Here is a 57,671-nt window from a genome sequence, read left to right as displayed (position 1 = left end):
TCGTTTTGTGACATCAAAGCCAGAAAAGGCACGAAAAACAAAACACGCTTGCCAGTTCTGGTTATTTGTTGTGCTATCTTAAAGCTGATAAAAATCTTCTCCGTTCCACATGCCACAATAAGTTTTCCACGATCTGCTTCTTTTAAACCATCACAGACTTTCTCATATTTTTGGATTTGTTGAAAAGTTATCCCTAATTGATGCCCTAATTGCTTTTACGACATTCCCAGCATTTTTCTTTGAAAGCGATTTTTTGCCTATAGAAATGCCGTTAAAATGTAGCTTTTTGCTTTTCACTCTTAAGCTCCACCCGCTGGGTGCGAGCACCCTCGCATTAGTATTCCGAGAGCCTGAAAGTATTGAATACGAAACAGATTTTTGCTTTTAGTGCTCATAGCACCTAGACATAGAAAAATATCCCATAATTCCGAGACACCCACAGAGTGGGCTCATTTATGATCGAACTTTAGGACTTTCAGACCCTACTAATCGCTGCGTAGACGAGCAAAATCACTCTTTAAGTAATAAAGTAATTTCAGAAAATTGGCAATCAAAATTAAAATAATCTCAAAGACTATAAGATTGGGCACTCTTCAAAAGAGGATAATGCGAAGAGCTGTCATCGTGGTTAGTCATCAACCCACACAATGCTTCTTTTCCAGAAAACGCAAAACGCGATATAAGAAAAAATGTTGTTTGCAAAGTTTTCTCTTGCCTATACAAAGAGAAAATAAAAAATTTGGAGGGCTCCCATGATAAATGACATCTACTGTGTTGGATACAATTATGTTGAACATGTTCATGAACTAGGCAATGTTGTTGAAGATGAACCCGTTATCTTTAGCAAACCAAAAAGTTCACTCGTTTTAGGTAATGAAATTTATCTCCCTGATTTTTCCAAAGAAATACATTTTGAAACTGAAATTGTGCTCAAAATCTCAAAGGACGCTTTCATGATCATGGAGGCAGAAGCAAAAGAATGCTATGATGCCGTAGCAATAGGTCTTGATCTCACCGCGCGGGATTTGCAAACAAAACTGAAAGGAAAAAGGCTTCCTTGGCTTTTATCGAAAGGATTTAAAGGCGCTGCATACGTCTCTGACTTCATAAACAAGGAAAAAATAAACAACCCAATAACCTTTGCAATGAAGTTGAATAGCGAAACAAGACAAGTTGGCAATACGAAAAATATGATCTTTAGCTTTGAGAAGATAATCTCATTTTTAAGTCACTACATTCAGCTAAGACGTGGTGATCTCATATACACAGGCACTCCACAGGGTGTCGGAAAACTTTCTCAGTTTGACAGAATAGAATTGTATCTCGAAAATCAATTAATTTCAGAGCTAAAAGTAAAATGAATCATCAAATACTGACCTTTTTCATTGTTTCATTTTTTTAGTCATCTCACCGGGGCCGAATATGGCCCTTATCATCGATAATGCAACGAGATTGGGAAGAAAGAACGCATTTGTAAACGTTTTAGGATTGTGTACAGCAACATATGTGCATGGGGCATTTTCCACACCTAGGTGTATCAGCGCTCATTCTCAACAACAAAACGCTGTTTTTTTTAGTAAAACTCATGGGTGGCAGCTATTTATTATACATGGGCTTTAAATCAATTAAATCTGGAATACACAGCTTAAATTCAAAAGAAAGAAGTTCAACGAATGAAAAGCATGCTACGAGTGAAACAAAGCTTTTAACCAGCTATATGGACGGTTTTTTGACACAAATACTAAACCCAAAGTATCTATATTTTACATAGCAACTTTTCCAAAATTCTTAGCTTCTGGTGGTAGCATTAAAAAAGGTTTTGAACTTGTAACCATACATTCTTTCAACATCTTTGCATGGTTTACTTTAATGACCATTTTTATATCATTTGCCAGTACCGCCTTAAAAAAGCAGCGGGTAAAAGGCTCGATTAACATTGCGACAGGAACAGTTTTATCTCTGTTTTCTTTTTTCATTTTCTTTGGATAGTTTTATCTTTTGATAACAAATTGTAAAGTTAATAGAGCAATCTTTTCCTGATTCTGTCTCTCACTATGAATAGCTCAATCTCTAACAGAACTTATACAATCCCCAGTTCTTTTTTTCTTTGTATAACTGAATTACGTTGCATTTCTTTATCATACTCTCAAGGACGTTTGTGTAAACAATGTGAGTTTCTCGCAATATTTTATAAAATGTTACCAATATCTAAACAAAATCCTTATTCATCACTTTAAAAAATAAGCTATGATATTCCTCTTTTCGTTTATGAAACATAAAGTAACTTTTTGATTTATGATAGCACCATACAAACAAAAAAATGATTTTAAAAATCATTTTAATTTTCCATTACAAATTGTTCTTAAACTAAGATGAGAACTCTCGAGTGCTATTTGAGCAAAAATTAAAACTCTCACCATTATGAATAATAATAAATAATGCACTGATTACAAATAATAAGTTTCAAAAAATTATAAAAACTCCTGACAGTTTTCTGAAATAATTTTAAAAGCCCCACGTCTTTTAAAGAACAATTAATTTGTTATTAATAACAATAAAAAGCTCCCTATTCAAATATCTGTTACGTTATTTAAGAGAAAAACATTCTCTTTTTTCAAAACCATATTCCTAAAACATATTCTTTTCTTTATCCACACAAAATCATAAAAAACGTTTTTTTCCTTTACACCTCATTTATATCATGCTTCGATACAGAACAATGCATTTTTAGTGTAATTTAATCTCAAAATAATTAAAGGGAACCCCCAAAAAATGAGCTATAAACAAAATTTAAAAGATGGTCCTCAGATGAAACTACAACGTGGCCTAGATAACCGTCACGTACAACTTATAGCCCTCGGTGGAGCTATTGGAACAGGACTCTTCATGGGATCAGGAAAAACAATTAGTGTAGCAGGCCCTTCCATCGTACTCGTTTATGCTATTATTGGATGTGCCCTATACTTTGTCATGCGTGCTATGGGAGAATTATTGCTTTCTAATTCACAGTACCGGTCCCTTATTGATTTTTCAACCGATATGCTAGGACCGGGAATCGCTTTCTTTGTAGGCTGGAGCTATTGGTTGAGCTGGGTTGTAACTGGAGCTGCAGATATTATTGCCATCATCACTTATATGCACTTTTGGTGGCCAACGCTTAATCCATGGATTGCCGTTTTTTCTTGCATTGGTTTCTTTTTAATTTTTAATCTCTTTGCCGTAAAACTATTTGGTGAACTTGAATTTTGGTTTGGTCTTATCAAAGTCGTAGCAATTTTAGCATTAATTGTTGTTGGTTTTTATATGATCGCTACGAGCTTTACTTCTCCCAATGGTACTGTTGCTTCTCTCAATCACGTATGGAACGATGGAAATATCTTTCCGCGAGGAATGACAGGTTTTTTTGCTGGATTTCAAATTGCCATTTTTTCTTTTGTTGGTATAGAAATTGCAGGAACAACTGCAGCTGAAGTCAAAAATCCTAAAAAAGTTCTACCAAAAGCAATTAATGCAATACCAGTACGTATTGTACTCTTTTACATCTTCTCTCTCATCGTGATTATGTCAGTCACACCTTGGGATCAAATTGTTCCAGATAAAAGCCCCTTTGTTTCGATGTTTTGGCTTGCTGGTATTCCGATAGCTGCTGGTTTGGTAAACTTTGTCGTTCTCACCTCGGCTGCTTCTTCGGCAAATAGTGGTATTTTTTCTACTAGCCGCATGATATATGGGCTTGCAACACAAAAAGGTGCTCCTCCAATTTTAGGTAAGCTTTCCAAATATCATGTTCCAGCCAATGCTCTATTCTTTTCCTGCTTATGTATTTTAATAGGGTATACAATTGCCTCACTCTCTCCAAGCCTCATAAGTGCTTTCACAATTGTGACGAGCATCTCAGCTATTGCATTTTTATTCGTATGGTCTGTAATTTTGGTTAGCTATATTGTATATCGTCGCAATCACCCTCATTTGCATGCTGAATCCGTCTACAAAATGCCAGGAGGAGTTATCGTGTGCGGGATAATTTTAGTTTTCTTTGCTTTCATGCTCTATTTGTTAACGTTAGAAGAAGACACCCTAACAGCTTTAAAATACGGTATATTCTGGTTTATTTGCTTAGGCATAACCTATTTTACATTTGTAAAGAAAAAAATGACTCAAGGTAACAAATAAAGTCTATACATAAAACATCTCAAAAAAGGGTAATTTTAGTTACCCTTTTTCTACTTAACCTCCTCCCCAAATATCAAAAAACGACGATTCCTACCAGCGCCGGTTTGTGAACAATCCAGCTTATTAAGAGGGAATGCTGCTGATCATTTATATGGTTCACCTACATAAGGCTCTATGGGCTAGCCCTGCCCTGAACACTCACCACACATTCTAAAAATACTTAATGTGTAAAATGTTATATGCTTTATATCACTACTCTACACAACAGTATTTTACTGTATAATAGGATAAGAACGAGCTATTCTGTAAAGAATTCTCTATAAACTTCACTGACATTGTTTACTAATAAAACATGAGATTTTATCTAAAACTTTCCCCCTCAAAAAAATTTATATTCAATTTTTTATCAAAATTAAAAATGTAGCTCTAAACAGAATATATCTTAATAGCTATCTGCAATAAAAAAAGATTCTATGAAAATATTTTTCTATTTGTAATAAATTTTAAATATTAATACTTAAATGTAAATTTTAAATATATTTTTTAATTATTTAAATAATAGTTTAACAATTTAAACTTATTTTATTTATAAATAAAGTTTTATATTTAATAAATTTACAATTTTATTTATATTTTTATATATAAAAATATAAATAAATAAATAATTTTAAATATAAATATATTTATATAAAAATTACTATAAATAAATATAATTATTGTTTATATACAAATAATAATTATGTATAAAATAAATTATATTATACATAATTAATATTAATTATGTATAAAACATAAAAATCAAAAAAAATATAATAAAATTTATCTTTTGTTTATTATATATAAAATAATTATTCCATTAATGAATAATGTTCTTGCTTTATTCACATATAGTCATAGAAAAAAATTCCTTTACTCCTTAACCATAGCGTGTTCCGATAGAAGGAATTACCTTTTTTAGGGTAATTTTATTTAAAAATAACTAAGGAGAATTCCCCAAAAATGAACAAACAAAATTTAGAAAAAAAACCTAAGAAGAAATTACAACGTGGACTACATAACCGACACATACAACTTATAGCCCTCGGTGGAGCGATTGGAACAGGTCTCTTCATGGGATCAGGAAAAACAATCAGTGTAGCAGGGCCTTCGATTCTACTCGTTTATGCAATTATTGGTTGTGCTCTATACTTTGTCATGCGTGCTATGGGAGAGTTATTGCTTTCTAATACACAATACCGATCTTTTATTGACTTCTCAACCGATCTTCTAGGGCCATGTGCCGGATTCTTTATCGGCTGGACATATTGGTTGTGTTGGATTGTCACTGGAACTGCTGAAATTATTGCTATTGTCACTTATACACACTTTTGGTGGACTGAACTCAATCCGTGGATTCCTGTTATAATTGGTCTTATGTCCTTTTTAATTCTTAACCTCGTCGCAGTAAAACTATTTGGCGAACTTGAGTTTTGGTTTGGTTTTATCAAAATCGTAGCAATTCTAGTCTTAATCGTTGTAGGATTTTATATGATCTTTACCGGTTTTGTCTCTCCAAACGGTACGGTTGCTTCTCTTAGCCATATATGGAACGGTGGGAATATTTTTCCGCGAGGAATTACAGGCTTTTTTGCTGGATTTCAAATTGTTATTTTTGCTTTTGTTGGCATTGAACTCGCTGGAACAGCTGCTGCTGAAGTAAAAGAACCTCAAAAAGCTCTACCACAAGCTGTTAATTCAATACCAATCCGCATTGTATTCTTTTATATATTCTCTCTTCTTGTGATTATGTCTGTGACGCCGTGGGATCAAATCAGTCCAGAAAAAAGCCCATTTGTAACAATGTATGCACTTATTGGTATTCCAACTGCTGCAGGTTTGATGAACTTTGTTGTCCTCACAGCTGCCGCATCTTCAGCAAATAGTGGAATTTTTTCTACCAGCCGTATGATATATGGGCTAGCAACACAAAAAGGTGCTCCTAAATTTTTAGGAAAACTTTCTCGTAACCACGTTCCAGCTAACGCATTATTCTTTTCATGTATATGCATCTTATTTGGTTATGCAATTGTATCGTTATCTCAAACACTCATAGCTGCTTTTACAATTGTTACGACAATTGCCGCAACTTTGTTTATATTTGTATGGTCTATCATTTTGATCAGCTATATCATCTATCGCCGCAATCGTCCTCTCCAGCATACTGTCTCTCCTTATAAAATGCCTGGAGGTGTTGTTATGTGTTGGGCGCTTCTTATTTTCTTTGCATTCATTATTTATTTATTGTCATTAGAAGCTGACACTGCCATAGCTTTAAAATACACTCCAGCGTGGTTCATATTTTTAGGAATTGTATACTTTCTTTTTGGAAAAAAGAATTATGCAAAAAATTAAAAAATAAAGCTTATGTTTCCAAAAACATATAAAAAAGGGTAACTAAAGTTACCCTTTTTTTGATATTTATCTATAAAATTATAAAAGCTATTGACAAAATATCTCTGTAGAAGCTTCAATTACGCTCTTTATCAACCAAAGCGTTAGATTTTATCCAAGGCATCATAGAACGAAGTTTTTTACCAACTTCTTCAATAGGATGATTATCATTTAAACGCCGCATACTTTTAAAATGAGCAGCACCAGCTTTATATTCTTGAATCCAATTCGATGTAAATTTACCCGTTTGAATATCTTTCAATATACGTTTCATTTCTGCTCTAGTTTCATCCGTAATCACACGTGGACCAGAGATATATTCACCCCATTCAGCTGTATTAGAAATCGAATAATTCATATTTGCAATGCCCCCTTCATACATGAGATCAACAATCAGTTTCACTTCATGTAAACACTCAAAATAAGCCATTTCCGGCGCATAACCTGCCTGTGTTAATGTTTCATAACCTGCTCGAATCAGTTCAACAAGACCTCCACAGAGAACCGCTTGTTCACCAAAAAGATCAGTTTCGCACTCTTCTTTAAATGTTGTTTCAATCACCCCAGCACGTCCACCACCAAGTCCACACGCATAAGATAATGCTACATTATGTGCATGCCCTGAAGCATCTTGCGCCACCGCTATTAAGCAAGGAACACCACAACCCCGTTGGTATTCATGACGAACTGTATGCCCTGGACCTTTAGGAGCAATCATCACAATATCAACGTTTTTTTTAGGTTCAATCAAGCCAAAATGAATGCTCAAACCATGCGCAAAAGCAATCGCTGCCCCATCGTGTAAATGATCATGAATATGTTCCTTATAAATATCAGCTTGCAATTCATCTGGTGTTGCCATCATGATGAGATCTGCCCATTTTGCTGCTTCAGCAACACTCACCACTTCAAAACCATCAGCCATGGCTTTTTTAACTGTTTCCGATCCTGAACGCAAAGCTATTTGCACATTTTTAACACCAGAATCTTTCAAGTTTAAAGCGTGTGCACGCCCTTGAGAACCATAACCAACAATGGCTACTTTTTTCCCTTTAATGAGATTAACATCCGCATCACGATCATAATAAACACGCATAAAAAAATTCCTTCTTTCTCTATTTAAACTGGATTTCAGATTATTTTTATTCAATAAGAAACATTATCTACAGTGCATCACACACTTATAAAGACAAAAAACACCGCTTATAAGAACACAGCAATTGAATAATTTTAAAGTTTACATATTGCATAGAAAAAACTGTAGTCCCCAAACATTCCTAAAACATATACGGATCCCCAAATAAACTTCAACTGCTATTCTACAAAAACAATAATTACACAAAATAAGATTTCTAAAGAAAATTTAGCTAATATTCTACTCTTTTATCGTGCAACAAAACGCTATATTCTAAAAATTAAGATACAACATACAATTTTTAACATGAACCAAATCAATACAGATAGCAAGAAAAATTACAAAATAACAAGTATTGTGTTAATACAACTTTCAAAAGCATATACAACAATATCTTTAGAATAATAAAGAGGATGTTTTTACTTTTTACGTTCTTTAATATCCACGCCTCTCACGCGAAGAAGCCCCCCATACGTCCATTATGTTATCCATTTATGGCACCTTATAAAAAAATTTTAATATGCTCAAGCCCTTTTCAAGAATTCCCTATAATAGTGTAAGATTTATTGCACATCACTCTCTTTACTTCATAAAGCTACAAGTCGATATCATCATTCTATTTAACAGTTCCTATTGCATTCAGCTTATTCATAAGGAGATTTTACGTTATACTATTTACAGATAACCCAAAAATGAGCTCAAATATCAAGAAAATTTGTGTATTGATCCATTAAAATCCTACGCACTCCTTTATAATGGAAATACTTTCAAAACCCTATCTCTTCTCCATTCAAAGAAATTATAATAAGAAGATTTTAAAACTTCCTCATAATGGATAGTACAAATAAAAAACATCGCATACACTCAAAAACAAAAGATAGAAAGCAACCAATAAATAGAGGAACAATAGAATATTTATAATGCACGATAATAGTGCTATTTATCTAAGCAATATATTGTTTTTTTTAAGATAAATTGGCAAACCTCTATAAAAATTTCTTTTCCAATTTTTATAGAGAGAAAAAGATTACGATAATAACCGGATAAAACGCTGAACAGTCTCATGTATTCCATACTCTAATGCATCAGCAATGAGCCCATGGCCAATAGAAACTTCATCAAGCCAAGGAATATTTTTGACAAGAGCAGGAAGATTCATAAGTGTCAGATCATGCCCTGCGTTTATACCTAACTGCAACTCTTTTGCTCTTCTTGCTGCTAAAACAAGTTTATTGAGCTCTTGATCTTGTTTTGTTTTATCCTGAAATGCACCACCGTAAGGTCCCGTGTAAAATTCCACACGATCAGCGCCCATTGCTTTAGCAATATCAAGACCATCGACAGTAGGATTAGCAAAAAGGGATACACGAATCTTTCTGTTTTTTAAATTCTGAATAATAGGTGCTAAAAATTCTGCATCATGAGCAAAATTCCAACCATGATCAGACGTTGACTGATCTGGATCATCAGGAACAAGGGTGATCTGATCCGCATAGTTTTCAGCGATATCCAAAAATTGATCACTGGGATAACCTTCAATATTAAACTCAGCTGTAGGAAAAGTGTTCTTGATTAAACAGTATATATCTGGCAAATCCGCAAAACGAATATGCCTTTCATCAGGGCGTGGATGAACCGTCAAACCTGCTGCTCCAGCAGCAAGCGCTATATGCCCAATATTCGTTATACTTGGCCACGGAAGATTACGTCGATTACGCAAAACAGCAACAGCATTAAGATTAACCGAAAGTTTTACCGCCATGCCCATTTCCATTTTTTTTATAGTATGTAACAAGATAGAAAAAAGGCATTTTTCATCTGAAACTTAGATGATATACACATTTTTTTCTATCGAACAATCGTTAAACGCTCTGCTGCGCGCGTAATTCCCGTATAAAGCCAGCGCGCATACATATCACGAAATGCAAAACTTTCATCAAACAAAACGACATTATTCCATTGAGAACCTTGCGCCTTATGAACCGTTAATGCATACCCATAATCAAAATCATCATATCGCTTTTTTAATTGCCATGAAATTTCTTGATCAGGGTTTTCAAACGCTGCTTTTAAAAGTTTAATCTTTGCTACCCCACGCTCACTTTCTTCTGGTTTCACAAGAAGATTAATACTTGGTTTAACGGTCTCCTTCTGTGAAGTCATCACCTTCCATAAAGAGCCATTCAACAAACCTTTAATAGGATCGTTTCGCAAACACACCAGCTTATCTCCCGCTTGCGGATAATCTGCTGTAAATCCCTTTAACACACGCAAACGCTGATTATAAAGGTGGCGTGTACGATTAACCCCTACCAAGACCTGATCAGCATCCAAAACCAATTGTTGATTGACCTCTTTACGTGTCACAACGCGCGCTTCTCCATAGTCACCATAAGCAATATCGCGTCCTTCACGTACATCCATAGCAAGACGTATAATCGGATTGTCGCGCGCTTGCCGATGAATTTCTGAAAGAAGAAAATCTGGTTTCCCATTAGAAAAAAAGCCCCCACCAGATATAGGAGGCAATTGACCTGGATCACCAAGAACAAGAATTGGCGTTCGAAAGCTCATTAAATCACGCGCCAATTGTTCATCAACCATCGAGCACTCATCAACAATAATGAGTTTAGCTTGTGCAGCAGCACTTCTTCGATTTAATGTAAATGTTGGAGCAATAGACTTTTTTCCTGTTATTTCATCGGAAACTTCCTCTTCTCCACGCGGACAATAAATCAGCGAATGAATCGTACAAGCATTGCTTGCACCTTTAGAACGCAAAACCTGCGCCGCCTTCCCTGTAAAAGCAGCAAATTGAACAGAACCATCAACTGTCTCTGCAAAATAGCGCGCAAGCGTCGTCTTACCGGTCCCCGCATAGCCAAAAAGGCGAAAAAGAGGAGAACGCCCTTCCCTCAACCACGCGGCAACAGCCTTTAATGCATTATCCTGTTCCCGTGAAAACTGCATAGCTTACCAACATAAGATTTGCATAAGAAGAGCAGTATTTTGAAAAAAAACGACTATCAAGAAAAACCTTTTTATTAAGAATTGCTGACACACGCCCATCTAACAACCTTCGTAGCACAATTATCAATTATTTACCCATTGCTTTTTCAAGATATTGTAAAAATCTAAATTTTATCTATACATCGATCTTCTTGGGAACACCTTATACTTATCAAATAAAATATCATTTTTTACAACAGTAACACCAACAATGGAATATGCATATCTTAAATTTAAAATAACACCTATATACGCTTTTTTTAACCAAAATTTAGAATAAGAAAAAGAGCATTGCAATTGCAAAAACCTCACTAGAAAAAATGTCCTTAACAGGATAAGAATAATGTCATTTTATGAATACTATTTTACACAATCAATCAGCTTTCTTGCACATAAAAATAAAGTACATCCACTATTACGAAATAATAATTAAATATATCAAAAACCTTTTAGCAGAAATAGAAATAGCTCTCAACAAAACTACTTAATCCTATGATGATACACCTATAAAGTTCCTATCGTCCTCTTATCATGATTTTAATAAATTTACTCTTCATGCTACAAATATGTTATATCTCAATGCATAAAGAGAGATATCACACTTATATGAAGCACGCTTTATCTCGCACAAATATGTAGTTTTTTCTGTTTCAACAATAAAATATGGTTCGTAAGTATGACCTTCTTGGTAGTCTATTATAGAAAACTGGAACATGGTTTCAGTCCAGCGTAGCACTTCAGATTCGTCCTCTAGAATATGAGAAAAGCGCAATTCTTCATCTATTGAGTCAAACTTTTTCTTTTTGTCGCAATGTTTTAAAGTTTATAAAAACTAACTGATTAATGCTGTTCTTATTGCTAGAAATAACAATAAATCAAGGGGTATAATTTGTTAATAGGCTTGGCGTTATGTCAAAATATCAGCGATGAGATTGCTTTTTGGTTGTTTTAGAAATGAAATAATGAGCTCAAATATTGATGAATGAAACGGAAGGTTTAAATTGAAAATATTAATTCCAGATGACTATCAAAAAGCCACTCTAACATTACAGTCTATTACAAAATTAATGACATCACATGAAGTGCTGGTTATAAATAATTTAGCTAAAGAATGTGATTTAGAAGATAAGCTCAAAGAGATCGATATTCTTATCTTAATCAGAGAGCGGACTATAGTTGATAGAAATCTTCTCCTGAAACTGCCAAATTTAAAATTAATCTGCCAAACAGTCCCTATAGGTTCACATATTGATATAGAAGCTTGTAGAGACTTAGAAATTGAAATATTAGACGGTGGTGGAGATCCAACTTCTGCTGCTGAATTTGCGTGGCTCTTAATTATGTCTGCGCGTAGAAAACTCTGTAAATCTGTATCTGATATGAAAAAAGGACGATGGCAAACAACATTTGGCAACCAAATGAAAGGGGCTACTCTTGGAATATTCGGGTTTGGGCGTATTGGTAAAATGGTTGCTCAATATGCTCAAGCTTTTGGCATGTCCATTTTGGTTTATGGGAGCGAGCGTTCAACGCAAGAAGCAAAAAATTTAGGTTATCATTTTACGCATTCAAAAGAAGAATTTTTTACACGTCCTGACATTATATCCATCCATTTACGTTTAAGTGATAAAACTAGAGAAATCATAAAATTAGATGATCTATTGAGCATGAAACCTCATGCTATTTTTGTCAACACAGCGCGTTCAGCTTTGGTTGAAAAAGGGGCGATAGAAAAAATACTAAGTTTGGAAAATTCAACTTACTTTGCACTGGATGTTTATGACAGCGAACCAGTATATGAGAGCAAATTATTGCAATCAGATAGAGTTCTTTGCACACCGCATCTGGGCTATGTGACTGAAGAAAGCTTTGAGAATTATTTTGAAAAAGCTTGCCAAAATATAGCTTCTTTTATGAAGAGCACTTAATGCCGGCTGAGCCAATGTTTGTAAAATTTATCTTATGTCGCTAGCGTATCAAATTTGCACGACACATAATAACTTATTTCCTTAAATGAAGCATATTCCTTAGCTTTCACATTAAGACCAATCGTATTGACAGATTTTTATGTAATCAGCATAAAATACCTAATTTATTGTTGCAAGCATTATTAAAAAAGGCTACTTTATTGGAATACAATTTAATTGGAGGGGGGCGGAGTGAGCAATAATAAATTTATAGAAAAGAATTATTATAGATGGATTATATTGCTTGTTGCCACTATCGCTCAAGCATCAGCTTGCTTCTTTGTTCAAGGGATTGGTCCTTTAGCTGAATTTTTTTAAGAAGGATTTCTCGCTTAGTGACTCTCAAATAGGTTTGCTGTCTTCAGCAGCGCAGTTCCTACCTATTATTGGATTACTTGTAGCTGGTGAATTACTAGACAAGTTTAACGAGCGCTATATTGTTGGAGTTGGCGCACTCGGCGTTTCTATCGCTCTTTTATTGGGAGCAATTGCAGAAAACTATATTTCCCTTTTGGTTTGTTTGCTCATTGTAGGGGGATTTTATAGCTCTGCTCAACCTGGTGGTGCTAAATCTGTTTCTGCATGGTTTCCACAATCGCAACGCGGATTTGCAATGGGAATAAGGCAAGCGGGGCTACCATTAGGTGGGGCATTAGCTGGGATGGTTCTTCCTGCGAGTGCGCTTGTCTATGGCATACAAGGTGCGTTTTTGGTCGGTGCCATCGTTTCTTTTTTAGGGGGATGTATCTTTATTATTTTTTATCACGCACCAGCAAAAGTTGTCGCTATCGTTCCAAAAAGCAAGGCAAAAGTTTCGTTCTATGCAAATGTAAAGTCTCGTCTTGCGATGTTAACTGCACCACATATGAAGAATATTATTTTTTCAGGCGTTTCACTTGTGATCGTTCAATATGTTTTAACCATTTTTATAACGATTTATTTTTATAGAATCTATCAGCTGTCCTTAAATAAAAGTGCTTATTTGTTTTTTGTTTCACAGGCTTCTGGTGCCTTAGGAAGAATTATTTTAGCAGCGTGGAGTGATCATTGTAGAAAAGGACGATTTTTTCCTGTCTTGTTTTGCATGATTGCAGTCGTTTTTGGATTTTTAATATTAATTTTAGGCATGAGTGGATTCATAATTTATTTAACTATTTTATCTGCTTGGTTAGTTTTTTTTGGATTGGGATGGTATGGCCCTTGGGTCGCCTATATTGTAGACTCTTCACCAAAAGAAAGCGTTGGCTTTTCTCTGGGGTTAGCAATGTCTATAAATCAAATCGCAATTATTACTGCTCCACCATTATTTGGATTAATCCAAGATTTTACAGACACTTATGTACTAACATGGCTGATTTTAATTTTAATTATTATTTTTTCACTTTTCTTAATAAGAAAGTAGGGAAAGATAATTGGGGAGGAAATTATAATGATAAATGAAAATACTTTTGAGTTGAGCAATCTCGAAAGAGACAAACTTTGGGAGGCTTTGGACCATGTTATTTATGATCCATACAGTGGTATTGAATATTCGGTTAAGCTAAAAAAATAGCATTTTCGCTGCTACCCCATAGAATATTGACAATTCTTATGAATCAAAAGATGTCTATTACCCCTAGAGCATATTTAATCTTTGAAAACCTTCCAATTGATAGACAAATTAATACGTCACCTAATCCTTATAATTTAGATGCGTCTTGTAAAAGTGGCTATATTAGCGAAAATTTAATTATGATGTTTTCTTTATTAATCGGAGAGCCTTATTCAATTAAATTTGAAGGCGAACATATAGTAAACAACCTAGTTCCTTTAGAGGATAATAAAAAAGATTATACAGGATTAGGATCTGAAGTTGAGTTAGATTTTCATATAGAAAATGCTGCACTAAAATTTATAAGAGGTTTAAATTTATCTCCTAAAGGGATCTTTTTATCTGGTGTTCGCAATGATGTTGATGGCCCGTTAACGAGAATATCTGATGCACGTCTCGCTCTAAAACTTTTAAATGAGGAGGATTTGAGGAGCTTAAGGGATAATTTATATATAATTAATGTTCCCTATAGATGGAGAAAAAATGGGGTAACCTCTACAAGTAAAGTACCCCTCGTTCAAGGGGACGGTGAATTCCCAGATATCAGCGCTGTTTTTTATCCAGGCATGTTAGAACCACAGTCAAAAAAAGCCAAGGAAGCTTTAGATCATTTTTATGAAGCTATTAAGGCTGTATTTTTTGGAATTGATGTACAACCAGGAAGATTATTATACATTGATAACAGAATGGCTCTACACTCTAGAGATAAATTTTCTGGATCATTTGATCGTTATAAAAATCCAATGCGGTGGATTCAAAGAGTGTTTGTGTCTGCAGATTTATGGAATCATAGATATGTAGAACAAATAAAAGAAAGAGTATTTGATTTTCAATGTTAATGTCCTGATAATGATATGGTGTTGAGTATTATTCTGGTTTATATATTGACTACACACCTCATATGTATAGGTTTCTCCCACATAATCATACCTGATTATAAGCTATGGTGGCCAATTGATTTTCCATGGCTGTATTTGATCTTTGTTATTTTTTCCCTTCCTTCAGTCCGCTAGGGGGATTCTCCTACCAAGCCCTTGAAAGAGCGATTTGAAGTAATTTCATAATGCGAAATCAAAACATAGTGACAAACTTTTCTATTGTTTTCACAAGTATGACGGTTTGCATGGTTGCACCCTTCAAGCACAGTGGATTTTTCTTGCACGATGGAATCTTTCATATATGAGACAACATAATTAATTTATAACAGATAATTCAATGTATTATCTAAAAAATGCAACGAAATAGCTATTAATGTGAACATATGAATTAAAAAAACAAACATCGCGTACAAATAAATTCAAACATAATTGGGCACACGACTTATAACATTTTTTAGATGAACAAATAATAATACACCCCATGTCTTTAAACACAGAATGAAAATCATAAAATGAGCTCTAAGGATAATAGAAACTCTCCACAAAGAAGAGAAAGAGATGAAGACTCCAAAGACTTCATCATCACCATCCTTCACTATTTTATTAATATATTCATTTTATACAAGAATCTTTCCCTCAGAAGAAATAGCATTTGCAATAGCTTCTTCGCTTGCCTCATCGGGTAATAACATCTCATTATGGGCACATCCTGATGGGATCATAGGAAAACAATTTTCTAAATGATAAACACGACAATCGAAAAGAACAGGCTTATCACAGTCAATCATTTGCTGAATTTTATCATCAAGTTCATCGGGTTTTGAACAATGAATTCCTACGGCTCCATAAGCTTGTGCCAATTTCACAAAGTCAGGCATAGATTCCGTATAAGAATGAGAAAGACGATTACCATGCAGCAATTGCTGCCACTGGCGAACCATCCCCATATACTGATTATTTAAAATGAAAATTTTCACCGGTGTGTCATGCTGAATAGCTGTTGCAAGCTCTTGAATATTCATCTGAATGGAGGCATCACCAGAAATACACACAACAAGCGCATCAGGATGCGCTATTTGAACACCTATAGCAGCAGGTAAACCATACCCCATCGTTCCAAGACCACCAGAAGTCATCCAATGTTTTGGTTCATCAAAATGATAATACTGCGCTGCCCACATCTGATGCTGCCCGACATCCGTTGTAATATAAGCATTCGCATCTTTGGTAAAAGCATACAGTCGTTCAAGAGCATATTGCGGCATAATGACATCTTTTTTCTCCGCATATGCCAATGAATTACGAGCTTTCCAACGGTTAATTTGCGTCCACCACGCCTCACGGACTTCACTGTTAAACGCTGGTTGCTGTATCTTTAAGAGTTGCGTCATATCTCCTAAAACACAAGCCACATCACCAATAATTGGAACTTCTGCTTTTACAATTTTATTGATAGAAGAAGGGTCAATATCAATATGAATAATACGCGCATGAGGTGCAAATGCATCAAGGCGCCCGGTGATACGATCATCAAATCGTGCTCCAACAGCTAACATGACATCACAATCATGCATGGCCATATTAGCCTCATAGGTTCCATGCATTCCAAGCATTCCAAGCCAATTTTTACCGGAAGCAGGATAAGCACCAAGTCCCATTAATGTTGAAGTAATCGGAAAATCCCCCAATTGAACCAAATTACGTAAAAGCTGTATAGCTTTCATCCCCGATGAAATAACACCACCACCAGAATAAATAATAGGGCGTTTTGCCTCAACTAAAAGAGAAACGGCAGATTCAATAGCCTTAGTATTCCCTTTCATCGATGGAAAAGAATGTAAAAACTCCTGAACTTGAGGTGCTCTATAAAATCCTGAAGCAAATTGAACATCCTTAGGAATATCAATCAAAACCGGACCAGGACGACCTGATTGAGCAAGAAAAAAAGCTTCATGAATAATAGCCGCAAGATCATTGACATTTTTAACCAGCCAATTACGCTTCGTACAAGGCTTTGTAATTCCAACTGTATTAGCCTCTTGAAAAGCATTTGTTCCAATCACCGTTGTTGACACCTGCCCAGAAAAACAAATAAGAGGTATCGAATCCATAAGAGCATCTTGCAAAGGTGTAACAGCATTCGTTGCCCCTGGACCAGAAGTCACAAGCATAACCCCTACCTTCCCTGTGCTGCGTGCATAGCCTTCAGCCGCATGCCCTGCGGCTTGTTCATGGCGCACCAAAATATGCTGGAGTGTATCTTGGTGATAAAGAACATCAAAAATAGGCAAAACAGCCCCACCAGGATAACCAAAAATATGTTCAACGCCTTGATCTATAAGAGCTTGAACCACTATTTCAGCGCCCGACATTATTTTTCCATCTGCACTCTCTTGCTTTCTTGGATCATTTCTCATTTTTCCCACTCACCTACTTTATAGGACAATAAAAAAGCCCCTAACGGAGCTCATAAAAAAAGCCCCCAAAGGAGCCCATTACACAACACATACTGTATGATTACCCCCATTATTCCAACGTATAAAATATATAAAAAATTCCTTGTAGGAAGATTTCTAATTCCATTGATACCATTCGTCAATAAAAAATTATATTTTCTAAAAAATTTCTTTTTCACGAATTATCTTTTATCTTTCGATAAGTTTCTTTGCAAAGCTCTAACTCTTTTATCAAAAAGTAAGCACCCATTCTTCATCAAATTGATTACGAAACCATGTCATTTGTCTTTTTGCATATCTCCTCGTTTGTATTTTCACCGCTTCAAGAGCATTCTCAAAGCTTCTATATCCATCCAAATAAGCCATAAACTCAGGTATACCAATAGCCTTCATTGCTGGTAATGAAGAGGAAAGTTTAAGTTTTTTCATAGCCACCACTTCTTCTAAAGCTCCTCTTTCAATCATAGAATCCAAGCGTTTATGAATACGTTCATAAAGCAGAGGACGTGGTGGCATGAGAAGAATTTTTTCGGTCAAATTCGGCGCAATGATAGGTGTTGTTTTTTGTTTCTGCCACCAACTGAGCGTCTTACCGGTTGCATCATAAACTTCCAAAGCACGTACAATACGCTGTCTATCGTGCGAAGAAATTTTTTCAGCAACAACAGCATCAATCTGAAACAACTGGCGATAAAGACTTTCAGGTCCCTCTTTATCAAGCAGCAAACGCCACTTCTGCCGCACAACATTTGGAACATGAGGGATTTCCGAAATCCCCTCTAAAAGAGCACGAAAATAAAGTCCTGTCCCACCAACAAAAATAACTGATTTTAAAGAAAAAGTAGCCAATAGCTTCTCGACATCACACAACCATTGCCCTACTGAATAATTCAAAGTAGGACTCACATGACCATAAAGATAATGGGGAACAATCGCGATATCAGCCTCCCCCGGCCGTGCCGTTAAAATATTTAAAACATCATAAACCTGCATTGAATCAGTATTAATAATGAGAGCATTCTTTTCTTGAGCCATTTGCAAGGCAAGTTCTGACTTCCCACTTGCCGTTGGCCCCGCTATTAATGTAACTTTTCTCTGTGTCATGAATAGCAATTTCTCCCAATCAATAACTTATTGCAACATGCAGACACCACCAAAGCCCCCTATGAAATTTATAAAAAATGGGCTTAATAACAACACCAAAGGAATTTCCAAGCATTTTTGCTATCATAGTTCAATAGTAAACTACAGCCATAATCATTCTGTCCGTTAGTCCATTAAAAACAAACATATTCTTTGTCATTATTTATGAATAATAATACTGAGCTTAACCTATACAATCAAACAGCTTTATTTTTTCCTATAAAAACAGTATACTAATCTGCTTTATAATAGGAGATTCAGAACTTGTCTTCTTCACGCTCTCTTTTTTATAACTATTTCTTCATCCATCACCAAGAAAGGTGTAAATATATATATAACTAATTTAGTCTAATATGATTTTTCTCTAAGATAGTTTTTTTCAAACTGAAGTGAAAAAAACGTTCTCCATAGCACATAAAGTACAATCACAAAGGACTAAAAGTCTCACTAAATAAAACATTATTTATAATAATAATTGACTTAAACACAAAACATAGATCTCTTATGCAGCATTTCAAAGTCTAGGCTGTTGCAAGATTGGAAACTAGCAAATCTATGATGGTGCCAACTTGTACTTTTATTTAACGTAGAAACAGAGCTGCCCAATGGATTTTATATTGCACACCCCATGCTCTCTATCGTGAAATGAGCTTGAGAAACATTGGATATCACATGCCTGACTTGCAAAATATCCCATTACTAAGGCTGATAAAAAACAAAAAAATAATTTTTAAGGATCAATCCATTAGGAGCGTTACGAACCGTAACTCTCCATCTGGACGCGCTACAATAAATAGAGCATTTTTGCGTCCAGCTTCACGTAATTTATGAATACGTTTTTTAGCCTCATCAATTGTTGTGATAGAACTCTGATTGATATCAACAATCACTTCACCAACGCGAATACGCTTTTTATCCGCTGCACTATTTTGTGCAACAGCTGTCACCACTAATCCTCGAAGTTTATCTGAAATTGAATAACGATGACGCAAATCCTCTGTCAGTTCAGATAACGTCATTCCCATAAATTGCATTGTCACGTTTTTCGACAGATCTTGATTTTTTTTATCAGCAACTTCTTCTGTATCTTCATTTGGATCTGTTTCAATCAAACGTCCAAGCTTAACTTTTACTGTTTCTTCTTGCCCATTGCGTAAAATAGTAACGTCCACCACTTTTCCTTCTGAACTTTCTGCAACTAAACGCGGCAAATCACGTGCATGCTTAATTTTGGAATTACCAAAGGAAAGAATAACATCTCCAGTTTGTAACTGGCTATTATCTACATTATTTTCTTCCGTCTGTTCTATTTTACCAGCCACCAATGCTCCCACAGCATTGTCCAATTTTAAACTTTTTGCAATATCCTCTGTTACCGGCTGAATACGAATAGCCAACCAACCACGCCTTATTTCTCCAAAATCACGCAATTGATTAATAACAGAAAGAGCCATATCCGATGGAATAGCAAATCCAATACCGATAGATCCTCCCGAAGGTGAAACAATTGCTGTATTAATGCCAATGACTTCACCATTTCTATCAAATAACGGACCACCAGAATTGCCCCGATTAATTGCTGCATCTGTTTGAATAAAATTATCATAGGGACCAGCATTAAGATCACGGTTACGTGCAGAAATAATACCAACCGTCACACTTCCACCAAAACCATAAGGATTACCAATAGCCATAACCCAGTCACCAATACGTGCTTTTTCTGAGTCACCAAAACGCACAGCTTTTAATTTTTTACTTCCTGCATCGACTTGAAGCAACGCCAAATCAGTTTTGCTATCCTTTCCAAGAAGCTTTGCCTTTAGTTTTGTACCATCCGTAAAATTAACTTCAATATCATCAGCATCTACAATAACATGATAATTTGTAACAATAATCCCTTTTTGCGCATCAATCACAAAACCAGACCCTAAAGAACGCACCTTTTGAAATTGACTATCTTTTTGACCATCCTTGGGTATAAAAAAATCACTAAAATATTCCTCCAGCAATGAATCTTTTGGGATAACGGGTACCGAGGTGTTTGCATCCTGTTCTGTTCCTTCAACAGTCTGCGCCGTGGAAATATTCACAACTGTTTCCAAAAGCTCAGAAGCTAAATCAGGAATAGAAAGCAATGCCTTGCTTGTCTCGGCTCCCCAAGACAAACTCACTGATCCTGATAGAAACAAAGTCACACAAAAAACAACTCTTGTGATAAAAAACTTTAAAAACGTATTTTTACTCACGACACTTCTATCCATGACATGCCTTTAATCAAAGATGCAAAGAGCCCCACTAAATTTATATACGGAAAACCAGCACGGCTCGATACTCTCTACCACTTTTACCATAAAAGAAAATGGTCACAGATCATTCTTTTCATGCAAAATCTCGTATCTGCAATCCATTATTTTATCTATTCTCTCCCGATTTTGGATCAGTTTTACTGAGGCCAGTATTCATTGTCGGTAAGAATGCTTTATTTGCCTGCGGCGGATTACGAAAATAGAAAAAGAAATCCTCATTTGGAGAAATCACCATCGGTGTTTTCTCTAAATTCTTGTATTGTTCCATCGCCAACCAAAAATCGTAAAAAGACGGATTAGCCTCCCTCGCATTCAATAAAAGACGAATACTTTCAGCTTGACCTTCACCACGGGTAATTTCAGCATCACGCTTTGCAGCTGCTACAATTTCTTCATATTCACGATTAGCTTCTGCCACAATACGATCTCGCTCCTGCTGACCACGAGCCCGGATATTTTCCGCAGCAGCTTCACGTTCAGCTGCCATTTGCCGATAGACATCTTCTGAAACAGCATCAGTCAAATCGGTTTTACGAATACGCACATCAACAATGGCAATACCCAACGAACCTGCATCTACAGAAAATTGCTTCTGTACTTCAGCCATCATCGCGCCTCGTTCATCCGATAAGGCTGCTTTAAATTCTCGCTTACCATAAACAGCACGCAAAGCGTCAATAAACCGTGGTGCAAGGTTTTCACGTGCCGCAATTTGTGGACGCCCAGAAGCAATGCGCTGTAAAAACAACTTAGGATCTGTAATACGGTAAATAAAGAACGCATCCACCTCATAATACGCACCACCACGAACCTGTACAGATTGTGTAGGAACATCGTAACGCAATAACCGATTATCAACAATGATCATCTTATCGATAAAGGGCGCCTTGAAATAGATTCCAGGATTAGATTCTACCTGAACAATTTGTCCAAAACGCTTAATTGCTACCTGTTGACGAGGATAGACGATAAAAACGGACATCCACAAAATCATCAAAACAAACACTATAGCACTAAAAACAAACAAAAAGCGAGATTGCTGCATAATTAATCTCCTCCAGAAATACGAGAATCTAAGAGTAACGCAGGACGCGCTGATGTTGCCTTTACTTTTTCCGATGACTTGCTACGCAACAATTCGTTCAAAGGCAAATAAGGCATCGCTGGAGAATTTGCCTGATCAAGAACCAGCTTATTTGGTGAAGAAAGAATCCGCCCCATCGTCTCCATGTAGAGACGGTAGCGAGCAGCTTCTGGTGAAATCGCAGCCTCTCGAGCTATCGCCTGAAAACGTTCAGCACGCCCTGTTGCCTCTTCAACCATTTGTGCCTTTTCACCTTTTGCGATTTCCCGTGTGCGTGAAGCTTCACCATTTGCTAAACCAATTTTCGTAAAACGCACACGATTCCCCTCTTCAATCATTCTTCCACGTTCCTGCTCCGCCTGCTGAACAGAATTAAACGCAGCAGCAACCTTTGTCGGAGGAGCAGCTTCACTGATAGAAACACGGCTTATTTCGACACCAAGTTGATATTTATCCACAGTCAACTGGATAATCTTTCTAACGTCATTAGCAACTTCTTCTTTCTTGTCACGTAAAACATCATCAACCGGCCGCGAACCAATGACCTCACGCATTGCACTCTCAGCAACTTGGCGGACAGTTCCCTCTTGATCATTCACATTGAATAAAAACTGACTAGGGTATGAAATCCGATAATAAACGGAAAAATTAACATTAACGATATTTTGATCACTCGAAAGCATTAAACCATCACTTTGTTGCGCCTGACCGGGCTTCCCACCAATCGCGATTGTTTTTTCCGTTAAAGGTACTTTCATATAGGTCTCAATTGGCCAAAAATGAAAATGCAACCCATCACCAATAATGCCTTCTTTAGGGATGCCAAAGCGCAACTCTACCGCTTGTTCATTTTGCTGAACAATATAAATTGACTGGTATAGCCAAAAAAACACAATAAGCAGAAGGAATAAAACAGAAAAACTGCTTCTCCCGAATTGTTTAAACTGATCCTGCCCTTTGCGCAAAATTTCATTAAGATTAGGACCATTTTCACCACCATTACCGCCACCAGAACCAAAGAGATTCTTAGCTGGTGTTTTTTTGTCACCACTGTTTTTATCGCCACTCCACGGGCCACCACCATTTTGATTTGTCCAGGGCATTATCACCTCTTTAACTGATTACCACTACTCGAACACCAACCATTTGCTTGATCTTATAGGGTGTCTCTTACCTCATTACAATACAACTGATAAACCCTTCCACTTCATATTACAAAAAATTATTTCCGCTCATAAACAACAAAACGTGTCGGATGACTATCTTTATCCCCTTTTGGAATATCTTGTGTTTGCACAATAGTCCACTTTTCTTTATCAAAAACAGGAAAAAAACTATCACCTTCTATAGAAGCTAAAACTTCTGTAAGGAATATTTTATCAGCCATATGCAACCCTTGTTGAAAAATTTCACCCCCACCAATAATAAAAATTTCCTCTACATCATTTTGAGAAGCAACATTTGTTGCAAGAGAACAAGCTTGCGATAAAGAGTGAGCAACAACAGCCCCTTCAGCACAAAAGGTACAATCACGCGTAATGACGATATTTGTACGCTCTGGTAAAGGTCTCCCAATAGAATCCCAAGTTTTTCTTCCCATAATAATGGGCTTACGCAACGTCAAAGCTTTAAAGCGTTGCAAATCCGTCGATAAATGCCACGGCATTGCACCTTCACGACCGATAACACCATTTTCTGCAACAGCAGCAATTAAACAAATGGAAATCGTCATATTGCTACCGGCGCTTTAATATGGGGTTGTGCTTCATAATTAAGCAACTCAAAATCCTCAAATTGAAAAGAAAAAAGATCTGTTACCGCTGGATTTATGCGCATACATGGCAAAGCATTTGGTATACGAGACAATTGATATTTTGCCTGTTCAAAATGATTAGAATAAAGATGAGCATCTCCCAGAGTATGAATAAAATCGCCTATTTTAAGACCGCTTACTTGCGCAATCATCATCGTTAGCAATGCGTAGGATGCAATATTGAATGGAACACCTAAGAAAATATCCGCCGAACGCTGATAAAGTTGACAAGATAATTTCCCCTCCGCAATGTAAAATTGAAAAAGACAATGACACGGAGGCAACGCCATTTCCTCTATTAATGCAGGATTCCAAGCTGACACAATCAAGCGACGAGAATCTGGCGTTTCCTTAATCATCGTTAAAAGATTGTTAATTTGATCAATATGGCGTCCATCAGGAGCAGGCCAAGAACGCCACTGATAACCATAAACAGGACCAAGATTTCCCTTTTCATCAGCCCACTCGTCCCAAATTGACACACCATGCTCTTTCAACCAAGCGATATTTGTATCGCCTTTAAGAAACCACAAAAGTTCATAAATAATTGAACGTAAGTGTAGTTTCTTTGTTGTCAACAACGGAAATCCTGCTTGTAAATCAAAGCGCATCTGATACCCAAAAATAGATCGCGTTCCAACACCCGTTCGATCTGTCCGATCAATACCCTGATTTAAAACATGAGATAAAAGAGCAAGATATGATTTCATAGGGCTATTATGTCCGATTCTTCTCATTATAGAAAATAAAAACTGTAAAATCCGTACAAAGATAATTCAAATCTTTTTCCAAAAACATCTTACACAAGAAATTATCATGATCTGACTAAATTTTTGATGCAAAAGATAAAATACTATAGACAGCTTCTAAAAAAATGACATAAATGAACAAAGATGGATGAACATGAAATAAAGGGATCGACTATGGAAAAACAAGAAGCTTTAAAACCACATGATACAAGAAAACGTATCTGGGCTATCGTGTCCAGTGCATCAGGTAATCTAGTAGAATGGTATGACTTTTATGTTTATTCCTTTACATCTATTTATTTTGCATCACAATTCTTTCCCTCAGATGGCAATGACGTTACGCAACTTTTAAAAGCGGCGGGTGTTTTTGCTATTGGTTTTCTTATGCGCCCAATCGGCGGATGGCTTTTTGGCTTCATTGCCGATCGTTATGGACGCAAACGCTCAATGCTTATCTCTGTTTTTATGATGTGTGGTGGTTCGTTCTTAATCGCCCTACTTCCTACCTATGAAACCATTGGAATGGCAGCAGGAATTCTTTTACTTTTACTCAGAATGCTTCAGGGGCTTTCTGTCGGTGGTGAATATGGTACAACAGCAACTTATATGAGCGAAATCGCCCTCAAAAATCGCCGAGGATTTTTTAGCTCTTTCCAATATACCACACTGATTGGTGGTCAACTTCTAGCCAGTCTCGTTATATTCATTTTAGCGCTTTATCTCACCGAAGATCAGCTAAAAGCGTGGGGCTGGCGTATTCCATTTGCCATTGGTGGATGCGGCGCAATTGTTGCGATTTATCTACGCCGCACACTCCATGAGACAACGACCAAAGAAAGTCGTTCTAGTGCACAAGCTGGTAGTATTAGGGGACTTCTGAGCAACCACCGAAAAGCTTTCTTTCTGGTTATTGGCTTTACAGCTGGAGGATCGCTCACATTCTACACCTATACGACTTACATGCAGAAATATCTGATCACAACCACTGGCTTTGATAAACATACAGCCACAACAATCATGACAGCTGCACTCTTTGTTTTCATGTTACTCCAACCCCTCTTTGGTGCTCTTGCAGATAAAATTGGAACAAGAACTTCACTCCTTATTTGGAGTGTCTTATCTATTATCTTTACCATTCCTGGACTTAATATGATTGGTAGTACTGATAGTACATGGATTGCTTTATCAGTCATTACTGGAATGCTCTGCATTATGAGCTTTTATACATCTATCTCTGGCATTGTAAAATCAGAAATGTTTCCCGCTTCAGTACGAGCAATAGGAGTTGGGCTCTCTTATGCTATTGCCAACGCACTGTTTGGCGGTTCTGCTGAATATGTTGCGCTTGGATTAAAAGATCTTGGATATGAATCTGTCTTCTATTTTTATATAACCGGCATGATGATTATTGCATTCATCTCTGTTCTCTTAATGCCAGATGCTCGCAAAAAAGGGTATTTACAAGGAGACGATATTCATTAACCTTTAATGTTAAAAAACAAGGATTTTAACAAAAAAGCCCAGTATTCTGGGCTTTTTTATATTCTTTCCGATAGCAGTTTAAAGCTCACAATTTTTTATCCCTTCAAACACTCTAAAGAAGCAATGTTCCCTCCTGCACACGCCGCTTATAAAAATAAATGGCTTCATATTATTATGTAATAAATACTTCTTTTACTGAATTTAATTCACTGAAGATAAAAAACGTTTGATTTATTTTAATATTCCCATTCCCACTCAAAGTCGAAGACAAGTGATTATCTTTCAAGAAATTTTATCAATAATAAAGATTACACTCATGATTTTGTTTAATACGTTCTTAATGGTACCCCTCATGCAACACAAATCCTTTCATGAAAAATAGAAAATACCATTATATTATGAATTCACACACTTTTTTGAGAAACATTTCTCAATGCACCCAACTCCATTTCACAACGGCACTCGTGAATGACATAACGTAAAAGCCCCGTAAAGTATAAACATGGGCACTACTCTCTTTACACTTAATAAAAGTGCAAGCCGCTATCATTATATTATTGATGAACTCTTAATATTGTACTCCCCCTTAACACTTAAGATCATTCATAAAAAGTATTTTAACAGATACACCAACCTTGCATGCAATAGTCAATAACATCATTTTACGAAACAACATCAAGCATATAAACTAAAGAGTATCATATCTTCATAAACACTCTGCATATGCAAATAATTCACAATCAAACAAAAAATAATATTTCCTTAAGGATAGTAAAAAGCGTATGATTTACGCAATATAACAACACCATGAGCCCAAAACACCACTGATAGCTCTAGAAAAAATCTTTATGTTTCCCTAAAAAATTATCATGATACAATGGCGTTTTTATAATGCACATCGTAAATAGCTTTAAAAAGAAGAAAAGTTATAAATCTAAAAGGGGAATACTTCATGAATAATCAAACAACTTTAGATCCACATGATACAAGGAAACGTATTTTTGCTATCATATCCAGCGCATCAGGAAATCTGGTAGAATGGTACGACTTTTATGCTTACTCCTTTGCATCGGTTTATTTTGCATCACAGTTTTTTCCTGAAGATGAAGATATTGTTACACAACTGTTAAAAACGGCAGGAATCTTTTTTATTGGCTTTCTTATGCGTCCAATTGGAGCATGGCTCTTTGGCTGCATTGCCGATCGTTACGGACGCAAACGCTCAATGCTTATTTCTGTTTTTATGATGTGTGGTGGCTCTTTTCTCATTGCCATACTTCCCACTTATAAAACCTTGGGAATAACAGCAGCATTTCTTCTCCTTTTAGTCCGTATGTTTCAAGGACTTTCCGTTGGCGGTGAATATGGTACAGCAGCAACTTATATGAGCGAAGTTGCACCGAAAAATCGTCGCGGGCTCTTTGCTTCTTTTCAATATGCAACAACGATCTCAGGTCAACTTCTCGCAAGTTTTATAATATTTATTTTAGCCCTTTACCTTACTGAAGATCAGTTAAAAGCGTGGGGATGGCGTATTCCTTTTGTGATTGGTGGCTTTGGAGCAATCGTTGCAATTTATCTGCGTAGTTTGCTCCATGAAACAACAACCCACAAAAGCCGCTCTGAAAAACATGCTGGTAGTCTTCGAGAACTTTTTCGCAATCATAAAAAAGCTTTCTTTTTGGTTGTTGGCTTTACAGCTGGTGGATCACTCACATTTTATACATACACCACTTATATGCAAAAATATCTGATCACAACCACGGGCTTTGATAAACAAACCGCAACAACGATAATGACTGCCGCCCTCTTTGTTTTTGTGCTACTCCAACCCCTTTTTGGTTCCCTAGCCGATAAAATTGGAGCAAGAGCTTCACTCATTAGTTGGGGGGCATTATCCATTATCTGCACCATTCCTGTACTTAAAATGATCGGTAATGCCCATAATCCATGGACAGCACTCTTAATTATTATTGGAATACTCTGTGTTATGAGTTTTTATACGTCCATTGCTGGTATCATAAAAGCAGAATTGTTCCCTGCTTCAATCCGAGCAATTGGTGTTGGATTTGCTTTTGCCATTGGCAACGCACTCTTTGGCGGTTCTGCTGAATATGTAGCGCTTGGATTAAAAAATATGGGATACGAATCTGTTTTCTTTTTTTACATCGTTGGTATGATGGTCATTGCACTCATCTCTATTCTTCTTATGCCCGATATAGATAAAGGAGGATATCTCGATAAAGACGATAGACTTCATTAAACTTATTTTCTGGATAAAAAAGCCCAAGAAATTGGGCTTTTTTTGATCTCCTCTCCACCCTAGTAAAGAACGAAAAGCCCGCCCTACATTCGTCTTACAAACGACTCAGTTTCTCTTAAATTGTCTATAGTTACTGCCTCTTTATGTAATTTACTTGATAAGATTCTATGGGCAGCCCTACCCTAAATATTTATCACGATATCTAAAAAACACCTCATACGGAAAACCTTATCTGAGGCTTACCTCACCCTCCTAAATGATGATATGTTATGATACAATAAGATAAGTAAGGACACAAAATCCCCTTTTACATTACTTAAGCTTTATGAAATATTTTCAGTTTTTGGGCTTTCTGTTCATAAAGACCATCTCTTCTATGATCTTCCGGTATGATTCCAATAATTGCATTCTTCTCATAAAGTTTAAAGGTATCTTGATCTACTTTTCAATGTTCTCTCCCTTTAAATGCAATATGATAACTTTTTATTCTACAACACAAGTAAAAATCTTAAAACGAATGACAACATAACTCTAATAAATCATCTTAAAGAGTTTCCCTAAGAAATTGTTATAATACAATTGAATTTTTCTGGAAATCATAAACAATTATGTTTAGAAAATATGAACTATAAATCCAAAAGGGGAACAATTCATGAAAAATGAAACAACTTCAGCATCACAGGATGCAAGAAAACGTGTTTTTGCTATTATAGCAAGCGCATCAGGAAATCTCGTAGAATGGTATGATTTTTACGTTTACTCATTTGCATCAATTTATTTTGCATCACAATTCTTTCCCTCCGATGGTGATACGATTACGCCACTGTTAAAAACCGCGGGTGTGTTTTTTATTGGCTTTCTTATGCGCCCTATTGGAGCTTGGTTTTTAGGGTTTGTCGCCGATCGTTATGGACGTAAACGCTCGATGCTTATATCCATTTTTATGATGTGTGGTGGCTCTTTTTTCATCGCCATACTTCCCACCTATGAAACCTTAGGAATAACATCAGCAATCCTTTTACTTTTAGCTCGGATGATGCAAGGACTTTCAGCAGGTGGTGAATATGGTACAGCAGCCACTTATATGAGCGAAGTTGCCCTCAAAAAACATCGTGGGCTTTTTGCTTCTTTCCAATCTGCCACCCTTATTACAGGTCAACTTCTTGCCAGCTTCATTATATTTATTCTAGCATCTTATCTCTCTGAAGATCAGTTAAAAGCATGGGGATGGCGCATTCCTTTTGTAATTGGTGGATTCGGAGCAGTGATTGCGATTTATCTGCGTCGTTCTCTCCACGAAACAACCACGAAAGAAAGCCGCTCTCACAAACACTCTGGCAGTCTTAAGGAACTACTCACCAAGCATACAAAAGCCGTTGTCATAATTGCATGCTTTGCATCAGGAGGATCACTCACATTTTACACCTTTACGACTTATATGCAAAAATATCTGATCACAACCACCGGCTTTGATAAACATACCGCAACAACGATTATGACAGCTGTACTATTTATTTTCATCCTATTCCAACCCATAGCTGGTATCATAGCCGATAAAATTGGAACAAAAACTTTACTTATCATTTGGAGTATACTCTCTGTCATCTTTACATTTCCTGGACTCTGGATAATCGGTAATACGCATAATATATGGATTGCCTTTTCCGTCATTATTGGCTTGCTCTTCATTATGAGCATGTATACATCCATCTCTGGTGTCGTAAAATCAGCAATGTTTCCCTCTTCAATACGCGCATTAGGCGTTAGCATCTCTCATGCCATTGGTAACGCCTTATTTGGTGGTTCTGCTGAATACGTTGCGCTTGGATTAAAAAAGTACGGTCATGAATCACTCTTTTATTTTTATATAACCGTCGTGATGATCATGGCATTCATTGCTCTTCTCTTTGTCCCAAGTATGCGTAAAGGAGGCTACCTCCAAGAGGATGAAAAACATTAATCCTTTTTATCAACGAAAAAGCCCAAGAAATTGGGCTTTTTTTATCATTATCACAAATTTAATATTGTTTAAATTTTATGAAGTGCATTAAGTTGCTTAGCAACTAGATAATAGAAAGTCATACGACTTTTTCTACGCTCTCCAGACATCATCTCAGCCACTTTTGAAACAGCCATTTTAGCACTCTTCTCATCAGCTTCTAAAACATCTTGAACCCATTTTTCAACACGTTCTAACTCTTTTGGATCCGACGTAGCAACAAGCGCTGCATCCTGCTTTTTCATCACCAAAGCTAAACGACGGCTAAGTCGTTCTACTGCTGCTTCATCGGGATTTGAATCATATAGTTTAATATCTGCTAAATTATTTGTCATTTTGCATCATCTCCTCTCCAAAAATGAGCGGACTATATTTTACAGCCGCACCATATAGCTCCATAAATAATTAGAGGATTAAAAATATTAACAACCCCCCCTTTTCCTAAGACTGTTCTTCATCTATATTTAGAGTGCTGGTTTACCAGCTATGGTAATAAATGGACGATGAAATAAACCTATTGGACCCGGGGGCGGTACCCGGCGCCTCCACCAAAATATAAGAAACCAAAGTTATATTTTGGTGGGGGCGAAATAGGATCGACAAGGGTGTAAAGATCGCTCTTTTACTCGGCATTGTACCACCGTTATCGGGCTAAATGAGTAGTTGCAAATGACAACTATGCGGAAGCACGTCTCGCCGCTTAAGGTGGTGTGAATGTTTCAATTTAAGTCTTAAACCGTCGCAGGTTTAAGCGGGGTTCGGAGGCACCTGGCAACAGAAGCCTTCACTTTTTTAAATGTTGTTGATTGATCTTTCAGACATTATCAGACATTATTTACCATAGAGTTTCGTATTTATTCGATTTATTGAGGTGTATCGTAGAAAAAATCTGCTAATTTAAAATATATTCTATCACACAATATCAATACGCCCCATTCTGCTACGTGAAATAAAAGGAATAAACTTCGATGGTTAAAGATCAAATCCGTTACGATATTCTCGTTCAGGATGCGCTTCGTGGAGTTATCCGTAAAGTTTTATCGGAAGTTGCCAAAGCAGGTCTTCCGGGAAATCATCATTTTTTTATAACTTTTTTGACAAATGCCCCAGGCGTTAAAATTTCTCCTCGGCTAAAAAATCGCTATCCCGAGCAAATGACAATCGTCTTACAACATCAATTTAGAGATCTCAGTGTTTCAGAAACAGCTTTCGAAGTAACCCTCTCTTTCAGGGAAATAACCGAAAAGCTCGTGATTCCTTTTACTTCCATTCAGGTCTTTTATGATCCTGTAGCAGCATTTGAAGCAGCATTTGATCTGCCCTCAAATCTGACCTCTGGAGAAAGTGAAAATTCAGAAAATACCTCAACTACGCCCATTACCTTATCAAACAAACAAAAAATAGAAAATACGCTTACAAAAGAACAAAATCTCAGTACAAATAAAGAACCTTCAAATAACGATGCAAAACAAAATCAAAGTGCTGATGTTGTCTCTTTAGATTCCTTTCGGAAAAAATAATTTTTTTCATGACTGAATTGATTAATCTTCGCCAATTTCGAAAACAAAAAAAACGTACAGAAAAATCTCTTTGTGCTGAGCAAAATCGTTATCGTTTTGGACGAACAAAAACTGAAAAAAATTTTGAGCAGCAAAAATCTTTAAAAATGCAAAAATTTCTTGATCAAAATCGTTTGCGAAACGACGAATAAAGGTGGAAAAATGCACGAAAATAATTCTATCGATTGGTCAAAAGTCATTCCACGAAAGATATCTGTTCGCGTTGATGGACACGCAACAAGCGTCTCTTTAGAACCACCATTTTTAGATATTCTAAAAGATATAGCCCGCAAAAAAGGACAATCTTTAGCCTTTATTATTACCGATATTGATAGCAAAAGACCACAACAAGTAAATCTTTCGGCTTCGTTACGCGTTTATGCCCTTCAAAGCGTTCTCACCCAACGCCTTTAATGTTTGTGCTTATTTTTTTTACGTTCTCTTTCAGTCTGTTCAACTGAAACTGTTGTGACTTTTTAAGAGAAGTTTTTTTAATCTAGAACTTCAATGAAAAAAAGACTACAAAAGAGAGATAATGAGTAATTTTTCTGATCATACCATACCTTTCTTTGAAGAAGATTCCCCTCCAGACCATGATAAGAAGAGCTCTGGTTTTTTCTCCCATACTCTAAAAGAACAAAAATCATATAACACAGACTATTTAGAACAACTCAATCCAGAACAGCAACAAGCTGTTATGAATACTGAGGGACCTCTTTTAGTTCTTGCAGGTGCTGGTACAGGAAAAACGCGCGTTTTAACAACCCGTATTTCTCACATTTTACGCTCTGGACTTGCCTCTCCTCAGCAAATACTTGCTGTCACTTTCACCAACAAAGCAGCACGTGAAATGAAAATACGTATTGGTGAACTTATTGGAGAAGTTGTTGAAGGTATGCCTTGGCTTGGAACCTTTCATTCCACTGGAGCTAAAATTTTACGCCGTCACGCAGAGCTTGTTGATTTAAAAAGAAACTTTACAATTCTTGATAGCGATGATGTTCTTCGACTTTTAAAACAACTTATTCAAGCTGAAGGATTAGACGATAAGCGTTGGCCCGCACGAAACCTTGCCATGATGATTGATTCTTGGAAAAATCAAGGACTTTCACCAACACATATCTCAAAAAGTGATGCTCATTCCTTTGGTAACGGCATGGGACGTGAACTTTATCACAGTTATCAAAATCGATTAAAAGATCTTAATGCTTGTGATTTTGGTGACCTTCTACTTCATTCTATCTCTATCTTCCAACATAATCCAGATATTCTTCGCGAATACCATTCTCAATTTCGTTATATTCTTGTCGATGAATATCAAGATACAAATACAGCACAATATCTTTGGCTTCGCCTTTTGGCCCAACATCCTCAAGGTCAACATGTTAATCTTTGTTGTGTTGGTGATGATGATCAATCCATTTATGGATGGCGTGGTGCAAAAGTCGAAAACATATTACGTTTTGAAAAAGATTTTCCTTCTGCTAAAATTATTCGTCTAGAACGCAATTATCGCTCAACATCCCATATTCTTAAAACCGCCTCCCATCTCATTGCTCATAATGAAGAAAGACTGGGAAAAGTCCTTTTTTCTGCTCAAATAAAGAGTGAGGAAGAAAAGGTAAAAATTCATTCAGCATGGGATTCGGCAGAAGAAGCACGAGCAATCGGAGAAGAAATCGAACGCGCACAACAAACCGGTCATGCATTAAATCATATGGCTATATTGGTACGCGCATCATTTCAAATGCGTGAATTTGAAGATCGTTTTGTAACACTTGGCCTTAATTATCGCGTCATTGGTGGTCCTCGTTTTTATGAGCGAATGGAAATACGTGATGCCATGGCTTATTTACGCGTTGTTGTCCAACCTACTGATGATTTAGCTTTTGAGCGTGTTATTAATACACCAAAACGCGGCATAGGAGATGCAACCCTGCGCATTCTTTATGAGAGTGCACGTGCACGTGCTGTTCCTCTCTTTTCTGCTGCCGCTGACATCATTGAAACAGATGAATTAAAGCCTAAGGCACGCAGTGCGTTACGAAGCCTTATTGAAAACTTCCGCCGCTGGCAAAATATGCTTCAAGACACTCCTCATAGAGAACTTGCCGAGATTGTCCTTGATGATTCTGGTTATACAACCATGTGGTTAGAAGATCGTTCACCAGAGTCTCCTACAAGACTAGAAAATCTTAAAGAAATGATTCGTTCCATGGAACAATTTGAAAATCTTCAAAGTTTTTTGGAACATGTTGCACTCGTTATGGAAACGGAAAATAATGAAAATATGGATGCAGTCAACATCATGACACTTCATTCAGCCAAAGGGCTTGAATTTGAAACAGTTTTTCTTCCAGGTTGGGAAGAAGGACTCTTTCCCCACCAGCGCTCATTAGATGAAGGTGGACGTTCAGGATTAGAAGAAGAACGGCGTCTTGCTTACGTAGGTCTAACAAGAGCAAAAAAACATTTGCATATATGGTTTGTATCGAATCGAAGAATTCATGGACTTTGGCAACCTGCTCTTCCCTCCCGTTTTCTAGATGAATTACCAGCAGAACATATAGAAGTTGTAGAAATGCAAACATCCTATGGTGGTTATGGAAAATCTTCCTTTCAACATCACGATTCCTTTTATAATGACTATGCAACAGCAAGACAAAAGCGTACACAAAAAAACAAAAATATTGAAGGGAAAGTTATCTCTCAATCAATCTCTCATGTACCATCAGATTTTTCTGTCAATGATCGGATTTTTCACATAAAATTTGGTTATGGTCGTATTACAACAATAGACGATCATAAATTGACAATAATGTTCGAAAAAGCCGGAGAAAAGCGTGTACTAGACAATTTTGTAAACAAAGCTTAATTACAAGTAAACCACGATCAGTTTTTTCAAGAAACCACTTTATTTTATTCTGAATGTCATTTCCATTTACGAACAAAAGCTTCAATGGGCAAATTTTGCATATCAGGCAATGCGTTGTGAATTTTATCAAGCGGCCAATCCCACCAAGCCATATCTAAAAGGCATTCTATGACATGATTGGGAAAACGCATCCGCAACCGTTTAGCAGGCACCCCAACAACAATCGTATATGGCAAAACATCTTTCGTTATAACAGCGTTCGCGCCAATGATAGCGCCATGACCAATTGTCACCCCAGGCATAATAACCGCACCATATCCAATCCACACATCATGCCCAATAATAACACGTTTTGCACAACGCCTTTCACGAAAAACACTATCTAATGCCATATAACGAAAATATTCGTTTGGACGATAGGTTATTTTATGCGTTGAAACGCGCTCCATAGGATGCTCCAACGCATTCATCCGTACATGAGATGCAATAGAACAAAAGCGCCCAATATCGCTATAAATAGCCTCACTATTACGCTCTAAATAAGAAAAATCTCCAACGGTTACATCCCGTAAAATCACCCGCTCATTAATTTCCACATAGCGCCCTAATTTACAACCATGCAGCCGCGCTGTCGTATGGATACGAGGCTCACTTTCATGAAATCGAAGATCTTTCTCAATATTCATACATCTTTCACCAATGTTTCATCAATAGATATGGAAAGACATACCAATCAAGCCAATAAAATCAACCATGAAACAAACATTGCAAAACAAACCTGCCGATGTTACAATTTCTCAATCTATCTAAGAGAGTCAAACTATGAAAAATGTAATACGCATCTTGGGGCTGACAATCATATTTCTTGCAGGTGTTTTTATTTATGATACGCTGACAAATAAGCCTTTAGGTGATAACTTTACTCTCACTGATTCTAATGGAAAAAATATTACTGAGGCTGATGTTCGAAGCAAGCCTTCAATAATTTTTTTCGGCTTCACTATGTGTCCTGAAAGCTGCCCTACCACACTGATGAATCTTGATCGATGGCTTACAGCCCTTGGTCCTGAAGCTGATAAATTAGGTATATGGTTTGTGACTGTTGATCCTGAACGTGACACACCAAAAGTACTCCATGATTATCTCAGTAATTTTAACAATAAAATTGTTGGCATTAGTGGAGATCCTGATAAAGTTCATAAAATGGTCAATTCTTTCAACATCGTTGCTGAAAAAGTTCCTGAAACAGATGGAAACTATACATATAACCATACAGCAGCAGTTTTTTTACTCAAAAAAGGTGGAAAATTAGCTGGCGTTATCCGTTATGACACGAAAGAAAGCGATAGCGAATTAAAAGATGAAATCGCCATTGAACGGTTAAAAAAACTCATCTTAAACTAAAAAAGCCGATCAAAAGAAAGAACAGCATGTCGCAACAAATTCGCCTCTATTATACTGCTTCTAAAAATGAAGCAGAACGGTTCTATACCCTTATAGAAACAGCCTTTGACGAAGAAGGTTATCCTCTTGCTCTTACAGAGATAGATGAACAAAATGCTGTATATGAGCTTTCTCTATATGTCGATCAAGACAATCAAGAGAACGCATTGAAACGTTTTGCCAAAATTCTTTCTATAGATTTTGATAAAATTAATATGGAAGTTTTACCCAACATTGATTGGGTACAAAAAAGCCTAGAAGGACTAAAACCTGTGCAAGCTGGTCCTTTTTTCCTTCATGGAAGTCACAACCGAAACGCCATTCCAGCAAATGTTCTCCCTATTGAAATTGAAGCTAATCAAGCTTTTGGCACCGGACATCATGGAACAACAGCCGGTTGTTTAGAAATGATCGCCAAAGTCATGAAACACGAAAATCCCCAAAATGCCCTTGATCTTGGTACTGGGAGCGGTGTACTAGCCATTGGCATAGCAATGCTCAAACCAATTACTGTGCTTGCATCCGATATTGACCCAATTGCTGTTCAAGTTGCACAACACAATATCGAATTCAATGATGTCAATGAATATGTTACAGCTATTACAGCAACAGGTTTTGCCCATGATGCAATTGCATCACGAGCCCCTTTTGATCTCATTGTTGCCAATATCCTTGCTAATCCGCTTATTGAACTTGCGCAAGAAGTGGTAACGGCACTTCAAAAAGAGGGGTCACTTATACTCTCTGGAATTCTTGAAGAACAACATGCCCATGTTTTGGAGATTTATATAAAACAAGGACTGAAGCATATCGAAACATACCACCGGCAAGGATGGGTTACGATACACCTGAAATAAAATAAAAGGACGTCGTTATGTATCAATCTTTTGAGGCGACAACAAATCCTGCTTATGCAGCAGAACGCATTTCTTGCCTTCGTAAAGAACTCAATCACCTTGGACTCGATGGTTTTCTTGTTCCGCGGTGCGATGAGCATCAAGGAGAATATGTCCCCCCTCATGCTCAACGTCTTAGCTGGCTAACCGGCTTTACTGGCTCAGCTGGGATTGCACTGATTTTAAAAAACAAAGCCATCATATTTACAGATGGGCGATATAAGCTCCAAGTTCGCCAACAAACTGATCCTGATATTTTTAATTATGAAGATCTCATAACTTGTCCTCCCTCACAATGGCTTGAAAAAAATGGTCAAAAACTTTCTATTGGCTTTGATCCATGGCTCCACACGATTGCTGCCACCGATGCATTGAGAAATGCATTAGAAATGAAAGCAGGTGGAAAACTTGTAGAAGTTCAACATAATCCCATTGATCTGCTCTGGCATAATCAACCAAAATTACCACAATCTGCCTTATCAATTCACCCTCTCAAATATGCTGGGTGCGATACAAATGAAAAACTCGCTTTGATTTACAAAGATATACAGCAAACTCATGCAAATGCTTTTATTTTTACAGACCCCTCTTCCATTGCATGGACATTCAACATACGGGGCAATGATGTTTCCAACACGCCTTTTTCCCTTTGTTTTGCTCTCATTCCACTTAACGAAACACCAGCTTTATTCATTGACAGCAAAAAACTTGGTGTAGAACAGAAACAATATCTAGAACGTTATGCAAAATTATATGAACCAGAACAGCTTATTCCCAAGATCAAAGAGTATGTTCAAAAAGGGACAGTGTTTGCCTTAGATCCACAGCTAACATGCGAAAAATTACGAACTGTTATTGAAGAAAAAAATAGCTCTTTTATCACACTTACTGATCCTGCTGCTCTACCACGTGCCATTAAAAATGACACAGAACTCAATGGCGCACGCAAAGCGCATCTACGCGATGGTGTTGCCCTAACCCGTTTTTTTTCTTGGTTAGATAAACAAATACCAGGGTCAATAAGTGAAATTTCCGCTGCTCAAAAATTAGAAGAATTTCGCATAAATACAGCAAAAGAAATGGGAGAAAAACTTAAAGATCTTTCTTTTGATACAATTTCAGCAGCAGGAGAAAATGGTGCCATTATTCATTATCGTGTAACAACGCAAACAAATAAACAACTCAAAACCGGTGAACTTTACCTCGTTGATTCAGGTGGACAATATCGTGATGGTACGACTGATGTCACACGCACCGTAGCAATTGGGAATATTGGAGAAGAAGAAAAACACTGTTTTACGCTTGTTCTCAAAGGCATGATTGCTCTTTCAACTATCAGATTTCCAAAAGGCACACGAGGACAAGACCTTGATTCTCTTGCACGCATTGCATTGTGGAAAGCTGGTTTTGATTATGCCCATGGCACCGGTCATGGTGTTGGATCTTATCTTTCTGTCCATGAAGGACCGCAAAATATTTCTCGCAAAGGGTGCCAAGAACTCATCTCCGGTATGATTCTTTCAAACGAGCCAGGCTATTACCGCGAAGGCGCTTTTGGTATCCGTCTTGAAAATTTGATGATTGTGAAGCCAGCACAAAAAATTGATGGTGGAGATATAGAAATGCTCTCGTTCGAAACACTCACACTTTGCCCCATTGATCGACGGTTAATCCTTCCAGAGCTTTTGACACAAGAAGAACGGCAATGGCTCAATGATTACCATGCGCGCGTTTATCAGATGAATGCACCTTACTTGAACGAAGAAGATAAAAAATGGGCAAAAGAAGCAACAATGCCCCTTTAAATGAAGCAACGTATAACTTTTACTCTTTCTACAAAACACAGGATCTTCTCTTTTTAAGGGAAAAATATGTATCTGCATCAGGAAATACAAAAAATATTTCTACAAGATACTTCAAGTTTTTTGCTGGTACGGTAAACGCTAACCTCGGTGAAGCAAGATGAGATACACCTATACGTGGTAATACTTATCTTGGCGATCTCCATCTAGACACTCTCATATCCCTATTTCTTTTATATGGAAACTTTCGTTATATTTTGTAATCCTCCGCATCGTATTTCTAAAACACCTATTATAACCAGCTTATTACGCTGTTTGGATTCAAAAATTCTGCATATTTATTCGAATAAATTTTACCTTTTTGTTTGCTTCATAATGATAATTTATATTTTTAAATTCTTGAGTTATTTTCAACAGCTGTAATTCCTTATAATACATATTGCTACAATAAAATAGAATCTGCTATGAAATAAAAGTTAAGTATTTAGAATTTAAAAGAAATAGCATGATGATAACATCAGCGTTAAAGTTTTTCATTTATTTGCATAGTTAACAGTACAATATTATTTTCTAGACTATTACTTATTGTTGAAAAACGTTATCTACAATATAAATAGTTTCCAACTGCACAGTATGAAAACAACATATATGGAGGTATATGTTTTTACCTGAACATGTCATTCAGCTAAAAAATTAACAACAATAACAGAGTATATGAAAAACTACATAACACAAAAACAGTCACATAAGTAAAGAAGATTCAAACTCTCTACAAAATTTCACAAATACTTTGAAAAAGACACAATAAAGCGTGTATCTTATGGCTTGTTAGTTAACAAAATCTTAAGCACAGATCTTAATAAGCTATATCCTTATCCAGTATTTTAGAAATAAAGTGATTATCCTAATGCGTATAGTTTTATTTTGTTCCATAATATTATTTTTGGATACTATATTGGGTCTTCTGTATTGAAGAAAATTACTAAATTTAAGCGAGTTCCTATTGCTGTATTTTCTGAAAATCAAGTCATTACTCCAAATAAGTACGATAAATTATACGAAGAGTACGTAAAGACACAATATCCTGATAATATATACGAAGAGCGTCTAGAAATTGCGAAAAAATATCTGGATAATAAGAGTTATGGTGTATATCATGTTCTAAACCCTGGTATGATAGTGCTAATTCCTGAAAATAAATCTTATCCATGCGAAAGTTATTTGGTATGCATGCCTTGTGGACTTATTACAGAGAGAGTATAATAAAAAATTTCCAGCATTATCCCTACCTACCTACATACATAAGTTACGTTCTCAATATAATTGGAAAGAAAGCGATTTCATTTGGGCAAAAAATCTGGTCATGAACTCGACAGATCTAATGTTTAGATATGCACGAATGGTATTTAATTCTGAAATATTCTCAGTCCAAATACTAGCTCTAATAAACGAAATTTCCTATGCTGAGAAATTTGAGAGAGATGAAGGAAGTCAGAAAAAAATTATGCTGCTAGACGCATTAGCGAATATCCGAAATTTTGTAATGAAATTGGACAAGTGTACCATCTAATAATGCCTGATAAGCATAGATACCAGTAATCTTTTATAATTCAACATAATAAACAACTCGCAGTTATATCCCTTATTCATTTATAGCGGAATGTTTTATTATATTTTGTAATCTTCCGCGTTATATTTCTATTACGTCATTATAATTGGTTTATTACGGCATTTTGGATTAAATTATACATATTTGTTCAAAAATTTTACCTTTCTTCACAGTAATAATTTATATCTTTTACTAATAATAACCTTGTATATTATTCATCATAATAGTTTAAGTTTAATATTTAAGTTCAACGTTAATCATTTTTAATAACTTAATAAATATCAAAATATATGGCGCTCTGTTTTTGCAAAAAACAGCCCCTATTATCCCCCTTTTTGATTTCATCCCCCCAAAAATGTAAGAGAGATAATCATACAAACAGCATACGATCTTCTGGAAAAATCCCTCTAAACATTATGTTTCTCAATCAGCTGTAGCCAAGCCTCTTCATCGATAACCTCAACACCTAATTCCTCAGCTTTAGCCAACTTGGAGCCCGCTCCAGGTCCTGCAACAAGAAGATCTGTTTTTTTAGAAAGTGAACCAGATGTTTTAGCCCCTAATCGCTCTGCCAATGCTTTTGCTTCATCGCGTGACATATGCGCCAAAGTTCCTGTAAAAACAATGATCTTCTCTGCTATTGGTGAAGAATCTGCTATGATAGGCTCCTCATCAAGAGGTATTACTTCTTCAAGCAAAACAGATAAAATCTCACGGTTATGCGCTTCTTGATAAAAATCAACAATTGCGCTCCCTACCTGTGGTCCAATTCCTTCGATATTGGTAAGCTCTATCCAAGCCTCATTTCCTTCTTCATTTTCCTTATCACATGGCATAAGTGCTTCCATAGCCGCAGTCTCAAAAGCTGTATAATTTTTATAAGCGCGTGCAAGGCGGCGTGCATTCACTTCGCCAACATGACGAATCCCCAATGCAAACAAAAAACGGCTCAACGGAATTTCTCGGCGCGCATTAATGGCATCATACAATTTCCGCACTGAAACAGTACCAAAACCTTCCATATTTTCCAAACGTATCAAAGACTTTTCTTGGCGCCGTTGTAAAGTAAAAATATCGGCTGGTGTATGAATACAAAGCGCCTCATCTTGAGCATAGAAAAAAAACTCTACCTGTTTTTTACCCAAGCCTTCAATATCAAAAGCATTGCGTGAAACAAAATGACGAATACGTTCAATTGCTTGTGCAGGACAAATAAGCCCCCCTGTACAGCGACGCACGGCTTCTCCCACTTCACGAACAGCATGACTCCCACACACGGGACACAGATGAGGAAACACAAAAGTAGAAGCATTTTTTGGACGCTTTGCAGCGACAATATCAACAATTTGAGGGATCACATCACCAGCGCGTTGTACAATCACGGTATCGCCTACACGGATATCACGCCCTTCACGAATGGGCTCTCCTTTATGACCAATTCCCTTAATATAATCCTCATTATGCAAACTAGCATTGGTCACCACCACTCCACCAACAGTAATAGGCGTAAGACGTGCAACAGGTGTCAAAGCTCCCGTGCGCCCAACTTGAATGTCAATATTCTCCAAAAGCGCTATCGCTTTTTCTGCTGGAAATTTATGGGCGATAGCCCAACGCGGCGAACGAGAAACAAACCCCAAGCGCTTTTGGAGCATCAAATCATTGACCTTATAAACAATGCCATCAATATCATAGCTTAAAGAATGACGGCATTCTTCGATATCGTGATAATAGCAAATAATGTCTTCTACTGTCTTAAAGACTTTTGTTAATGGATTGATAACAAAGCCATACTCTTTTAGCTTTTTCATCATCTCCATTTGACTTTCTGCCAATATTTCACTCACCTCACCACAAGCATAAGCAAAAAATTGAAGTTTTCTGCTAGCGGTTATCCGTGAATCAAGCTGACGGAGAGAACCAGCCGCCGCATTTCGAGGATTGGCAAAGGTTAACTTGCCCTTCTCTTGTTGGCTGATATTCAGTGCTTGGAAATCCTCCCGCCCCATATAAACTTCACCACGCACCTCAATGATACCAGGAAAATCACCTTGCAAAACTTGTGGAATATCAGCAATTGTTCGGGCATTTGCCGTCACATTTTCACCGACAGTTCCATCCCCACGCGTTGCCGCACGCACAAGCTGCCCCTTTTCGTAGCGCAAAGACAAAGATAAACCATCAATTTTTGGCTCCGCTGTTATTTCCAACACTTGTGTTTCTGGAAGCCGTAAAAAACGACGAATACGCTCAACAAATTCAGTAACATCTTCAGAGCTAAACGCATTATCAAGTGAAAGCATAGGCTGTACATGAACAGATTTTTCAAATTTTTCAGAAATTGGTGCTCCAATTTTATGTGAAGGAGAATCAATACGTATAAGCTCTGGAAAAAGAGCTTCAATTTCTGCATTACGACGACGTAAAGCATCATATTCTGCATCAGAAATTTCAGGCTGATCATCACGATTATAAAGCACATCATGACGTGCAATCTCTTTTGCCAACCACTCTAATTCACGTTCTGCTTCAACAGCTGTGAGATTTTTATATGCATCTTTGTTCATAAAATCTATTCCAAATTACAAGCGCTGCCACAAGGGCCTCCCACGCCTCCTCATCAAGTGAATCTCAATAAATATAAGCTTTCTAGTATTTTTATCGCTGACTAATTACCTTTATGCGAGAAGCTTTTGAGCCGCTGCACGCGCTTCTTCAGTAATCTGTTCTCCAGCCAACATACGGGCAATTTCTTCTGCACGCTCATGTTCTTTCATTTTATGAATCGCAGTAACAAAGCGTCCTTTATCATGACTCTCAATTTTTGAAATAAGAAAATGACCATGCGCTTTCGATGCAACCTGTGGAGCATGCGTAATAGCGAAAACTTGGACATGTTCTGATAAGCGTTGCAACCGTTGCCCAATAGCCGCTGCAACAGCCCCCCCAACACCTGTATCAATTTCATCAAAAATCAGCGTCGGTGCTGATCCTCGATCAGATAAAACAACTTTTAATGCCAGCAAAAAACGAGATAATTCACCGCCAGAAGCCACACTAAGCATCGGCCCAGCACGTGTTCCAGGATTTGTCCGCACCCAATATTCAATACGATCACATCCCTCTGCACTCCGCTTTTCCACATCACTTTGCATTTCAACAATAAATTCAGCCCTCTCTAACTTCAATGCCGGCAACTCAGCCATAACACTTTCAGATAAATGCTTTGCTGTCTCCCGACGCTTTATTGTTAAGGCTTGCGCCAATGTATCATAATTTTTCTTTGCCTGCTCTGCCTCATCTTCAAAACGTGTCAATATAGTCTGAGCCTCTTCAAAATCAGCGAGTTCTGCGTCCATTTTATCGCGTAACTGAACCAATTCATCCGCAGAAACTTGATATTTACGAGCAAAACCCCGAAGAGCAAAAAGACGTTCTTCTATCCGTTCCAATTCATCAGGTTCAAAATCTAATGCTCGTATTGCCGTCTCAATACCTTCTTGTGCTGTTGCAAGTGCATGCAATGCCTCATCAATAGATTTCACCACAGGTGCAATAAGTTCTTGCGCCTCAGGAATTTTCCGCTCCAAACGCCTCACCAAATTAGAAAGCACTGGGATTGGTGATTTTTGACCCGTTAAAAGATCATCTGCTTCTTTAATATCTGTTGCTATTTTTTCTAATTTAAGCATATCAGCACGACGAAGAGAAAGAGCTTCCTCTTCACCAACTTTAAAATCAAGCTTTTCAAGCTCTTCTACACACGTACGAAGATAATCAACCTCCCGTACAGCACTCTCTACTTTAAGACGCTGCCGTTGCAAACGCTCCTCAAATTCACGCCATGAGTGATAACACTGACGCAAATTTTCCACTTCATCTTCAAGACCACCAAAGGCATCTAATAATTGGCGATGTGTAGCAACATCAACAAGCGCACGATCATCATGTTGTCCATGGATTTCAACCAGCAAACGGCCAACACTCCGCATCAATGCAACACTAGACACCTGATCATTGATAAAAACACGGCTACGTCCATCACTTGATTGCACACGTCGTAAAATAATATCACCCTCATCATCAAGACCATTCTCACGAATAAGTTGACGTGCAGGATGTGAAACAGACACATCAAAAACAGCTGTGACCTGCCCGCGGTCAGCCCCATGACGCACAAGCGAAGCATCACCCCGCCCCCCTAGAGCAAGTGATAAAGCATCAAGGAGAATAGACTTCCCCGCACCCGTTTCTCCAGTTAAAACCGTCAACCCCGCTGTAAAATTAATATCGAGCGTTTCGATCAAAACAATATTATGAATCGAAAGCTGTACCAACATAGAGAATCAACGTATCCTCTTCTTGTCACCACCTAAAGCATTTGAGATCCAAGAAGATTTATGCTCACGTGGCGATATTTTATTCTTCTGCAAGAGATTATAAGAAAATTTATACCACTCACTTTTGGGATAATTACGTCCTAAAATAGCTGCTGCCGTCTGTGCTTCCGCCGTTAAGCCGAGAGCAAGATTAACTTCAGTCAAGCGGAAAAGTGCTTCTTCAATTTGATTTGTATCAGAATACTCCTCAACCACGGTACGAAACCGTCTACTTGCCGCAAGATAGCGCCGTCCCTCTTCATAATAACGGCCAATCTGCATTTCTTTACCAGCCAGTTGTTCGCGACCAAAACGGATTTTATCCTTAGCATCCTTGACATACTCAGAATTAGGATAACGCTCTATAAGAAGCTGCATAGCAGCAATAGCACGTTTCGTGTCACGTTGATCACGCGTAACATCAGGAATCCGACGGAAAGAAGAAAGACCAATAATATAGTATGCATAAGCCGAGTCAGTCGACCCTGGATAAAGAGTAATATAGCGTTGAGCCATACTAATTGAATCATCATACTTTCCGAGTCGATAATTAGTAAAAGCACCCATGACCAAAGATTTACGTCCCCAGTCTGTATAAGCGTACTGTTTTTCAATCTTCAAAAACTTCTTCGATGCGTCCCCAAGCCGCCCACTTTCAAGGCTAGCAAGCGCCTGATTATATAAAACATCTGGTGGCTCTATTTTCAAAACATAAGCAGATGGATCAAGGGTATTTTTCTCTTTAAAGAGGCATCCCGCTAACATACAGGTGCTTCCCAAAAGCACCACCCCCAATATCTTGCGTACAATGTTAGATTTTCTATATGTCATATTTCCAATGCACACATGAGATTTTTTCATAGTTTTTCCGGCCTCCACAGAATATCACCTTGTAGCAATAACAATTTATCAAAGGTTTTATACCATATCACTTTAAAATCCACATAACCAATTTAGCAGTTTAGGTCAATCATCCCCTTAAAAATCAAATAAACGATAAAAAAATCTTGTCAATTTTTTTACTCTTTCTCTAAAAAGCTTTTTTCATAATATGATTCGTCTGCCAAAACAGCCTTCACCAATTGCGCATTAATTCTATGCCCACTACAATAAGAACGAAATAATCCAATAAAAGGTGCCCCAAGCAAAGCAGTATCACCAATCGCATCAAGCATCTTGTGCCGAACACATTCATTCTCCCAATAAGGACCATCGGGATTTAAAATTTTATCATTAAGGTCGATAACAAGAGAATTTTCCAAAGAAGCACCTCTCGCCTTTCCAGAAAGCCTTAATTCCTCCACGTCTTTGATAAAACCAAAAGTGCGCGCACGTGACAAATCATCCCTAAACCCTCGTGTGGTAAGATCAAAACTGAAATGTTGCTTACCAATAGCAGAAGAAGGAAAAGAGATCGTTATATCAAAACGACGTCCATCGAATGGCAAAAGCTCTGCAACACCATGAGCTCCTTCAACCCGCACCGGCTTTTTTATAATGAAATAAGAACGCAACGCATTTTGCTGTACAATACCAACATCTTCAAAAGCTTGGCAATATAGCCACGCTGAACCATCCAAAATAGGAATCTCATTATGTGACACTTCAATAACAAGATTATCCAAATTATAAGCAGCAATTGCCGCCATCAAATGTTCAATTGTTTCAACCCTTACATCTTCATCTCCAAGTACTGTTGATAATTCAGTTTCTCCTGTTTGCGATGCATGGGCTTGAAATATTTTCTCTGTTCCGTCTAATCCACAACGCTTAAAAACAATACCACACCCAACATCCGCTGGACAAATCTTTACCACTGACAAACAGCCACTGTGAACGCCAATGCCCTTAAATGTTACTGCTTTTTTAAGAGTAGACTGATATTTTGGTACTAAATTCATCATATCATTTTATTAAATTGCTTGTACATCTTTTAACAAAATTTATAAAACTATAAAAAATATTCATAGTAAATAATAAAAAAAAACCGCTTATTATAAGCGGTTTTTTTTAACAAAGTATTTTATCCAAAAAACAGTAATATATTTTACTGTATAATTTTTGTCTGATCATTAAAGAAATAATAAAATTTCTTACTTTACCTCATTTTTCATCAATTAATTTGCCTGACGACGTAAAAATGCTGGTATTTCCAACTGATCTTCTTCACTTATAAAAGTACGCTGATCTTGTGGTACCTGAGGATGCAGCTCACCAGAACGACGTGGAACATAAACAGAAGCATCTTGAGAAAGCGCCTGAGAATTTTTATTGTAAACATGAGACTCTTTCTGCTGAGACGATCTAACAGCAGGCTCCAACCTCGCTTCTGGCTCAGCTTCTTCACGATGTGTCAAGCTCTGTTTCAAACGCTGCCAAAGATTACGAGGACCTTGATCAGTCACAAATGTTCTTTGACTTTGTCCATGAGCAACAGGTGGAAAATCCTTTAACTCAGGCATACGCATTGGAGCGCGCGCTTGCATTTGTTTTGGTTGCACTGGCTTTTCTTTTTGCTTCACAAGCCCTGTCATCTCATCAAGAACATGCGCTGTTGCCTCCATACTCACAGGAGCCGTCATCGCCTGTTGAGAACCACGGCTTACTTGCATACGAGGCACATTTGATCTCTGTTCCTGAACAGCATTTGAACCATACGCAACAGCATTCGTCGCACTTCGTGTCGTCATTGAGTCTGCAGGATGTGCAAAAATTTGACTTTTGGGACGGAACTGTTCTCCGGTTGATTTACCCTTCTCTATTTCAAGTGATTCGATTACTTCTACCATTGACTCAGAACGCAGAGGCGAAGATTGAACATGAAAAGAACTGTGTGACGTTCCAGGATCGCTCTTGCGTATTGAAGAAGCAGTCCTTTGAATCTGAGGATGAGAGGACTGAACCACATCACTAACTTCACGATCAATACCGGTGGCAACCACAGAAACACGAATAACACCTTCCAATGACTCATCATCAATAGCGCCAAAGATCACATTCGCATCAGCATCTACTTCTTCACGAATACGATTAGCAGCTTCATCAACTTCAAAGAGAGTCATATCACGACCACCCGTAATAGAAATCAATAAACCACGCGCCCCACGCATAGAGGTATCATCCAACAATGGGTTTGCAATAGCAGCTTCAGCCGCAGCCAAAGCACGCCCATCACCAGATGCCTCACCCGTTCCCATCATGGCTCGACCCATTTCGTGCATAACAGAACGAACATCAGCAAAATCAAGGTTAATCAAACCCTCTTTAATCATCAAATCCGTAATGGAAGCAACACCAGAATAAAGCACTTGGTCAGCCATAGCAAAAGCATCAGCAAACGTTGTCTTATCATTTGCAATACGGAAAAGATTTTGATTGGGAATAACAATCAATGTATCGACAGACTTTTGTAATTCTTCAATACCAGCCTCTGCCGTTTTCATACGACGTGCGCCTTCAAACTGAAACGGCTTTGTCACAACACCAACAGTCAAAATACCTTTTTCACGCGCTGCGCGAGCAACAACGGGAGCAGCTCCTGTTCCAGTTCCTCCCCCCATACCAGCAGTAATGAAAACCATATGAGAGTCTGCAAGATGATCAATAATTTCATCAATACATTCCTCCGCCGCCGCTTGTCCAACTTCCGGCAAAGCCCCAGCACCCAAACCTTCTGTCACAGCTGCCCCAAGTTGGATAACACGTTCAGCCTTTGACATAGCCAAAGCCTGTGCATCCGTATTTGCAACAACAAAGTCAACTCCCTGAAGACCAGCATTTATCATATTATTCACGGCATTCCCGCCACCACCTCCAACACCAAAAACGGTAATGCGTGGCTTCAATTCCGCGATATCTGGCCGATGCAGATTAATCGTCATTTTCTTTTCCTTCTCATAAGACACCGCAAGCCAAAGCGATGAAATTTATCCAACTAGACACTTAACTAAAAACTCTCACGCAACCACTGACCAACACGCTGAAAATATCCACGCGTGCCCATCGATAAATGATTTCCTGCCGCCTGCATTGTTTTTTCTTCAAACCCCACCAATTGCGGATAAATTAACAACCCAACAGCAGATGTAAACGCCGCCCCTTTTGCAAGAGAAGGAAGCCTCGAAATACCTAAAGGCCGCCCGATACGAACATTTCTTCCTAATATAGTACGTGCCATTTCTGGCAATCCTGTTAACTGGCTTGCTCCCCCAGTCAAAATAACACGTTTACCAATGATATGACCAAAACCAGAACGATTTAAACAATCACGGACCATTTCTAAAATTTCTTCAACACGCGCACGAATGATACGCCCAAGAACCGCGCGAGGATATTGAGTTTCACGCTGTTCACTCCCAATTTCTGCTACATTAATCATTTGCCGCTCATCAGCACTTGTTAAAAGTGCTGAACCATAAACAACTTTTAAACGTTCCGCCTCTGTTAAAGACATAGAAAATCCGCGCGCAACATCAAGAGTCACATGATGCCCCCCAACAGCAAGAGCATCCGCATGAATAAATTTCCCCTCAAAAAACACTGAAAATGTTGTTGTTCCACCACCAAAATCAATACATGCAGCCCCTAAACGCGCCTCATCATTCATCAAGACAGCAAGACCACTTGCAAAGGGAGTAGCAACCATTGCTTCAACACTCAAATGTGCACGATTAATACAAGTTTCTAAATTACGCAAAGAGGCTGTTTCTGCTGTTACCACATGCACGTCGACACCAAATGTTTCCCCTGCCATGCCAATAGGATCAAAAATTCCTTTATCTCCATCCAATACATAAGAAACTGGAACTGAGTGCATAACATGACGTTCAGCATCAAAGGCTTTACGCGAAACATCTGAAAAGGCCATACGCATATCACGCTTGGTGACTTCACGACCATTCAAATGGACCTTTCCATTAATCAAAGCACTTTGTAATCGACTTGAGGAAAAATTCACAATCACTGAATCCACCACCAAACCCGCCATTTTTTCTGCCGCATCAACAGCCAATCTTATGGATTGTTCTGCTGCAAACATATCCATGACAACACCAGATTTAATACCACGTGAACGCTGCACTCCAAAGCCTAGAATTTCCGTAGAATGTGTACGACCATGTAAATAGTGCGCATGCTTCAAAGGACGCAAACAAGCAATAAGACAAACAATCTTACTTGAACCGACATCAAGTACCGTTAAAAAACGTGTTTTACGCCCCTTCAAATGATGTGATCTGAGCAGCATCATAGGCTTCCTGCCTTTCGCGCTTTTAAAATACGTTCTTCTTCTGCTACAGTAGTATGATAACGCTCCAACGTTTCATCTGATAAAGAAACAGTAATTCGATCAGCAAGACGTAAATCAACACTGAGAATATCGCGAGATAAAAGATCTTGCATTGTACCGGACGAAAAAAGAGAAGAAAGCCTTTCAAGAGCACCATTTTCAGGCAACATAACGCGCATTCCATTATTCAAAACAAGATCCCAACGTCGATCACCTACCCGCACAAAAGCACGAATACGATCATATACTTCCGGATAGACTGACAGCGCTTGAATAAACACTTTAGCAGCATTTTGTGCACCCTGCCCAACCACAAGAGGTAAATCCCGAACAATTTCCCCTTTAAAAGGCACAATGACACGACCTGTATTATCAACAATATCCATTATGCCATCATGTTGCCAAATGGCATAGGGTTCACGCTCCACAATGGAAATGCGCATTCTATTGGGATAAATTTTCTGAACATTAGCCGATTGCACCCAAGCCTGTTTTTCCAAAAGAGAACGTGCTCTTTCAACATCAAAAGTGAATATAGAAGGCGCAACATCAAGTTTTAAAATTTTAAAAATATCCTGCTTTGCCAAGCGCTTATTACCGCTTATATCGACATGCGTGATCACAAAACTACTATCCAATATGATCGTATTTACGATCACAGCCATCTGACCACTTGATGAAAGTCCATAAAAAGCCGTAACAAAGAAAAACCATACAACAGCAAAAGAGCCGAAATGGCGTGGAATATGAATATTGACAAAAACAAACTCAAACATAAACCGGAGAAAACGACGATAAAGACGTGGCAAAGCCGGCACTGAAAGCACCTCCATCGGAACATTTGTTTTATTAACATTCAACGCATACATGATGCGTCCTCCACCATCCATTGAACAATATCGCCGTAAGTACGGCCGCTCGCTTTTGCAATATCAGGAAGAAGAGACGTCGATGTCATACCGGGTTGCGTATTAATTTCAAGCCAAACCAATTCTCCCGTTTTCTCATCAAAACGAAAATCAGAACGGCTAACACCTCGACACCCTATCGCCTGATGGGCTGCTAAAGACATTCTTTGCACACTTTGGTAAATATTTAGTGAAAGTTGTGCAGGACAAATGTGAAGAGAACCACCCGTTTTATATTTCGAGTCATAATCGTAGAATGGAAAGTGTTTATCGGGAAGAATTTCACACACATCCAGCACTTCATTCCCCAAAACAGCACAAGTCAATTCACGACCAGGAATATATTTTTCAATCATCACCTCATCAGCATACCCCCACTCAGCTCCCCCAATACTATGCGGCGGTGCTGCTTCATTTTCCTGGACAATGACAACACCAAAACTTGATCCTTCACACACAGGTTTAATTACATAAGGAGGCTCCATGGGATGCGTTTGTCCCAAAGCAAAGCGGCTCATGATACGAGAAGGAGCAACACAAACCCCAAAATTTTCAACGATAATTTTTGCACGTCCCTTATCCATTGCCAAAGCGGATGCCATCACACCAGAATGGGTATAAGGAATTTTTAAATATTCAAGAATCCCCTGGATCCGGCCATCTTCACCAAATGGACCATGCAATGCATTGAAGGCAATATCGGGCTGCAACTGTTCAAGAACAGAAGCAATATGAGCGTCAACATCCACGCGGCTCACGCGATACCCCTGCACCTCTAGAACATCAGCACACGCCGCCCCCGAAGATAAACTTATAGACCGTTCAGAAGAAAAACCTCCCATTAACACAGCTATATGTTTATCTTTCATAATAAATCACCCTCTTTCGCATACTATATGTAGTCTATATAGAATACATCAGCACCACATACAGGAAAAACAAAGTTTATCCTTGCGAATCAATAACCTAGCATTTTGCATAATGAATCAGACTCAAAAGCCTGATGCAAGAGATTCTTTGTTAATTTATTGATTCTTAATAGAATTTTTTTATTATCTCTTTGAAATGACTCAATTTTTTATTTTCACTTTTTTAGTGAACAATAAATCAATGAAATGGATCAAAAGGAGAAACACTTCGACCACGCTCAAATTGACCAATACGCTCTATTTCCCATTGTAAAAGGTGGGCTGAATTTGCAAAAACACGCGCACGCACTGTTTCTCCCAATGCTTCAAGATCATATCCTGTTGCTTGCCCTGTATTAATCATAAAATTACAGTGCATTTCACTCATTTGAGCGCCACCAATCTGTAAACCACGACACCCTGCTTCATCAATCACGCGCCACGCGGATGTATTCTCAGGATTTTTGAAAGTTGACCCCCCTGTTTTTTCGCGAATAGGTTGCACTGTTTCTCTGTGGAGGGCAACTTCATCCATAGCAGCACGAATATCATCTTTATTGCCGAGTCTTCCTTCTAATAAAGCAGCCGTAAAAATAAAATCTTTAGGAATATCACAATGACGATAGGAATAATGCATATCTTTCACACTCAAGATATGACGTTGCCCTTTACGATCCAGCGCATAGACCTCGACAACACGCGCTGCAGTTTCAACACCATTCGCACCCGCGTTCATTTTGAGAGCTCCTCCAAGACCTCCAGGAATACCATGATAAAAATGAAAACCTGCAATCTCAGCTTCTAAAGCGGCAGCAGCTAAATGTTTATCCGCCGTACCAGCACCAACTAAAAAGCCTTTTGGAGAAACTTGCTTCACTTGCCCAAATTTTTTTGGCGAAAGACGAATCACAACACCAGGAACCCCCCCATCACGCACCAGAAGATTAGAACCAATACCGACAATTGTCACAGGAACAAATTCAGGCAAATTTTGAAGAAAGAGAGCCAAATCTTCTTCATCAACAGGCTGATAAAAAAGCTCTGCCAACCCGCCCGTGCGAAACCACGTTACCTTACGCATCTCAACATTAGGTGTAAGCTTTCCTCTCACGCCACCCAACAGTGGTTGCAATTGCGCCAATAGCGCCTCACCATCAATGTGCTGAAAATTTACCATGACCATCCAATACCGCTAATTGATGAGGCAACGCACAAGCCCATTGTGTGATATTGCCAGCACCAAGAAAAACAACATAATCCTCTGCCTGAGCAAATTTTGAGACAAGAGACACGACATCTTCCAGACTATGTATCAAGCGCACATCACGATGACCCGCCATTTTAATATGCTCTACCAATTCTTGAGAACCAAATCCTACAATAGGCTCTTCACCAGCCGCATAAACGGGCGTAATCAACACTGTATCTGCATCATTAAAACAAGCAGAAAAATCATCAAATAAATGATACAAACGTGAATACCGATGGGGTTGTGCAATCGCAATAACACGCCCTTTTGCACTCTCACGTGCTGCACGCAAAACAGCCTTTATTTCAACAGGATGATGTCCATAATCATCAAATATTTCAATGCCACGCCAATTTCCTGTTCGCGTAAAACGCCGTTTTACTCCGCCAAATTCTGCTAAGCCCCTTTTTATAGCTTCATTTGAAATGCCTAGTTCATGCGCAATAGCAATCGCCGCCGTTGCATTAGCAACATTATGCTGCCCTACCATGGGCAAAAGCAAATTTTTCAACTCAATCTTTCTTCCTGTTTTGCGTGAGCGAACAAGAACATCAAAATGCGTTTTTTGACCATCCATCGAAAGATTAAGAAAACGAACATCCGCTTGTGGATTTGCACCATAAGTGATCACCCAACGATCATCAATACGGCCCGCCAATGACTGAACCTCTGGATGATCAAGACACAAAACAGCAAAACCATAAAAAGGAACATTTTCTACGAATTGCCGAAAAGCCTCACGCACAGCATCAAAACTTCCATAATGATCCAAATGCTCAGCGTCAATATTAGTAATAACAGCAATATCAGCAGGCAGCTTTAAAAATGTACCATCACTTTCATCAGCTTCAACAATCATCCAATCGCCATCTCCTGTACGAGAATTCGTACCATAAGCATTAATAATACCGCCATTAATCACCACTGGATCAAAATGACCAGCATCAAGAAGAGCTGCGACCATTGATGTGGTTGTTGTTTTACCATGTGTACCACCCACCGCAATTGCACGCCGAAACCGCATCAGCTCCGCCAGCATTTCTGCACGTCTGACAAGCGGCAAATGTCTTTCCTTTGCAGCAATATACTCAGGATTTGTTTTTTTAACGGCAGTAGAAAAAACAACAACCTCTGCATTCCCTAAGTTTTCAGCACAATGACCTATATGAACGTTAATTCCTTTTTTCCGCAAACGTTCAACATTTGCACTTTCAACTTGATCTGACCCTTGAACTTTATAGCCAAGATTATAAAAAACCTCCGCAATTCCACTCATACCGATCCCCCCGATTCCGATAAAATGGATAACGCCTATATCAAGTGGCATTTTCATTAAAAAGCTCCTCTTTTATATCTGACAACAATCGCCCTGCAATTAAGGACTCAGCCATATCAGCAAGGCAACGGGTTGCATGAGGTTGTCCAACTTTTTTTGCAGCAAGCGCTTGTTTTTCCAATAAATGGGGCGCACAACAAGCGTGCATTAAAAGAGAAAAAAGCTTTTGTGCATTTAAATCTTTTTCTGATACAATTTGCGCACCACCTACACGAGCAAGCAGAGCTGCATTGGCAGCCTGATCATGATCTAGAGCATGGGGATAGGGAACAAGCAAAGCAGGTCTACCAATCACCGCTATCTCACAAACGGACGAAGCCCCAGCGCGCGACAAAATAAAATGAGCATGTGCCATACGTTCAGCCATATCATCAAAGAAAGGAGCAACTTCTGCTTGTACGCCCATATCACGATAGATTTTGATCAACCTTCCTGCTTCACCGCGGACTTGCTGTACAATTCGTAAACGTTTACGGTTCTTATCATCAAATAAAGCAATAGCTTCTGGAACAATATGTGAAAAAGCAGAAGCCCCTTGGCTACCTCCAAAAATCAAAAAATTAAATGGCTTTTCTCCCTCTGAAGAATGATAAGGAATTTTGGCCGCCTTCAACACAGCCTCACGGACAGGATTCCCCGTCAAAAGTATTTTATGAGCATAAGCGCCTTTTGGTGACAACAAACCACCAGCGATTGCACGCACAAAAATTGCCAACACCCGATTGGCACGCCCCATAACAGCATTTTGTTCATGAATAAATGTTACACGCCTCGTTAAGGACGCAATAAAAAGAGGAGGAAAGCTCGGATACCCCCCAAATCCTCCAACAAGAACAGGACGTAATTTATAAAACAACGCCAACGATTGCCCCATCCCCCTTAGCAAAGACCAAAACGTCTTTATCAGAGCAAAAGGATGGCGTCGTGTAAATGTTGCCGATGAAACGATATGAATATGCCCTTCATCAAAGCACCGAACAAAAGGTCGTGCTCTTTCATCTGTTATTAAATGAACATCATATCCACGCTGCCTTAATTCAACAGAAAGGGCTTCAGCAGGAAAAAGATGTCCACCTGTACCACCAGCCACCAAAACAATAACTTTTTTATCATTCATAAGGGGTATCCAAGACAGAAGATGAAGAAAAAGCTGAAAGGCGCGCTTCTGGCCAACGACGTGTTAAACTGAGCAAAATGCCCATTGAAAACGCAATCGCCATCATCGAAGAACCACCATAAGAAATAAAAGGCAATGTCATGCCTTTTGGAGGAATTAAGTGAAGATTAACGGCCATATTAATCGCTGATTGAAAGCCAATCATCATTGCTATGCCAGTAATACCAAGACGTATAAAGGAATCACGTGTATTCATGGCTATATACAATGAACGCATAACGATAAAGCCAAAAAGCATCATAATTAATAAACAAAGAATAATACCATATTCTTCAGCAGCAACGGAAAATACAAAATCTGTATGGCTATCAGGAATGATACGTTTTACTGTTCCCTCCCCAGGGCCTTGCCCAAACCAACCACCATTCAAAATAGCCTCACGTCCTACATCCACTTGAAACGTATCCCCTTCACCTGTCAAAAAACCATTAATACGCTCGCGCACATGATGCAGAAAAAGATAAGCTAAAATAATTCCTACAACGCCTAAAATGAGAAAGAGAAAAATAATGGTAAGAGGTACACCAGCAATAAAAAATAGCCCCCCCCATGTTGCACTTATTAAAACTGTTTGTCCAATATCAGGCTGCAAAACCAGAAGCACACAACAAATGGCATAAAGTAGAATCGCTAACGTATAACCCAGAATTCCCCTCCTGCGTATCTGTTCTGAAAAAAGCCAAGCGGACATAACCACAAAAGCTGGCTTCATAAACTCTGAAGCCTGTACAGAAAAACCAAATAGTAGAATCCACCTCCGTGCTCCCTTTAATTCTGGACCCCAAAATAAGGTTGCAACCATAAGAGCAAGCGTTACAATGAGCAAAAGAGCACATAAACGACGAATATTAGAAAGCGAAAAAAAGGAAATGGTAACCATCGTAAAAAATGCTGAAATGCTAAAAATGATATGCCACCGAACAAAATAAAAACTATCAGCAATTCCGATTTTTTTTGCAATAATAGGGCTGGCAGCAAAAGACAGCATAATGCCAATTCCCATTAAAATTAAACAAGCTGCAAAGATAGAGCGATCAATCGTCCACCACCAATTAGCAATTGGATCTCTATCTGCACGCGTCACCATGATATCCACCTTATCCATTTTATAAATTATCTCAAAGTGATATGGTTCCCCAGCCTGTTTAACAAACACTTTAAAAACTAAATTACACAAAAAAAGATTCTGGAGTCTTAACGCAAAAATATTTTTTTATAACTGATGCTTTTTTATTGTAACTGCATCACAAAAGAGACAAATGCTTCGCCTCGCATTTCATAATTTTTAAATTGGTCATAACTTGCACAAGCAGGTGACAAAAGAACCGTCACCTCTTTTTCCTTACAACCCATTGCGTCAACAGCTGCTTCACGCACCGCATTTTTCAAAGTTAAACTCATAGAAAAGGGAAAAGCAGATCCAATAGTGCGAGCAAATTCTTCTGCCGCGCTCCCAATCAAATAGGCTTTACGAATTTTAGGAAAAAATTCTCTAAGAGACTCTATCCCTCCCTTTTTTGCCTGTCCCCCAACAATCCAAAAAATATCATTAAAGGTGGAAAGCGCAGGAGCTGTTGCATCTGCATTAGTAGCCTTGCTGTCATTGATAAACAAAACCGCCCCCATTTTACGCACCTGCTGCATACGATGATCCAACCCTTTATAACTTGCTAAATGCTTGTTCACAGAAGGATCAGTTATTTTTAAAGCCTGCAATGTTGCTAATGCCATAAGGGCATTTTGCGCATTATGACTCCCACGTAAC

45 protein-coding genes, 1 other RNA gene and 1 pseudogene (2 of these 47 cut by a window edge) are annotated in these 57,671 nt (G+C 37.9%); 20 read left to right on the top strand and 27 right to left on the bottom strand.

The window, feature by feature from the left end; genetic code table 11:
* Window positions 1-158: pseudogene (locus tag ACFIO5_RS04985) on the bottom strand (DEAD/DEAH box helicase family protein); its annotated part reaches 291 nt to the left of the window's first position; the annotation flags it as partial.
* 594 nt (window positions 159-752) lie between these two features.
* Here ACFIO5_RS04985 and ACFIO5_RS04980 point away from each other — a divergent pair.
* Entirely contained in the window at window positions 753-1,361 is a 609-nt protein-coding gene (locus ACFIO5_RS04980) for a fumarylacetoacetate hydrolase family protein (protein WP_375632937.1), read from the top strand.
* Window positions 1,362-1,504: 143 nt separating this feature from the next.
* Window positions 1,505-1,771, top strand: a complete 267-nt coding sequence (locus ACFIO5_RS04975) for a LysE family translocator (RefSeq protein WP_375635037.1) — start codon at window positions 1,505-1,507, stop codon at window positions 1,769-1,771.
* Here the strand turns inward: ACFIO5_RS04975 and ACFIO5_RS04970 are convergent.
* The gene (locus ACFIO5_RS04970; RefSeq protein ID WP_375632939.1) at window positions 1,764-1,976 is read right to left on the bottom strand and encodes a hypothetical protein; all 213 of its coding nucleotides are present in this window, start codon (window positions 1,974-1,976) and stop codon (window positions 1,764-1,766) included. The genes ACFIO5_RS04975 and ACFIO5_RS04970 overlap by 8 nt on opposite strands.
* 796 nt (window positions 1,977-2,772) lie before the next feature.
* Here ACFIO5_RS04970 and ACFIO5_RS04965 point away from each other — a divergent pair.
* Window positions 2,773-4,173: an amino acid permease gene (locus tag ACFIO5_RS04965; RefSeq protein ID WP_375632941.1), complete on the top strand. Its 1,401-nt coding sequence runs from the start codon at window positions 2,773-2,775 to the stop codon at window positions 4,171-4,173.
* Window positions 4,174-5,172: 999 nt separating this feature from the next.
* Window positions 5,173-6,564, top strand: coding sequence for an amino acid permease (locus ACFIO5_RS04960; RefSeq protein ID WP_375632943.1), 1,392 nt, complete (start codon window positions 5,173-5,175; stop codon window positions 6,562-6,564).
* 115 nt (window positions 6,565-6,679) lie between these two features.
* On the opposite strand, the gene ilvC is transcribed toward ACFIO5_RS04960, so the two are convergent.
* The 3 genes from ilvC to ACFIO5_RS04945 form a co-directional block, all read right to left on the bottom strand.
* On the bottom strand, window positions 6,680-7,699 hold the full coding sequence (gene ilvC, locus ACFIO5_RS04955) for a ketol-acid reductoisomerase (RefSeq protein ID WP_375632945.1): 1,020 nt from the start codon (window positions 7,697-7,699) through the stop codon (window positions 6,680-6,682).
* Between the two features lie 1,066 nt (window positions 7,700-8,765).
* On the bottom strand, window positions 8,766-9,500 hold the full coding sequence (locus ACFIO5_RS04950; RefSeq protein ID WP_375632947.1) for a pyridoxine 5'-phosphate synthase: 735 nt from the start codon (window positions 9,498-9,500) through the stop codon (window positions 8,766-8,768).
* Window positions 9,501-9,586: 86 nt separating this feature from the next.
* Window positions 9,587-10,708: an ATP-dependent DNA helicase gene (locus tag ACFIO5_RS04945; protein ID WP_375632949.1), complete on the bottom strand. Its 1,122-nt coding sequence runs from the start codon at window positions 10,706-10,708 to the stop codon at window positions 9,587-9,589.
* Between the two features lie 1,040 nt (window positions 10,709-11,748).
* Between ACFIO5_RS04945 and ACFIO5_RS04940 the strand changes: the two genes are divergently transcribed.
* From ACFIO5_RS04940 to ACFIO5_RS04925, 4 genes are all read left to right on the top strand, one after another.
* On the top strand, window positions 11,749-12,675 hold the full coding sequence (locus ACFIO5_RS04940) for a D-2-hydroxyacid dehydrogenase family protein (RefSeq protein ID WP_375634608.1): 927 nt from the start codon (window positions 11,749-11,751) through the stop codon (window positions 12,673-12,675).
* Between the two features lie 231 nt (window positions 12,676-12,906).
* Window positions 12,907-13,032, top strand: a complete 126-nt coding sequence (locus tag ACFIO5_RS04935; RefSeq protein ID WP_375632953.1) for a hypothetical protein — start codon at window positions 12,907-12,909, stop codon at window positions 13,030-13,032.
* A gap of 34 nt (window positions 13,033-13,066) precedes the next feature.
* Window positions 13,067-14,116 (top strand): MFS transporter, encoded by a 1,050-nt coding sequence (locus ACFIO5_RS04930; protein WP_375676883.1) that lies wholly within the window; start codon window positions 13,067-13,069, stop codon window positions 14,114-14,116.
* A 200-nt stretch (window positions 14,117-14,316) separates the two neighbouring features.
* Entirely contained in the window at window positions 14,317-15,144 is an 828-nt protein-coding gene (locus ACFIO5_RS04925; RefSeq protein WP_375634611.1) for a TauD/TfdA family dioxygenase, read from the top strand.
* A 656-nt stretch (window positions 15,145-15,800) separates the two neighbouring features.
* Here ACFIO5_RS04925 and ACFIO5_RS04920 read toward each other — a convergent pair.
* The 7 genes from ACFIO5_RS04920 to ACFIO5_RS04890 all read right to left on the bottom strand — a co-directional run bounded on the left by ACFIO5_RS04920 (window position 15,801) and on the right by ACFIO5_RS04890 (window position 24,695).
* A complete protein-coding gene (locus ACFIO5_RS04920; protein WP_375676882.1) occupies window positions 15,801-17,600 on the bottom strand; it encodes an acetolactate synthase 3 large subunit in 1,800 nt (599 codons plus the stop codon).
* A 270-nt stretch (window positions 17,601-17,870) separates the two neighbouring features.
* Window positions 17,871-18,743, bottom strand: a complete 873-nt coding sequence (miaA, locus tag ACFIO5_RS04915; RefSeq protein ID WP_375634613.1) for a tRNA (adenosine(37)-N6)-dimethylallyltransferase MiaA — start codon at window positions 18,741-18,743, stop codon at window positions 17,871-17,873.
* Between the two features lie 776 nt (window positions 18,744-19,519).
* Entirely contained in the window at window positions 19,520-21,043 is a 1,524-nt protein-coding gene (locus tag ACFIO5_RS04910; protein ID WP_375632961.1) for a Do family serine endopeptidase, read from the bottom strand.
* Window positions 21,044-21,194: 151 nt separating this feature from the next.
* On the bottom strand, window positions 21,195-22,133 hold the full coding sequence (gene hflC, locus ACFIO5_RS04905; RefSeq protein WP_375628861.1) for a protease modulator HflC: 939 nt from the start codon (window positions 22,131-22,133) through the stop codon (window positions 21,195-21,197).
* A 2-nt stretch (window positions 22,134-22,135) separates the two neighbouring features.
* Window positions 22,136-23,275, bottom strand: coding sequence for an FtsH protease activity modulator HflK (hflK, locus tag ACFIO5_RS04900; RefSeq protein ID WP_375632963.1), 1,140 nt, complete (start codon window positions 23,273-23,275; stop codon window positions 22,136-22,138).
* 119 nt (window positions 23,276-23,394) lie between these two features.
* A complete protein-coding gene (locus ACFIO5_RS04895; protein ID WP_375632965.1) occupies window positions 23,395-23,904 on the bottom strand; it encodes a dihydrofolate reductase in 510 nt (169 codons plus the stop codon).
* Window positions 23,901-24,695, bottom strand: a complete 795-nt coding sequence (locus tag ACFIO5_RS04890) for a thymidylate synthase (protein WP_375618242.1) — start codon at window positions 24,693-24,695, stop codon at window positions 23,901-23,903. Before ACFIO5_RS04890 ends, ACFIO5_RS04895 begins: the two co-directional genes overlap by 4 nt.
* Before the next feature lie 213 nt (window positions 24,696-24,908).
* On the opposite strand from ACFIO5_RS04890, the gene ACFIO5_RS04885 reads away from it, so the two are divergent.
* The 3 genes from ACFIO5_RS04885 to ACFIO5_RS04875 all read left to right on the top strand — a co-directional run bounded on the left by ACFIO5_RS04885 (window position 24,909) and on the right by ACFIO5_RS04875 (window position 30,439).
* On the top strand, window positions 24,909-26,216 hold the full coding sequence (locus tag ACFIO5_RS04885; protein ID WP_375632967.1) for an MFS family transporter: 1,308 nt from the start codon (window positions 24,909-24,911) through the stop codon (window positions 26,214-26,216).
* Between the two features lie 952 nt (window positions 26,217-27,168).
* The gene (locus ACFIO5_RS04880) at window positions 27,169-28,479 is read left to right on the top strand and encodes an MFS family transporter (RefSeq protein WP_375632969.1); all 1,311 of its coding nucleotides are present in this window, start codon (window positions 27,169-27,171) and stop codon (window positions 28,477-28,479) included.
* A 652-nt stretch (window positions 28,480-29,131) separates the two neighbouring features.
* Window positions 29,132-30,439: an MFS transporter gene (locus tag ACFIO5_RS04875; protein WP_375636794.1), complete on the top strand. Its 1,308-nt coding sequence runs from the start codon at window positions 29,132-29,134 to the stop codon at window positions 30,437-30,439.
* Between the two features lie 68 nt (window positions 30,440-30,507).
* On the opposite strand, the gene ACFIO5_RS04870 is transcribed toward ACFIO5_RS04875, so the two are convergent.
* Complete coding sequence (locus ACFIO5_RS04870) at window positions 30,508-30,813, bottom strand: DUF2853 family protein (protein ID WP_375618238.1); 306 nt, start codon at window positions 30,811-30,813, stop codon at window positions 30,508-30,510.
* 97 nt (window positions 30,814-30,910) lie between these two features.
* On the opposite strand from ACFIO5_RS04870, the gene ssrA reads away from it, so the two are divergent.
* The 5 genes from ssrA to ACFIO5_RS04845 all read left to right on the top strand — a co-directional run bounded on the left by ssrA (window position 30,911) and on the right by ACFIO5_RS04845 (window position 34,912).
* Window positions 30,911-31,267: a transfer-messenger RNA gene (gene ssrA / locus ACFIO5_RS04865) on the top strand.
* A gap of 179 nt (window positions 31,268-31,446) precedes the next feature.
* Entirely contained in the window at window positions 31,447-31,998 is a 552-nt protein-coding gene (locus ACFIO5_RS04860; RefSeq protein WP_375636796.1) for an SspB family protein, read from the top strand.
* Window positions 31,999-32,006: 8 nt separating this feature from the next.
* On the top strand, window positions 32,007-32,189 hold the full coding sequence (locus ACFIO5_RS04855; protein WP_375612011.1) for a DUF4169 family protein: 183 nt from the start codon (window positions 32,007-32,009) through the stop codon (window positions 32,187-32,189).
* A gap of 10 nt (window positions 32,190-32,199) precedes the next feature.
* The gene (locus ACFIO5_RS04850) at window positions 32,200-32,451 is read left to right on the top strand and encodes a ribbon-helix-helix domain-containing protein (RefSeq protein WP_273788067.1); all 252 of its coding nucleotides are present in this window, start codon (window positions 32,200-32,202) and stop codon (window positions 32,449-32,451) included.
* 121 nt (window positions 32,452-32,572) lie between these two features.
* On the top strand, window positions 32,573-34,912 hold the full coding sequence (locus tag ACFIO5_RS04845) for an ATP-dependent helicase (RefSeq protein WP_375636798.1): 2,340 nt from the start codon (window positions 32,573-32,575) through the stop codon (window positions 34,910-34,912).
* A 56-nt stretch (window positions 34,913-34,968) separates the two neighbouring features.
* Here ACFIO5_RS04845 and ACFIO5_RS04840 read toward each other — a convergent pair whose 3' ends face one another.
* Window positions 34,969-35,598 carry a DapH/DapD/GlmU-related protein gene (locus ACFIO5_RS04840; protein WP_375636800.1) on the bottom strand — a complete coding sequence of 210 codons (630 nt, stop codon included), beginning with the start codon at window positions 35,596-35,598 and terminating at the stop codon, window positions 34,969-34,971.
* A gap of 136 nt (window positions 35,599-35,734) precedes the next feature.
* On the opposite strand from ACFIO5_RS04840, the gene ACFIO5_RS04835 reads away from it, so the two are divergent.
* From ACFIO5_RS04835 to ACFIO5_RS04820, 4 genes are all read left to right on the top strand, one after another.
* Window positions 35,735-36,316, top strand: a complete 582-nt coding sequence (locus ACFIO5_RS04835) for an SCO family protein (RefSeq protein WP_375632977.1) — start codon at window positions 35,735-35,737, stop codon at window positions 36,314-36,316.
* A 26-nt stretch (window positions 36,317-36,342) separates the two neighbouring features.
* Window positions 36,343-37,212 (top strand): 50S ribosomal protein L11 methyltransferase, encoded by an 870-nt coding sequence (locus ACFIO5_RS04830; RefSeq protein WP_375632979.1) that lies wholly within the window; start codon window positions 36,343-36,345, stop codon window positions 37,210-37,212.
* A 17-nt stretch (window positions 37,213-37,229) separates the two neighbouring features.
* On the top strand, window positions 37,230-39,056 hold the full coding sequence (locus ACFIO5_RS04825) for an aminopeptidase P family protein (RefSeq protein WP_375636803.1): 1,827 nt from the start codon (window positions 37,230-37,232) through the stop codon (window positions 39,054-39,056).
* Window positions 39,057-40,022: 966 nt separating this feature from the next.
* The gene (locus ACFIO5_RS04820) at window positions 40,023-40,316 is read left to right on the top strand and encodes a hypothetical protein (protein WP_375683987.1); all 294 of its coding nucleotides are present in this window, start codon (window positions 40,023-40,025) and stop codon (window positions 40,314-40,316) included.
* A 753-nt stretch (window positions 40,317-41,069) separates the two neighbouring features.
* Here ACFIO5_RS04820 and ligA read toward each other — a convergent pair.
* From ligA to murD, 13 genes are all read right to left on the bottom strand, one after another.
* Window positions 41,070-43,229 carry an NAD-dependent DNA ligase LigA gene (gene ligA, locus ACFIO5_RS04815; protein ID WP_375632983.1) on the bottom strand — a complete coding sequence of 720 codons (2,160 nt, stop codon included), beginning with the start codon at window positions 43,227-43,229 and terminating at the stop codon, window positions 41,070-41,072.
* Window positions 43,230-43,340: 111 nt separating this feature from the next.
* Complete coding sequence (recN, locus tag ACFIO5_RS04810; RefSeq protein ID WP_375683988.1) at window positions 43,341-45,002, bottom strand: DNA repair protein RecN; 1,662 nt, start codon at window positions 45,000-45,002, stop codon at window positions 43,341-43,343.
* 6 nt (window positions 45,003-45,008) lie between these two features.
* Window positions 45,009-45,902 (bottom strand): outer membrane protein assembly factor BamD, encoded by an 894-nt coding sequence (locus ACFIO5_RS04805; protein WP_375632987.1) that lies wholly within the window; start codon window positions 45,900-45,902, stop codon window positions 45,009-45,011.
* Between the two features lie 158 nt (window positions 45,903-46,060).
* The gene (lpxC, locus tag ACFIO5_RS04800; protein WP_375632989.1) at window positions 46,061-46,945 is read right to left on the bottom strand and encodes a UDP-3-O-acyl-N-acetylglucosamine deacetylase; all 885 of its coding nucleotides are present in this window, start codon (window positions 46,943-46,945) and stop codon (window positions 46,061-46,063) included.
* Window positions 46,946-47,158: 213 nt separating this feature from the next.
* A complete protein-coding gene (gene ftsZ, locus ACFIO5_RS04795) occupies window positions 47,159-48,922 on the bottom strand; it encodes a cell division protein FtsZ (protein ID WP_375632991.1) in 1,764 nt (587 codons plus the stop codon).
* Window positions 48,923-48,987: 65 nt separating this feature from the next.
* Window positions 48,988-50,289, bottom strand: a complete 1,302-nt coding sequence (gene ftsA / locus ACFIO5_RS04790; RefSeq protein ID WP_375613372.1) for a cell division protein FtsA — start codon at window positions 50,287-50,289, stop codon at window positions 48,988-48,990.
* Window positions 50,286-51,197 (bottom strand): cell division protein FtsQ/DivIB, encoded by a 912-nt coding sequence (locus ACFIO5_RS04785; protein ID WP_375636807.1) that lies wholly within the window; start codon window positions 51,195-51,197, stop codon window positions 50,286-50,288. Before ACFIO5_RS04785 ends, ftsA begins: the two co-directional genes overlap by 4 nt.
* Entirely contained in the window at window positions 51,185-52,105 is a 921-nt protein-coding gene (locus tag ACFIO5_RS04780) for a D-alanine--D-alanine ligase (protein ID WP_375662083.1), read from the bottom strand. Before ACFIO5_RS04780 ends, ACFIO5_RS04785 begins: the two co-directional genes overlap by 13 nt.
* Window positions 52,106-52,343: 238 nt before the next feature.
* The gene (gene murB / locus ACFIO5_RS04775; protein WP_375634623.1) at window positions 52,344-53,321 is read right to left on the bottom strand and encodes a UDP-N-acetylmuramate dehydrogenase; all 978 of its coding nucleotides are present in this window, start codon (window positions 53,319-53,321) and stop codon (window positions 52,344-52,346) included.
* Window positions 53,299-54,726, bottom strand: a complete 1,428-nt coding sequence (murC, locus tag ACFIO5_RS04770) for a UDP-N-acetylmuramate--L-alanine ligase (RefSeq protein ID WP_375705129.1) — start codon at window positions 54,724-54,726, stop codon at window positions 53,299-53,301. The genes murB and murC overlap by 23 nt, the downstream gene beginning before the upstream one ends.
* A complete protein-coding gene (murG, locus tag ACFIO5_RS04765; RefSeq protein WP_375632997.1) occupies window positions 54,710-55,846 on the bottom strand; it encodes an undecaprenyldiphospho-muramoylpentapeptide beta-N-acetylglucosaminyltransferase in 1,137 nt (378 codons plus the stop codon). The genes murC and murG overlap by 17 nt, the downstream gene beginning before the upstream one ends.
* Complete coding sequence (locus ACFIO5_RS04760) at window positions 55,839-56,993, bottom strand: FtsW/RodA/SpoVE family cell cycle protein (RefSeq protein ID WP_375632999.1); 1,155 nt, start codon at window positions 56,991-56,993, stop codon at window positions 55,839-55,841. Before ACFIO5_RS04760 ends, murG begins: the two co-directional genes overlap by 8 nt.
* Window positions 56,994-57,136: 143 nt before the next feature.
* Window positions 57,137-57,671 carry the 3' end of a UDP-N-acetylmuramoyl-L-alanine--D-glutamate ligase gene (gene murD / locus ACFIO5_RS04755; protein ID WP_375633001.1) on the bottom strand. Its footprint extends 860 nt past the window's final position, so 535 of the gene's 1,395 nt are visible here — the last part of the coding sequence; its start codon lies beyond the right edge, outside the window — the gene reads right to left on this strand; the stop codon is at window positions 57,137-57,139.

The sequence above is a fragment of the Bartonella sp. AA86SXKL genome (assembly GCF_042196885.1).
The sequence above is the reverse complement of the archived record's forward strand: the minus strand, read 5'-3'. Positions and strand labels throughout refer to the sequence as shown.

Excerpts from the sequence above, each read along its gene's own strand:
- hflC (WP_375628861.1), bottom strand. The coding sequence starts at position 22,133 with ATGCAGCAATCTCGCTTTTTGTTTGTTTTTAGTGCTATAGTGTTTGTT.
- lpxC (WP_375632989.1), bottom strand. The coding sequence starts at position 46,945 with ATGATGAATTTAGTACCAAAATATCAGTCTACTCTTAAAAAAGCAGTA.
- ACFIO5_RS04970 (WP_375632939.1), bottom strand. The coding sequence starts at position 1,976 with ATGAAAAAAGAAAACAGAGATAAAACTGTTCCTGTCGCAATGTTAATC.
- ACFIO5_RS04840 (WP_375636800.1), bottom strand. The coding sequence starts at position 35,598 with ATGAATATTGAGAAAGATCTTCGATTTCATGAAAGTGAGCCTCGTATC.
- ACFIO5_RS04780 (WP_375662083.1), bottom strand. The coding sequence starts at position 52,105 with ATGAAAGATAAACATATAGCTGTGTTAATGGGAGGTTTTTCTTCTGAA.
- ACFIO5_RS04855 (WP_375612011.1), top strand. The coding sequence starts at position 32,007 with ATGACTGAATTGATTAATCTTCGCCAATTTCGAAAACAAAAAAAACGT.
- ACFIO5_RS04910 (WP_375632961.1), bottom strand. The coding sequence starts at position 21,043 with ATGGATAGAAGTGTCGTGAGTAAAAATACGTTTTTAAAGTTTTTTATC.
- ACFIO5_RS04860 (WP_375636796.1), top strand. The coding sequence starts at position 31,447 with ATGGTTAAAGATCAAATCCGTTACGATATTCTCGTTCAGGATGCGCTT.
- ACFIO5_RS04880 (WP_375632969.1), top strand. The coding sequence starts at position 27,169 with ATGAATAATCAAACAACTTTAGATCCACATGATACAAGGAAACGTATT.
- ACFIO5_RS04850 (WP_273788067.1), top strand. The coding sequence starts at position 32,200 with ATGCACGAAAATAATTCTATCGATTGGTCAAAAGTCATTCCACGAAAG.
- ACFIO5_RS04960 (WP_375632943.1), top strand. The coding sequence starts at position 5,173 with ATGAACAAACAAAATTTAGAAAAAAAACCTAAGAAGAAATTACAACGT.
- ACFIO5_RS04830 (WP_375632979.1), top strand. The coding sequence starts at position 36,343 with ATGTCGCAACAAATTCGCCTCTATTATACTGCTTCTAAAAATGAAGCA.
- ACFIO5_RS04975 (WP_375635037.1), top strand. The coding sequence starts at position 1,505 with ATGTGCATGGGGCATTTTCCACACCTAGGTGTATCAGCGCTCATTCTC.
- miaA (WP_375634613.1), bottom strand. The coding sequence starts at position 18,743 with ATGACACAGAGAAAAGTTACATTAATAGCGGGGCCAACGGCAAGTGGG.
- hflK (WP_375632963.1), bottom strand. The coding sequence starts at position 23,275 with ATGCCCTGGACAAATCAAAATGGTGGTGGCCCGTGGAGTGGCGATAAA.
- ACFIO5_RS04845 (WP_375636798.1), top strand. The coding sequence starts at position 32,573 with ATGAGTAATTTTTCTGATCATACCATACCTTTCTTTGAAGAAGATTCC.
- ligA (WP_375632983.1), bottom strand. The coding sequence starts at position 43,229 with ATGAACAAAGATGCATATAAAAATCTCACAGCTGTTGAAGCAGAACGT.
- ACFIO5_RS04870 (WP_375618238.1), bottom strand. The coding sequence starts at position 30,813 with ATGACAAATAATTTAGCAGATATTAAACTATATGATTCAAATCCCGAT.
- ACFIO5_RS04835 (WP_375632977.1), top strand. The coding sequence starts at position 35,735 with ATGAAAAATGTAATACGCATCTTGGGGCTGACAATCATATTTCTTGCA.
- ACFIO5_RS04980 (WP_375632937.1), top strand. The coding sequence starts at position 753 with ATGATAAATGACATCTACTGTGTTGGATACAATTATGTTGAACATGTT.
- ACFIO5_RS04965 (WP_375632941.1), top strand. The coding sequence starts at position 2,773 with ATGAGCTATAAACAAAATTTAAAAGATGGTCCTCAGATGAAACTACAA.
- ftsA (WP_375613372.1), bottom strand. The coding sequence starts at position 50,289 with ATGATGCTGCTCAGATCACATCATTTGAAGGGGCGTAAAACACGTTTT.
- murG (WP_375632997.1), bottom strand. The coding sequence starts at position 55,846 with ATGAATGATAAAAAAGTTATTGTTTTGGTGGCTGGTGGTACAGGTGGA.
- ftsZ (WP_375632991.1), bottom strand. The coding sequence starts at position 48,922 with ATGACGATTAATCTGCATCGGCCAGATATCGCGGAATTGAAGCCACGC.
- ACFIO5_RS04885 (WP_375632967.1), top strand. The coding sequence starts at position 24,909 with ATGGAAAAACAAGAAGCTTTAAAACCACATGATACAAGAAAACGTATC.
- ACFIO5_RS04875 (WP_375636794.1), top strand. The coding sequence starts at position 29,132 with ATGAAAAATGAAACAACTTCAGCATCACAGGATGCAAGAAAACGTGTT.
- ACFIO5_RS04950 (WP_375632947.1), bottom strand. The coding sequence starts at position 9,500 with ATGGCGGTAAAACTTTCGGTTAATCTTAATGCTGTTGCTGTTTTGCGT.
- ACFIO5_RS04805 (WP_375632987.1), bottom strand. The coding sequence starts at position 45,902 with ATGAAAAAATCTCATGTGTGCATTGGAAATATGACATATAGAAAATCT.
- ACFIO5_RS04920 (WP_375676882.1), bottom strand. The coding sequence starts at position 17,600 with ATGAGAAATGATCCAAGAAAGCAAGAGAGTGCAGATGGAAAAATAATG.
- murC (WP_375705129.1), bottom strand. The coding sequence starts at position 54,726 with ATGAAAATGCCACTTGATATAGGCGTTATCCATTTTATCGGAATCGGG.
- ACFIO5_RS04785 (WP_375636807.1), bottom strand. The coding sequence starts at position 51,197 with ATGTATGCGTTGAATGTTAATAAAACAAATGTTCCGATGGAGGTGCTT.
- ACFIO5_RS04825 (WP_375636803.1), top strand. The coding sequence starts at position 37,230 with ATGTATCAATCTTTTGAGGCGACAACAAATCCTGCTTATGCAGCAGAA.
- ACFIO5_RS04890 (WP_375618242.1), bottom strand. The coding sequence starts at position 24,695 with ATGAAATCATATCTTGCTCTTTTATCTCATGTTTTAAATCAGGGTATT.
- murB (WP_375634623.1), bottom strand. The coding sequence starts at position 53,321 with ATGGTAAATTTTCAGCACATTGATGGTGAGGCGCTATTGGCGCAATTG.
- recN (WP_375683988.1), bottom strand. The coding sequence starts at position 45,002 with ATGTTGGTACAGCTTTCGATTCATAATATTGTTTTGATCGAAACGCTC.
- ACFIO5_RS04760 (WP_375632999.1), bottom strand. The coding sequence starts at position 56,993 with ATGGTGACGCGTGCAGATAGAGATCCAATTGCTAATTGGTGGTGGACG.
- ACFIO5_RS04895 (WP_375632965.1), bottom strand. The coding sequence starts at position 23,904 with ATGACGATTTCCATTTGTTTAATTGCTGCTGTTGCAGAAAATGGTGTT.
- ACFIO5_RS04945 (WP_375632949.1), bottom strand. The coding sequence starts at position 10,708 with ATGCAGTTTTCACGGGAACAGGATAATGCATTAAAGGCTGTTGCCGCG.
- ilvC (WP_375632945.1), bottom strand. The coding sequence starts at position 7,699 with ATGCGTGTTTATTATGATCGTGATGCGGATGTTAATCTCATTAAAGGG.
- ACFIO5_RS04925 (WP_375634611.1), top strand. The coding sequence starts at position 14,317 with ATGTCTATTACCCCTAGAGCATATTTAATCTTTGAAAACCTTCCAATT.